Below are 57,671 nucleotides of genomic sequence, written 5' to 3' on the forward strand. Positions count from 1 at the left end.
AGGTCTATCGCCAAGCGGTAAGGCAGCGGCTTTTGATGCCGCCATTCCCTGGTTCGAATCCAGGTAGACCTGCCACTATTTTGATTATTGAGTCTACTCAGTAATTATGCGGTCGTGGCGGAATTGGTAGACGCACCAGATTTAGGTTCTGGCGCCGTAAGGTGTGAGAGTTCAAGTCTCTCCGACCGCACCATTATTAAAGTCTCTTTTATTAGAGCATTGTAGGTCTATCGCCAAGCGGTAAGGCAGCGGCTTTTGATGCCGCCATTCCCTGGTTCGAATCCAGGTAGACCTGCCATTATTCTCCCTAAAAAGGGATGTTGTTGAGGTTTTACCAATTCTCTCAGCAATACACATTAAGATGCGGTCGTGGCGGAATTGGTAGACGCACCAGATTTAGGTTCTGGCGCCGCAAGGTGTGAGAGTTCAAGTCTCTCCGACCGCACCATGATTAAGAAAGCCAGCATTAATTTGCTGGTTTTTTTTTATTTTTTCGATTCTGGACTCGGGCGTTCTTTGATATCCAGAATTAAAAAGCGAGCTCATGGCTCGCTTTTTTGTCTCTGTTACTTTTTCTATCTGCCGTTTTCAAGTTGCTTATATCCCCAACGCGTACTTCAACACTTGTACTTTGAGCGGTCCTGAGTTTTCAGCCAGCTTTAAAGCTGCGTTACGAGCAAACTTCAACGGGCCTAGATCATTGCTAAAGCCTTTGTAAAATACATCCATACCCGTTTGCATTAATAAGTTATCTGGACGACGAGCGCGTTCATACTTGGCTAACAACACATCGTTGAGTTGCTCCTGCTGATCCGTAACCGCAAGCAGTACACCAACATCTTTAAAGCCGAGATTCACGCCTTGTCCAGCTAGTGGATTAATCGTATGAGCAGAATCACCGACTAGTACGCAATTCTTACTTGAATAGCTTTGAGCATGACGACGAGTCAGTGGGAATGAGCCAAACTGCAAAACCTCGATATCACCGAGTTCTGATGGGAAATGACGTAGGATCTCTTCTCTGAGTTGAGATTTCGTCATTGAACACAATTGCCTGATACGCTTTGGAGAGTCATACCACACCAGCGAACCTTGGCCAACTTCGTGACCATCTTCAATTAGAGAGCATAGAGGCAAGAATGAACGCGGACCTGACGGTGTAAATTGCTGCCAAGTGATGTCTTGCTGCGGTAATGCGGTCTTCACATTGATCAGCATACAGTGTTGACGGTAATCCCATGCGGTCACACCAATGCCCGCCAATTGACGAACTTTAGAATTCGCACCGTCAGCCCCGATCACCCAATTCGCTTCAAACTGCTCACCGCTTTCTAGCGTCACACGGTTCACATCAGAAAATTCTATGCTTTTCAATCGCTCAGGGCACATTACCGCTAAGTTATCATATTGGGCGAAAGCTTGCCAAAGCCCAAGTTGGATCAGACGGTTTTCAACGATGTAACCTAACTGCTCTAATAGCAGCTCATCAGAGTGGAAACGAGTACGACACTCTGGGTGCTCCCAAGTTTCCAAACGACGATAAGGGCAAACTCTCATGCTCTCAATCGCGGACCATGCGCCTAATGAATCAAGTAGCTTTACCGACTGATGGGAAATCGCAGACACGCGGATATCCAGAGCTTGACAAGCCTCAAATCCTTTCGGTTCAGCGCCCTCCACGACCATAACACTTCTCCCCTGCTTGGCAAACCCGACAGCAACCGCTGCCCCTACCATACCGCCACCGATTACGACGATGTCATACTTGTTCATTTCTTGCTCTTCATCACATTGATTAATTGGCGTTTTTTAATTGTACGTTCCACCGCTTTTTTTACAAAATTCTTTAACACAAAACCTTGCTCCGTGTAGGTCAAAAAACTAGATTTCATCAGGGTTTGCAGAGAATTCATCAGATCACTAGTCAGGTGCTTTTTAAAGCAGTACAATACGCCGCTTACCGCCGAGATGGCGGCTATAATTTGAGCAATAGCTCTCCGATTTAAGTACAACTGAACGAGCGAAAGTGAGATGAGTAAGAAACTGCTAATTAAAACCTGGGGCTGCCAGATGAATGAATACGATTCATCAAAAATGGCCGACCTGCTTAATGCTGCAAACGGCTATGAGCTGACTGAAGAGCCAGAGGAAGCAGACGTACTTCTACTTAACACCTGTTCAATCCGTGAAAAAGCGCAAGAAAAAGTTTTCCACCAGCTTGGTCGTTGGAAAACCCTAAAAGATAAAAAACCTGGCGTAGTGATCGGCGTGGGTGGCTGTGTAGCAACTCAAGAAGGTGACCACATTCGTCAACGTGCTCCATTCGTTGACGTAATCTTTGGCCCACAAACGCTTCACCGTTTACCTGAGATGATCAAACAGTCTCAATCAGATGAAGCACCAGTCATGGATATTTCATTCCCAGAGATCGAAAAGTTTGACCGTCTGCCTGAGCCTCGTGCAGAAGGTGCCACGGCATTCGTTTCTATCATGGAAGGCTGTTCTAAGTACTGCACTTACTGTGTTGTACCGTACACTCGTGGTGAAGAAGTGAGTCGTCCTATGGATGACGTACTATACGAGATCGCTCAATTAGCGGAGCAAGGCGTTCGTGAAGTTAACCTACTTGGTCAAAACGTCAATGCTTACCGCGGCCCAATGCACGACGGTGAGATCTGTTCATTCGCCGAGCTGCTTCGCCTAGTAGCGTCTATAGATGGTATCGACCGTATTCGCTTTACAACGAGTCATCCACTTGAATTTACTGACGACATTATCGCGGTATACGAAGACACGCCGGAGCTTGTGAGCTTCCTGCACCTACCAGTACAAAGTGGTAGTGACCGCATCCTGACCATGATGAAGCGTCCTCACACGGCAATCGAGTACAAGTCAATCATTCGTAAACTGCGTAAAGCGCGTCCTGATATCCAAATCAGTTCTGACTTTATCGTTGCTTTCCCAGGTGAAACAGACAAAGATTTCCAAGACACCATGAAGCTAATCAAAGACGTAGACTTTGACATGAGTTTTAGCTTTATCTTCTCTCCTCGTCCAGGCACACCAGCGGCAGATTACCCTTGTGACCTCTCAGAAGAAGTGAAGAAAGAGCGTCTATACGAACTGCAACAAACCATTAATACACAGGCAATGCGCTACTCTCGCCTAATGCTAGGCACTGAGCAGCGCGTTTTGGTTGAAGGTCCTTCTAAGAAGAACCTAATGGAGCTACGCGCTCGTACAGAAAATAACCGTGTAGTAAACTTTGAAGGTAGCGCGGATCTAATCGGTCAGTTCGTTGACGTTAAGATTACTGACGTATTTGCCAACTCACTGCGTGGTGAGCTTGTACGTACAGAAAAAGACATGGACCTTCGTAGCGTGATTTCTCCAATGCAAATGATGGCGAAAACCCGTCGCGAAGATGAGCTAGGTGTAGCGACTTTTACGCCATAAGCTCGTATAACGCCAAGGAGAGCTGGTCGTTATCAGCTCTCTAGTGATTGGCTACAATGAGAGGTAACTTTGAGCAATAAAATCGTAACTCTAGAAATTAACCTAGAACCTTCAGATAACCGCCGTTTAGCAAGCCTGTGCGGTCCATTCGACGACAACATCAAGCACTTAGAACGTCGCTTAGGCGTTGAAATTAATCACCGTAGCGACCTTTTCACCATCGTCGGTAAACCTCATACTGCCGCCGCTGCGCTAGATATTCTAAAAACACTTTACGTTGATACTGCACCTGTTCGTGGCGAAACGCCAGATATCGAACCAGAACAGATCCACCTAGCGATCAAAGAATCCGGTGTCCTGGAGCAAAATACTGAATCGAACATCGAGCACGGTAAAGAAGTCTTCGTAAAAACCAAAAAAGGCGTGATCAAGCCGCGTACTCCAAATCAGGCTCAGTACCTGGTAAACATGGTGACGCACGATATCACTTTCGGCATTGGTCCTGCGGGTACTGGTAAAACGTACTTAGCCGTCGCTGCAGCCGTTGATGCACTGGAACGCCAAGAGATCCGCCGAATTCTATTGACTCGTCCTGCGGTCGAAGCAGGTGAAAAATTGGGTTTCCTACCCGGTGATTTAAGTCAGAAAGTCGACCCATATCTGCGTCCTCTTTACGATGCTTTGTTCGAAATGCTAGGCTTCGAGCGTGTTGAAAAGCTGATTGAGCGCAACGTCATTGAAGTCGCGCCTCTGGCTTATATGCGTGGTCGTACGCTCAACGACGCCTTCATCATTTTAGATGAAAGTCAGAACACCACCGTCGAGCAGATGAAGATGTTTCTTACGCGTATCGGCTTCAATTCACGTGCAGTGATCACCGGTGACGTAACCCAGATCGACTTGCCTCGTGGCGCGAAATCCGGACTTCGTCATGCGATTGAAGTACTCAGTGAAGTCGATGACATCAGCTTTAACTTCTTCCAAGCAGACGATGTTGTGCGTCACCCTGTGGTTGCTCGCATCGTTAATGCCTATGAGAAGTGGGAAGCGCAAGACCAGAAAGAACGTAAAGAATTCGAAAAACGCCGTCGTGAAGAACGTGATGCAAAATTGCTAGAAGCAGCAAAGGCAGAGCTAAGTGCACAAGTCACGGCGAGCAAGGAATAAACATGACAATTGAACTTGATTTACAACTGGCAGTCGAAAATGAAGAAGGCTTACCTTCAGAGCAAGATTTTCAATTGTGGTTAGACAAGACCATTCCTCTTTTTCAACCTCAAGCAGAATTGACCATTCGCATTGTTGATGAAAAAGAAAGTCACGAGCTAAACCATGAATATCGTGGTAAAGACAAACCAACCAACGTGCTGTCGTTCCCATTTGAAGTACCACCTGGTATGGAAATGGATCTACTAGGCGATTTAATTATCTGTCGTCAAGTTGTTGAAAAAGAGGCGATTGAGCAGAATAAGCCTCTGCTAGCACATTGGGCGCATATGGTTGTACATGGCAGCTTGCATCTGCTAGGTTATGACCATATCGAGGATGACGAAGCTGAAGAGATGGAGTCCCTCGAAACAGAAATCATGCAAGGCATGGGTTACGAAGATCCATACATTGCTGAAAAAGAGTAACCACAGGTTACTCGAAAGGGAAAGGCAACCTACCCAGGGCAATACCTCGTACTCGCCTTTCTACGTGAGCTATCACACATCTGATAGCGTTACTTAATTGAGAAACAATGAACGAAGATAATTCTCCCTCTTCTAACGAAGGTAAGAAAGAAAAGGCAGAAGGTCCGAGTAGAAAGTCCTTCTTTGAACGTCTAGGTCAACTATTTCAAGGCGAACCAAAAGACCGCCAAGAGCTTGTGGATGTTATCCGCGACTCAGAAATCAACGACCTGATTGACCACGACACCCGCGATATGCTTGAAGGTGTTATGGAAATCTCCGAAATGCGCGTGCGTGACATTATGATCCCGCGTTCGCAAATGGTTACGGTTGAGCGCACAGACGATCTGGATACATTGATCGCGCTAATTACCGATGCTCAACATTCTCGCTACCCTGTGATCAGCGAAGATAAAGACCATGTGGAAGGCATCCTACTAGCGAAGGACTTACTCAAATACTTGGGCTCAGGCAGTAACCCATTTGATATCGAAGAAGTGATTCGACCTGCAGTCGTTGTACCGGAAAGTAAACGTGTCGACCGCCTGCTAAAAGAATTCCGTGAAGAACGTTATCACATGGCGATTGTTGTCGATGAATTCGGTGGCGTTTCAGGCCTCGTAACCATCGAAGATATCCTTGAAGAAATCGTTGGGGACATTGAAGATGAGTTCGATGACGATGAAGAAACCGATATCCGTAAGCTAAGCAAACACACGTTTGCTGTCCGAGCTCTGACAACCATTGAAGAGTTTAATGAGACGTTCGGTACTGACTTCAGCGATGAAGAAGTAGATACCGTTGGCGGCATGGTAATGACGGCCTTTGGTCACCTACCTTCTCGAGGCGAAGTGGTTGAACTTGAAGGTTACAACTTCAAAGTGACTGCAGCCGACAACCGTCGTGTCATTCAACTTCAAGTGACGATTCCAGACGAAGAAAAACTGGTTGAAACCACTCAAGAGTAACGCGATACCCTAACAACGGGAATATCAGAAAAATATAATGATGAATGTACTCTTTCATCGCCTCAAGCGGCCCTTCGTGGCCGCTTTTGTTGGCGCCTTAACTACCCTAGCTTTTGCCCCTTATCAACTATGGCCGATTGCCATACTTAGTCCAGCTATCTTGCTTATTCTTCTTGCAAACCAATCGCCCAAGCGTGCGCTATGGATCGGTTACGCTTGGGGTCTAGGTCAATTCTCTACGGGTGTTAGCTGGGTTTACGTCAGTATTGCTGGCTTTGGCGGTATGCCGCTGACTGCGAACCTATTCTTAATGAGCTTGTTGATTGCTTACTTGGCAATTTATTCAGGCTTGTTTGCTTGGCTAAACAACAAACTTTTCCCTCAATTTACGCTTACTAAAGCGCTGCTAGCGGCCCCAGCTTTATGGCTGATCACCGACTGGTTGCGTGGCTGGGTAATGACAGGCTTCCCTTGGCTATGGCTTGGCTACAGCCAAATTGATGCGCCGATGGCAAGCTTTGCGCCTATTGGTGGTGTTGAGCTTTTAACCCTGTTTATTCTTATCTGTGCTGGAGCATTAGCTTACGCTTGGCTGCACAAGCAATGGCTGATGATCATTATCCCTGCCGTGTTGTTGAGTGCTGGCTTTGGTATTCGCCAATACGACTGGGTGACTCCTCGCGTAAAAGACACCACTAAAGTGGCGCTTATTCAAGGCAACGTCGACCAAAAACTAAAATGGCTACCAAGCCAGCGTTGGCCTACCATCATGAAATATGCGGACCTGACACGTGAAAATTGGGATGCGGATATTATTGTCTGGCCAGAAGCGGCAATTCCAGCGTTTGAAATCGAAGTGCCGTCATTTTTAAGAAACATCGACAGTGCTGCGAAGATCAACCAGAGCGGCATCATCACCGGAGTGGTTAATCAAGGTGAAGACGGTCAGTTCTACAACAGCATTCTATCGCTTGGCGTAACACCATATGGCGATTACAGCTTTGATATGAACGAGCGCTATCACAAGCATCACCTATTGCCATTTGGTGAATTCGTACCGTTTGAAGAGATATTGCGCCCTCTTGCACCATTCTTCAACCTGCCAATGTCATCGTTCAGCCGTGGCGCGTTCGTCCAACCCAACATTGTCGCGAATGGCATGCACATGGCTCCTGCATTGTGCTATGAAATCATCTTTAATGAACAAGTGCGTCAGAACATCACTGACGAAACGGACTTCATACTAACGCTCTCAAACGATGCTTGGTTTGGACACTCAATTGGTCCACTGCAACACATGGAAATCGCTCGTATGCGCGCATTAGAGTTAGGCAAACCTCTGATTCGTTCAACCAACAACGGCTTAACCGCTGTGGCAGATCACAAAGGTAAAATCATTGAGCAGATCCCTCAGTTTGAAACTGCGGTTCTGCGTGCAGAGCTTACGCCGACAGACGGACAGACGCCTTACCGCATGTTTGGCTCTTGGCCACTGTATATTTGGGTCGCATTGAGCTTAGTGTTAGCTTGGTGGCTGCCAAGAAAACACAAATAACACTCCCAAAAAAGAGGCGCTCAAAGAGCCTCTTTTTTGTTTAATCAAGACTAAGGTTTGAGGGACTGACGACTAAAGCCCGTATGACCGCACTTTATGCATGGAATAATAACCGTCGGATGATTGTACGTTGTCTTATGACCACACTCATCACAGACTAACGTCCCTAATCCAATCACTTCTCCCGCCTCATACAAACCTTGGTGTTCTAGATCATCAAACAACTCAACCCACTCCACTTTGGTTCGGTCGGTAATATCGAGCAACCCTTGCCAGATTGAATCAGCGATGGTGAGGTAAAAAGGCCCACTCTTACCTTCTTCATAACTCTCAGAGAACTCTTTCAAATCGGCTTTTACGTAGGCGGAAATCAACGAAAGTTCATCCTTGGTCATATCGTTGGCGGCATCGACGACTTTGCCCGACGTTTCGAATACTTTGTTAACTTCATCCGGACTATGCTTCAATGTTTCAATCACATCTTCGAGCATTTCCTCATAACCTGCTTTACGTTTAGGCATAACTGACCTCCATCTTTCTACTTCCAAGCGTCACTTCAAGGCGCATGGGTATAGATTGGCTATTGTTGTGATCCCTTGCTTTAGGTATTCTATGATGATCTATATAAGTCTGTTCTAACCGAACTCACAAATTCCAAGATAACCGGATACCATCGATGCAAGAACAATATAACCCGCAAGAGATTGAACAAAAGGTTCAACAACATTGGGACAACAACGAGACCTTCGTTGTAAGTGAAGACCCAAACAAAGAAAAATTCTACTGTCTTTCTATGTTCCCTTACCCAAGTGGTCGCCTGCACATGGGTCACGTGCGTAACTACACTATCGGTGATGTGGTATCTCGTTTCCAACGCCTGCAAGGTAAAAATGTTATGCAACCAATTGGTTGGGATGCATTTGGTCTGCCTGCAGAAAACGCCGCAGTAAAAAACAACACTGCACCAGCCCCATGGACTTACGAAAACATTGAGTACATGAAAAACCAACTTAAGCTACTTGGCTTTGGTTACGACTGGAACCGTGAATTCGCAACCTGTACTCCTGAATACTACCGTTGGGAACAAGAGTTCTTCACTAAGCTTTACAATAAAGGCTTAGTTTACAAGAAGACGTCTTCAGTAAACTGGTGTCCAAATGACCAAACCGTTCTCGCAAACGAGCAGGTTGAAGATGGCTGCTGCTGGCGTTGTGACACGCCTGTAGAGCAAAAGAAAATCCCACAGTGGTTCATTAAAATCACAGAATACGCACAAGAGCTACTTGATGATCTAGACAAACTAGATGGTTGGCCTGAAATGGTAAAAACCATGCAACGCAACTGGATCGGTCGCTCTGAAGGTGTTGAGCTTTCATTTGAAGTGAAAGGCGAAGATGCACCACTAGAGGTATACACGACACGTCCTGACACCCTAATGGGCGTAACCTACGTTGGTATCGCTGCTGGTCACCCTCTTGCTGAAAAAGCAGCAGAGAACAATCCTGAGCTTGCCGCCTTCGTTGAAGAATGTAAGAACACCAAAGTAGCGGAAGCAGAACTTGCGACAATGGAAAAGAAAGGTATGGCGACTGGCCTTACTGCTATTCACCCATTGAACGGCCGTGAAGTACCTGTTTTTGTGGCTAACTTCGTACTGATGGACTACGGTACAGGCGCTGTAATGGCAGTACCTGCACACGACCAACGTGATTTTGAATTCGCAACAAAGTACGGTCTAGACATCGTGCCTGTAATCAAGCCAGTTGATGGCAGCGAGCTGGACATCTCTGAAGCAGCATATACAGAGAAAGGTGTACTGTTCGATTCTGGTGAATTCGACGGTCTAGAATTCCAAGCCGCTTTCGATGCAATCGCAGCGAAACTAGAAGCGCAAGGCAAAGGCACTAAGACCGTTAACTTCCGTCTACGTGACTGGGGTGTATCTCGTCAACGTTACTGGGGTGCGCCAATCCCAATGGTAACCACTGAAGACGGTGAAGTTCACCCAGTACCAGCAGACCAACTACCTGTCATTCTTCCAGAAGACGTGGTAATGGACGGCGTAACAAGCCCAATCAAAGCTGACAAAGAGTGGGCGAAGACCACATTCAACGGCGAACCAGCTCTACGTGAGACTGATACGTTCGATACCTTTATGGAATCGTCTTGGTACTACGCACGTTACTGTTCACCACAAGCTGACGACATCTTAGATCCAGAAAAAGCAAACTACTGGCTACCAGTAGACCAGTACATCGGTGGTATCGAGCACGCTTGTATGCACCTACTGTACTCTCGCTTCTTCCACAAACTGCTACGTGATGCGGGCTACGTGACTTCTGACGAGCCGTTCAAGCAACTACTATGTCAAGGCATGGTACTAGCAGATGCGTTCTACTTCGAGAATGAGAAAGGCGGTAAAGAGTGGGTTGCACCAACAGATGTTGCTGTTGAGCGTGACGGTAAAGGCCGTATTACTTCAGCTAAAGACACTGAAGGCCGTGATGTAACACACTCAGGCATGATCAAAATGTCTAAGTCGAAAAACAACGGTATCGACCCTCAAGAGATGGTAGACAAGTACGGTGCAGATACCGTTCGTCTATTCATGATGTTCGCGTCTCCAGCAGACATGACGCTTGAATGGCAAGAGTCTGGTGTAGAAGGGGCAAACCGTTTCCTTAAGCGTGTATGGAAACTGGTTCACGCGCACTCTTCAAAAGGTGCTGCTGAATCTGTAGACGCATCAGCGCTGTCAGGTGACCAAAAAGCACTTCGCCGTGATGTGCACAAAACCATCGCTAAAGTGACTGACGATATTGGCCGTCGCCAAACGTTCAACACTGCGATTGCCGCTATCATGGAACTAATGAACAAGCTTGCAAAAGCACCTCAAGAGTCTGCACAAGACCGTGCAATCCTTGATGAAGCACTTAAAGCAGTCGTTGCAATGCTTTACCCAATCACTCCGCACATCTCATACGAACTATGGGCTGCGCTAGGTGAAGCAGACATCGATAACGCAGTATGGCCAACGTTTGACGAGAAAGCGCTCGTTGAAGATGAAAAAACTATCGTTGTAATGATCAACGGTAAGCTACGTGCGAAGCTAACGGTTGCGGCTGACGCAACAGAAGAGCAAGTTCGCGAGCTTGGCCTAAACGATGAAAACGCTAAGAAGTTCCTAGATGGTCTAACCATTCGTAAAGTCATTTATGTACCAGGTAAACTGCTGAACATCGTTGCAAACTAGCCTATCGCAAAAAACGAAACGCAGCTTGTAATAACTCGACGCAAAGCGAACTAATTCGCTCGCTAAGAGTCATTAAACAGGGTGAGCCATCACCCTGTTTATTTAACTCAACCATTCACACCAAGTGGTTTGAGGTAAATATACCCAAGTGACTTCAAAATACCGGGCTCAGAACCTCTTGAGGTTACTTAGGTATATAACCCCTTCAATTTAGGATGAATACAATCAATGCGCTTTTTCTCTTTGATTAAACTACCAGTGATATTGGTATTAGCAGGGCTTCTTTCTGCCTGTGGTTTTCACCTTCGTGGCGAGTATTCCGTTCCGGAAGAGCTACATACCATGTCATTCAGTAGTTACGATGAGTACAGCCCGTTAACTCGTTACGTGCGATCTCAGTTAGCACTCAACAAAGTAGACATCGTGCAGCCTTCATCTAGCGTACCAAATCTACATCTAATTGAAGCAACGATGGATGAGCGCACGCTATCCCTTTATCAAAATAGCCGAGCAGCAGAAAAAGAACTGACTTACGTAGTGAAATACCGTGTCACTATTCCTGGTCTCGGTTCCAAAGGCTTCACCACAACCGTGAACCGTAACTACTTAGACAACCCACTAACGGCACTGGCTAAATCGGTAGAACGCGACGTTATCGAAGATGAGATGCGTCAACAAGCCGCTGGCCAAATGATGCGACAATTAGGTCGTGTACGTGCAGAATACGAACATGACCATATTGATATCAATGCGAAAAATACCAACTCATAACTAACATGCGAATTTTTGCCGACAAGCTGGCTGATCATCTAGCGAAACACCTCAAGCAGGTTTATCTGATCTTTGGTAATGAGCCGCTATTGATTCAAGAAAGCCGCCAAGCAATTCAACAAACTGCTCGCCAACATGGCTTTGAAGAAAAACATCGTTTTGCGGTTGACGCAAGCTTAGATTGGAACCAAGTTTACGACTGCTTCCAAGCACTAAGCTTGTTTTCAAACCGTCAACTGATTGAACTTGAGCTACCTGAAAGTGGCGTGAGCGCTACCATCAGCAAAGAGCTTCTTTCACTGTGTGACCTACTGCACGACGACATCATGTTGGTTATCATTGGCACTAAATTGACCAAAGCGCAAGAAAACGCGAAATGGTTTAAAACGCTGAGTACGAAAGGCGATTGGATTAGCTGCTTAACGCCTGATCTACAACGCTTACCAATGTTCATTCAAATGCGTTGCCGCACGCTTGGTTTAAAAGCCGATCCACAATCATTGCAGATGTTAGCGCAATGGCATGAAGGCAACCTATTCGCGCTATCGCAAAGCTTAGAGAAACTCGCTCTGCTTTACCCGGACGGAGAATTGACCGTCGTGCGCTTGGAAGAGTCGCTAAGTCGCCACAACCACTTCACGACTTTTCATTGGATTGATGCTCTGCTCGCTGGTAAAGCAAACCGTGCACAACGAATTTTGCGCCAATTAGAAGCAGAAGGCGTTGAAACAATTATCCTAATCCGTAGTGTACAAAAAGAGTTCACTCAACTGCTAAACATGCACCGTGACTTAACTCAGATGAACATGAGTCAAGTATTTGAAAAGCATCGCGTGTGGCAAAATAAACGCCCCTTTTACAATGCAGCGCTGACTCGTCTGTCGGCCAACCGAATTTGTGCACTTTTGTCTCTTTTAGCCCACGCAGAGATAAAAGCGAAAACCCAGTATGATGACCCTGTGTGGCCAACGATCCATCAATTGAGCCTAGAAACCTGCTCTCCTGATATTAAGCTGGCAATTTAAAACTCAAAGCATGATATAGTGCGCGACCAGTTTTAACTCAACAACGTTAAAACTCCCACAGATTGAAAAGAAAATCGAGGAAAACCGAGTGCTTGGCGAAGAACTTAAAGACTTTTTAGCTGATAAAGCCGACGATATGAAAGCGGAAGAGATTGTCATTCTAAATGTAGAAGATAAGTCTAGCGTGACAGACTATATGATCATCTGTACGGGCACATCTAAGCGTCATGTGTCATCTATCGCTGATCACGTTGCGTCTGAAGTGAAAAAAATCGGCCTAGAACCGCTAGGCATGGAAGGCGAAAACGAGGGAGAATGGGTTGTTCTAGATATGGGCGACGCCATGCTACATGTCATGCAAGACGAATACCGATCTCTATACCAGCTAGAAAAGCTCTGGGGTTAATCTTTTGAAGATTCAGTTAATTGCCGTTGGTACAAAAATGCCAAAATGGGTCGAAGAAGGTTTCCAAGAATACCGCCGTCGCTTCCCTCATGATATGCCACTTGAATTGGTTGAAATCCAGGCCGGAAAACGTGGAAAAAATGCGGATATCGCACGCATCCTGCAAAAAGAAGGGGAAGCGATGTTGGCAGCCGTGCCGAAAGGCAACCGAATTGTGACACTTGATATTCCAGGTAAGAAGTGGGATACACCACAACTGGCAGAGCAGTTGGAAGCATGGAAACTGGACGCACGTGACGTTTCAATTTTAATTGGTGGTCCAGAAGGCCTTGCTCCCGCATGTAAAGCCGCCGCTGACCAAAGCTGGTCATTATCCGCTCTGACATTGCCACACCCGCTCGTGCGCATTGTCATGGCAGAAAGCTTATACCGAGCGTGGAGCATCACTGCTAACCACCCTTATCACCGCGAATAATCGCAGCTTAAGTCCAGAGACAAGCGTTAATGATCCGTAAACGCCGTAGTCAGATCCGAGATTATCAAGCCGAAGCGCGCCTGTTTGCCAGTCGTGCTATTGTTGCGTTCCTCGGAATCGCCGTTTTGATGGGTTTGTTGGTCGCCAACATGTACAACATCCAGGTGAACCAGTTTCAAGATTATCAAACTCGTTCCAACGACAACCGTATCAAAATTGTTCCTATTGCACCAAACCGTGGGCTGATCTACGACCGTAATGGCGTATTGCTTGCTGAGAACCGTCCTGTCTTTAACTTGGAACTCACTCCAGAAAAAATTAAAGACATTGATGGCACGATCAAAGAGCTACAAAACATTCTCGAGATCACTCCAGAGCAAGTCGCGCGTTTCCAGCGTGAACGTAAACGCACGCGTCGCTTCAAATCAGTGCCACTATTAACTCAGTTAGATGAAAAGCAAGTAGCGGTGTTCTCAGTCAATCAATACCGTTTCCCTGGTGTTGAGATCAGCGCGACACTCAAACGCTATTACCCGTTCGACGAAGTACTCACCCATGTGATTGGCTACGTATCACGTATTAACGATCGAGACATGCTGCGCCTGATTCGCGAAGAGAAAGATGCCAACTACCAAGCAACACGAGACATCGGCAAGTTAGGTATTGAGAAATACTACGAAGATATTCTCCATGGTACTGCTGGGTATCAAGAAGTTGAGGTGAATAGCCTCGGCCGAGTGATCCGCACTCTGAAATACGTGCCACCGATACCTGGCGAAGACATCGTCTTGAACCTTGATATCAACCTGCAACTGTACGTTCATCAACTGCTCGATGGGCGTCGCGGTAGCGCTGTTGTGCTTGATCCAAGAGACAATGGTGTGTTGGCAATGGTCTCTAGCCCAAGTTACAATCCAAATGCTTTCGTACACGGCATTTCTGGTAAGGCCTACCGAGCTCTACTGAACGATAAGAACCGCCCGTTGGTAAACCGTTCTACATTAGGCATCTACCCTCCCGCTTCAACCATTAAACCATTTATGGCCGTTGCTGCATTGGAAGAAGGTGTGGTAACACCGAAAACCACACGAAACGACCCTGGATACTGGCGTATTCCAAATTCAGATACTCGTCCGTTTCGTGACTGGTTACGTTGGGGGCATGGACGCGTTGATATCATTAAGTCGATTGAAGAATCTGTGGATACCTTCTTCTACCAAATCGCTTATGACATGGGGATCGACCGCATCTCAAATTGGATGATGATGTTTGGCTTTGGTGATTACACTGGCATCGATATTTATGAAGAAAGTAGAGCCAACATGCCAACACGTGAATGGAAGATGTCTCGTCATAAAACGCCTTGGTACAAAGGCGATACAATTCCGGTAGGGATTGGGCAAGGTTACTGGACCGCGACACCAATGCAAATAGCAAAAGCAACGTCAGTGTTAGTCAATGACGGGACGGTTATAGCTCCACACTTGCTAAAAGCAACCATCGATAACGGTGGTGATTTTGAACAGCAAGAGGCGTCTGAGTACGTCATTTATCCACCTATCCAAAACGTACCAGACAAGTACTGGAACATGGCGAAAGAAGGGATGCGTTTGGTTAACCATGGCCCAAAAGGTACCGCACGTCGTTCGTTCTATAACATGGACTACCAAACTGGGGGCAAGTCCGGTACTGCACAGGTATTCGGATTGGGTGAAGATGAAGAGTACAATGCAGACGATGTTGCTGAGCATTTACGTGACCACGCACTCTTTACAGGATTTGCGCCATTCAATGATCCTAAAGTGGTTGTTACTGTCGTACTGGAGAATGCTGGTGGTGGTTCAAGCAACGGTGCACCTGTAGCAAGAAAGATCTTCGACCGCGTCATTCTTGGACCGGAAAAAGTGGCCCCCGACAATGATAACGCCAACGAAAAACAAGAGGTAACGCAGTAATGAAAATGGATCCCTCTACAGGCAAGAACCGCGCCCTGTTTGAACGCTTCCATATCGACTTACCACTACTACTCGGCATATTATCTTTGATGGCTTTTGGCTTGGTCATCATGTATAGCGCAAGTGGCCAAAACTTGGCGATGATGGATCGCCAAGTCATGCGCATGACCCTCTCTTTGGGAGTCATGCTTGTGTTGGCTCAACTCTCTCCCAGAACTTATGAGAGCCTTGCCCCCTTAATGTTTATCGGGGGTTTAGTGTTACTGTTTGGTGTTCTCTTCTTTGGAGAGGCATCAAAAGGCGCGCAGCGCTGGCTAAACCTTGGCTTTGTCCGTTTTCAACCATCAGAACTGCTTAAACTGGCAGTGCCTCTCATGGTTGCGCGCTATATCGGTCGTCAACCCCTTCCTCCAACCTTTAAAACGCTAATAGTTGCTCTGATTATGGTGTGCTTGCCAACCATCCTGATTGCTAAGCAGCCCGACTTAGGTACATCGATTCTCATCGCCGCATCTGGAATTTTCGTGATCTTCCTTGCCGGCATTAGTTGGAAAATAATTGCAGGGGCAGCCATCGCGCTCGGAGGATTTATTCCGATCTTATGGTTCTTCTTAATGCGCGAGTACCAAAAGGTGCGGGTACGTACCCTATTCAATCCAGAATCGGATCCACTCGGTGCTGGCTACCACATCATTCAAAGTAAAATCGCCATTGGCTCTGGCGGAATTTCAGGCAAAGGTTGGTTGCAAGGTACGCAATCACAACTCGAATTCCTACCGGAGAGACACACTGACTTTATCTTTGCAGTAATTGCTGAGGAATGGGGTATGATTGGCTTCCTTTGCCTATTAACCATCTATCTATTCATCATTGGCCGTGGTCTCTACCTCGCTAGCCAAGCGCAAACCGCGTTCGGTCGAATGATGGCAGGCAGTATTGTACTCAGCTTCTTCGTGTATATTTTTGTAAATATCGGCATGGTAAGCGGTATCCTACCCGTGGTAGGCGTACCATTACCACTCATCAGCTACGGAGGCACTTCTATGGTGACCCTAATGGCCGGCTTTGGTATTCTCATGTCGATTCACACACACCGAAAAGCATTCTCTAAGGCGACCTAGACATGCAAAAACGCGCTTTATATTCCTTCGTTTTTTCTGCTGTGATTTTGGCAGGCTGTTCTTCTACCAACCAAAAAACACAGGAAGGCCGTTATGAACTTGAATCCGATGTAGCACCCGATAAACCGCTGTCGGTTGAGCACATCGAAGATGCGCACCCTAAATATGAACCATACAGCTTAGGCGGTAATAGTGATTACCATCTACGTGGACAAGATTACAAGATTATCCGCGATGCCCACGGTTTTACACAGACAGGTAAAGCCTCGTGGTATGGTAAAAAATTCCAAGGTCACTTAACGTCTAACGGTGAAATCTACGATATGTACTCAATGACAGCGGCACACAAAACATTGCCCCTGCCAAGCTACGTGAAAGTTACCAACACCGATAATGGAAAGTCGACGATTGTACGCGTCAATGACCGTGGCCCTTTCCATGAAGGGCGTATCATTGATTTGAGCTACGCCGCAGCACATAAGTTGGATGTCGTAAAGGCGGGGACTGCAAACGTACAGATTGAAGTTATCGCTGTCGATAAACCGACCGATGAAAAATCACTCGCGGCACACCCTAAATACGTCATTCAGGTCGCCTCTTCAAAATATGAAGATCGCGCACGAACTTTAGGCTCAGAACTGGGTCAAAAGCTCGATACTGAAACCTTTTTGGAGACTTCAAAAGAAACCTATCGTTTATTGCTCGGGCCATATAGTGACTACTCTCTGACTCAGGCAACCTTAGATAAAATAAAGTTGCTTGGTTATGCATCTGCATTTATCAAAAAACATAAAACTGACAAATGACCGATAAAGCCCCCTCTGATATAAGAGGGGATTCTGTTAATATGTCGCCAGTTAACCCAAAAATTTGAATTACCATGAATAAAAATATGTTTGTGAGATCCATTCTCGTTTCTTCGGTTGCCCTATCTGCAACCATCGCTCAATCTGCTTTTGCATCACCAATTGTTGTGCCGGATGCACCTCAAATCGCAGCGAAAGGCTACGTACTGATGGATTACCATTCAGGTAAAGTACTGGCTGAAAAAGAGATGAATGAAAAATTGTCTCCTGCTAGCCTGACAAAAATGATGACCAGCTACGTCATCGGTCAAGAACTCGCGCGTGGTAATATCTCAGAAGACGATGACGTCACCATCAGCAAAAATGCATGGGCGAAAAACTTCCCAGACTCGTCAAAAATGTTTATCGAAGTTGGTACGACAGTAAAAGTTAAAGAACTGAACCGTGGCATCATCGTTCAATCAGGTAACGATGCTTGTGTTGCAATGGCCGAGCATATTGCTGGATCTGAAGATGCATTTGTTGACCTAATGAATGCTTGGGCTAACACCCTAGGCATGAAAAACTCACACTTCGCCAACGTTCACGGCCTAGACAACTCAGAGCTATATTCAACACCATACGATATGGCACTACTGGGTAAAGCACTTATCCGCGATGTGCCGGATGAGTACCGCATCTACTCAGAGAAGAAGTTCACTTACAACGGCATCACCCAATACAACCGTAACGGCCTATTGTGGGATAAAAGCATGAACGTTGATGGCATCAAAACTGGCCACACAAGCAACGCAGGTTACAGCCTAGTGAGCTCAGCAACAGAAGGTCAAATGCGACTCATTGCAGTAGTAATGGGCACCAAAGACTTGAATGCACGTAAAGCAGAAAGTAAAAAACTGCTGAGCTATGGCTTCCGCTTCTTCGAAACCGTTGCGCCACACAAAGCGGGTGAAACCTTCGTTGAAGAAAAAGTATGGATGGGTAGTCAAGATACGGTTGCACTGGGTCTTGACCAAGACACTTACGTAACGCTACCTCGTGGTCAAGCGAAAAACCTAGAAGCAAGCTTCGTACTTGAGAAAGAGCTCGAAGCACCAATTAACAAAGGCGATGTTGTGGGTACGCTATACTACCAAATTAATGGTGAAGATATTGCAGAATACCCTCTAATGGCGCTAGAGACCGTAGACCAAGGCAGCCTATTTAGCCGCATGTGGGACTACATCGTATTGTTGTTTAAGAGCTTCTTCTAAAACAAGCTTCTTAAACACAATAACGTCCACAAAGCCGCCTAATTTGGGCGGCTTTGTTATACCCCTTTAAGCCACTTAGTATGATCTTGAGTTCAACCGAATTTGACTGTACTATTTCGCACCGCAACGAATACCAACTGGAGTTACCGAAATGCTAACCATCAACTCTGATGCAAAATTGAAAGACCTGCTTGAGTTTCCTTGTTCATTTACTTACAAGGTAATGGGTCATGCAAAACCTGAGCTTCCAGAACTTGTTCTTGAAGTTATCCAGCGTCATGCTCCAGGTGACTACAGCCCAGCAGTAAAACCAAGCGCTAAGGGCAACTACCACTCGGTGTCTATCAACATTACTGCGACTTCTATTGAGCAGGTTGAAACCCTTTATAAAGAACTGGGTGAAATCGACATCGTGCGCATGGTTCTATAATTTTTTGATGCATTAAATTTTTTTTGAAAGCAGCTTAGGCTGCTTTCTTTTTATTTATCAGATAGATAATAAAGTCCCATCCCACTTCCAGTTAAAAATCTGTTACTCAACTGTAGAGCATCAGGTTCATCCAGTTTATAATCCAAAAACTTTATATATTAGTGACAGGAATTCCCATGCAACACCAACTTGTTGTAAAACGACTTGGCCGCCAAGATTATGAGCCGGTATGGAAGGCGATGCATGAGTTTACTGACCAACGCACGGACGACACGCCTGATGAAGTTTGGTTGGTAGAACACAACCCAGTGTTCACTCAAGGGCAAGCAGGTAAAGCGGAGCACCTTCTTAACACTGGCGACATTCCTGTTGTGCAAAGCGATCGCGGCGGACAAGTCACCTACCACGGCCCGGGCCAGTTGGTTGCTTATTTCCTGATCAACCTACGTCGTAAAAAATTAGGAGTGCGAGATCTCGTTACGCACATTGAGAATCTCGTGATCAATACCCTAAAGGCATACAATATCGATTCCGCTGCGCGACCAGACGCACCAGGCGTTTATGTCGACAGCAAAAAAATATGTTCTCTCGGTCTTCGTATCCGCAAAGGATGTTCATTCCATGGCCTCGCACTAAACGTGGATATGGATTTAACCCCATTTTTGCGTATAAACCCATGTGGTTATGAGGGAATGGAGATGGTTCAGGTTAGCCAAGTTGGGGGACCTGATGACATCGAAACCGTGGAAAAACAATTAATACAAGAACTCGTTACTTTGCTTGATTATGAGCAAGTAAAATTCAGCACAGAAGCACCTTCTCAAGGTAATAAAGCATGAGCAAACCAATCCAGATGGAAAAAGGCGTTAAATACCGCGACGCCGACAAAATGGCATTGATTCCCGTAAAGAACATGCCTACAGAGCAGAAAGAAGTGCTACGTAAGCCTGATTGGATGAAGATCAAGCTACCAGCCGACAGCCAACGTATTCAAGACATCAAATCGGCAATGCGTAAGAACAAACTTCACTCCGTATGTGAAGAAGCGTCTTGCCCTAACCTCGCAGAGTGTTTTAACCACGGCACCGCGACGTTTATGATCCTAGGTGCAATCTGTACTCGTCGTTGCCCTTTCTGTGACGTTGCTCATGGCCGTCCTCTACCTGTTGAAGCAGAAGAACCGAAGAAACTGGCGAAAACCATCGCCGATATGAAGTTGAAATACGTCGTTATTACTTCGGTAGACCGTGACGACCTGCGTGATGGTGGTGCAGAGCACTTTGCTAACTGTAACCGTGAAATCCGCGAATTGAACCCACACATCAAAATTGAAACCCTCGTTCCTGACTTCCGTGGTCGTATGGACGTGGCACTTGATCTGATGAAAGACAACCCACCAGATGTCTTCAACCACAACCTAGAGACGGCACCTCGTCTGTATCGTAAAGCTCGCCCAGGCGCGAACTACAATTGGTCGCTACAGTTACTGCAAAAATTCAAAGAGCAGCATCCAAACGTACCGACTAAGTCAGGCCTGATGATGGGGCTGGGTGAGACGAAAGAAGAGATCGTTGAAGTACTGAAAGACCTTCGTGCACACGGCGTAACCATGCTAACTCTAGGCCAGTACCTAGCGCCAAGCCGTCACCACCTGCCAGTAGAGCGTTACGTTCCACCTTCAGAGTTTGACGAGCTAAAAGAGATCGCACTAGAGCTTGGCTTCACCCATGCTGCGTGTGGTCCATTCGTTCGCTCTTCTTACCATGCCGACATGCAGGCGCAAGGTATTGAAGTGAAATAAGCACTGACTTGCTTTGATGAGAAAAGGTTGGCTCTATGCCAACCTTTTTTTGTATCTAACTTATATACTCCCAGAATTGGAGCGTTGATAAGAGATTTTCTCGAACAAAAAGCGCATCATTCTGACGAGCCTAAGCGATATCAGGAATCTGCTTTCAACGCACTCTAATTAACAGTGGTAACAAGAGATTCCCTATTCTAGAAAAACAAAAAGGCCCTCAAATGAGGACCTTTAAATTGGGTGAACTTTCGAAATAGATGGGGCGAGTTCTAGGAGAACACACGGAGTTTGCTTCTAGCAAATGAGTATGTTCGACAACGAAATCAGCTCACTCTACGAAGAAAGTTACGCGTAAACTGGTAGACGCTTACAGATCTCTAAAACTTTCTGTTTCGTTGCTTCGATAACTTCCTCGTTGCCGATGTTATCTAGAACGTCACACATCCAGTTCGCAAGCTCTTTCGCGTCTTCTTCTGTGAAGCCACGACGAGTGATTGCTGGCGTACCAACACGAATACCAGACGTTACGAATGGGCTACGTGGATCGTTTGGTACAGAGTTCTTGTTTACTGTGATGTTTGCTGCACCTAGCGCTGCATCTGCATCTTTACCAGTGATGCCTTTGTCGATGAGATCAACGAGGAACAGGTGGTTCTCCGTGCCGTTAGATACGATCTTGTAGCCACGCTCTTGGAATTGACCAACCATCGCTTTCGCATTTTTCACTACGCGCGCTTGGTACTCTTTAAACTCAGGCTCCATTGCTTCTTTAAACGCCACTGCTTTACCAGCAATAACGTGCATTAGAGGGCCGCCTTGACCGCCTGGGAATACGGCTGAATTCAGCTTTTTGTACATATCTTCGCCAGCGTTTGACAAGATAAGACCACCGCGAGGGCCTGCCAGTGTTTTGTGTGTAGTCGTTGTTACTACGTGAGCGTGTGGAACTGGCGTTGGGTACTCCCCTGCAGCGATAAGACCAGCAACGTGCGCCATGTCTACGAATAGGTAAGCGTCAACTTTGTCTGCGATTTCACGCATGCGTTTCCAATCAACGATTTGCGAGTAAGCAGAGAAACCACCGATGATCATCTTAGGCTTGTGCTCAAGCGCTAGCTGTTCCATCTCGTCGTAGTTGATTTGACCAGCTTCGTCGATACCGTAAGGAATCACGTTGTAGTGCTTACCAGAGAAGTTCACTGGGGAACCGTGAGTTAGGTGGCCACCGTGTGCTAGGCTCATACCGAGAACTGTGTCGCCTGGGTTTAGAAGCGCCATGTACACTGCGCTGTTTGCTTGAGAACCTGAGTGAGGCTGTACGTTCGCGTACTCACAACCGAACAGTTGACATGCACGATCGATAGCGAGTGCTTCAGCTTTATCTACGTACTCACAACCACCGTAGTAACGCTTGCCTGGGTAGCCTTCAGCGTATTTATTCGTTAGCTGAGAACCTTGCGCTTCCATTACACGTGGACTTGTGTAGTTTTCAGAAGCGATAAGTTCAATGTGTTCTTCCTGGCGAAGGGTTTCTTCCTGGATAGCTGCGAACAGTTCCGCATCGTAATCTGCGATGTTCATATCACGCTTAAGCATCTGTATCTCCTGACTCAGATTAGTACTGAAAGTTGCAAAAAAAACCGAATAATGACCTAACGCAAACGTTTTCGTCACTCTGATAGCGCGCATTCTACAGAATTTGATCTAGGTCATAAAGAGAAATTTACAATTTTCTCATGCAGTTTTTTCATGATGACATGTATGGTTTATCATAGTGATATTGCAATCGATTCACTATGTAAACCTGAGTGTCAATTTTACGCTTTACACCCTGTAAAACGATAATTACATAGGTTTACCGCAAATTTTACCCCCTAGCTACCGAAAAGATCATCTTTTTACTACTATGCATGCCCCAAAACTTAGCAATAAATACAATATTGATGGAAAAACACTCAAATAAAGAAGATTGGATTGCGATTTTAACTGGCACATTTCTGGTTGCTCAGGGCGTATTCTTTTTACAGTCTACTAATCTGCTAACGGGCGGCACCACTGGACTGGCTCTTTTAATTACCCAATTTACGCCGTTTAGCTTTGGTGTTCTGTATTTTATCGCCAACTGCCCATTCTACTTATTGGCATGGAAACGCTTCGGGGGCCGTTTTGCGATTAACAGTGCTATCTCTGGCGCTTTGGTTTCCGTGTTTGCTGACCACTTATCTCTGCTGATTTCACTTGAATCCATCAATGAAGTTTACTGCGCCGTTGCAGGAGGCTTATTGATGGGCTTAGGCATGTTAATCTTATTCCGTCATCGCTCTAGCTTGGGTGGCTTTAATGTCCTGTGTTTGTTCATTCAAGATAAGTTTGGCATTTCTGTCGGCAAATCTCAGATGGCCATTGATGCGTGCATCCTGTTTGCCTCTTTCTTCTTCGTCACGCCTTGGATTATTGGCCTGTCTATTCTTGGCGCTTTTGCCTTAAACCTTGTACTCGCAATGAATCACAAGCCGCATCGCTATTCTGTGACCTATGGGTCTTAACCAAAAAGACAAAAAAAAGCCAGCAATCAATATGCTGGCTTCTTGATAAATCTTACGTTTGATATAGCGTTAACGACTTAAATATGCAGGAACGTCTGCAATGCTATCAAGTACAACCGTCGCGAGCGCTTCACCTTGTTCAGTGACAGGCTTACCTGTGCGAACCAAAATCTTAGTGCCAACGCCAGCCGCTTCTGCAGCCATCATGTCTTCGGCTTTATCGCCGATCATCACAGATTTCTCCATGTCGATCTTCAAGAAGTCACGCGCAGAAATGAACATGCCTGGTTTTGGCTTGCGGCAATCACAATCTTGTTTGTATTCGCCAATGCCATGTTCTGGGTGATGTGGACAATAATAAAAACCATCGAACTCAACGCCATTATCGACGAAGTTCCAATCCATCCACTGAGTTAAAGATAAGAAACGGTCTTCACTGTATTTACCACGCGCGATACCCGATTGGTTGGTTACAAGCACCAATAGGTAACCTTTATCTTTCAGTGCTTTCGTCGCTTCAAACACACCATCAATGTACTCAAAATCATGTTCATCATGAACATAGCCGTGGTCAACGTTGATCACGCCGTCACGATCGATAAAAACAGCAGGTTTTGCCAAAACGTATTTCTCTATTAACTCGGTTTAATCTGATTATTACACACCTTATAAACTTCAACACTATCTAATTCGTGTGAAGCCGACACAAAACAGTTGATTTGTTAGCAGAGAATCGGTAATTCTGGAAAACCACTCTTTTTTCATACTTCTTCTTGTTTACGTACTGAAATAAAACATCCATACACTTAGACGTCTAGACGTAAAAATATCTATTGACTTCATTTCGCTTACCCAATAGCATCAACTGAGAATTGAGATAGAGTTCAAAATTTACTCCTGTTAAAAGCCGTTTTTAACAGTGAAGGTCCCAGTATCTCTGTGCAGGTTGAAACATGATAGAAATAAAAAACGTCAATAAAGTGTTCTACCAAGGAAGCAAAGAAATTCTTGCCCTCAAGGACATTAACCTAGATATCGCGAAGGGCACCATCTTTGGTGTGATCGGCTCATCGGGCGCGGGTAAAAGTACCCTGATCCGTTGTGTCAACATGCTGGAAGCCCCAACATCAGGCTCAATCATCGTTGATGGCGTTGATCTAACTACATTAAGCAAAAAGCAGCTGGGAGAAACTCGCCGCAACATCGGAATGATCTTCCAACACTTTAACCTGCTGTCGTCTCGCACCGTTTTCGACAATGTCGCCCTTCCTCTTGAGCTTGCAGGCAAAGACAAATCACAGATCACAGCAAAAGTGACTGAGCTACTTAAGTTGGTTGGCCTAGAAGATAAGCATGAAAGCTACCCAGCAAATCTAAGTGGTGGTCAAAAGCAACGTGTCGCCATTGCACGTGCACTCTCATCCGATCCAAGCGTTCTATTGTGCGATGAAGCGACTAGCGCACTGGATCCAGCGACAACGCAATCCATTCTAGAGCTACTAAAAGAAATCAACCGCAAACTGGATATCACCATCCTATTGATCACTCACGAGATGGAAGTGGTAAAAAGCATCTGCCACGAAGTGGCAATCATCGGTGGTGGTGAGTTAGTTGAGAAAGGTAGCGTGGGTGACATTTTTGCGCACCCAAAAACAGAACTGGCGCACGAGTTCATTCGCTCTACTTTGGATCTGTCTATCCCGGAAGATTACCAAGCACGCTTACAAGCAACCCGCGTTGACAATAGCTACCCACTGGTTCGCCTAGAATTTACTGGCGCAACAGTGGATGCACCACTGATGACGCAAATCGCTCGTAAGTTCAACATTGATGTGAGCATCCTAAGTTCCGATCTAGATTACGCTGGCGGCGTGAAGTTCGGCATGATGGTCGCCGAGCTGTTTGGTAATCAAGAAGACGATAACGCTGCGATTGAATTCCTACGTAAACACAACGTGAAAGTAGAGGTACTTGGCTATGTCCTTTAATGCAATTTCTGAATGGCTGAGCCTAAACAGCAACCTACTTTTAGGTGCAACATGGGAAACCCTTTACATGGTTGCCGTTGCGGGTATTGTTGGCTTCGCGATAGGCATTCCATTAGGTGTCATTCTGCACACCACTAAAAAAGGTGGTTTACTAGAAAACAACAAACTGAACCGCTTTCTTGGCGCGATCGTCAACATCGGTCGCTCTGTACCATTCCTCGTTCTGATGGTCGCAATCATCCCTTTAACGAAACTGTTGGTCGGCACGTTTATCGGCACGACCGCAGCGATCGTCCCGCTGACTATCGGCGCTATCCCATTCGTTGCGCGATTAATTGAAGGTGCCCTATTAGAAGTTCCAACAGGGCTGGTTGAAGCGGCACAATCAATGGGAGCAACACCGATGCAGATCATTACAAAAGTGCTACTACCAGAAGCAATGCCGACTATTGTTAACTCAGTAACCATTACCCTAGTAACACTTGTGAGCTACTCAGCGATGGCAGGCACTGTGGGTGGTGGTGGTCTTGGTGACGTTGCTATTCGATATGGTTTCCACCGCTACGATGTGGTTATCATGGCAGTAACTGTCGTGATGCTAATTGTACTTGTTCAAATTATTCAGTCCATCGGCGACACAATCGTACGCCGCGTGGACCACAGATAGCCTAAACATTTCTAAAAATTATAAGGAGATAACCATGAAATTTAGCCTTAAGAGTCTTTTGACTGCAGCAACCGTTGCTTCAACTCTCGCGCTTGTAGGTTGCGGTGACAAACAGTCTAACGAAAACAGCATCAAAGTCGGTGTCATGGCCGGCGCGGAAGCACAGGTGGCAGAAGTTGCCAAAAAAGTGGCGAAAGAGAAATACAACTTGGATGTTGAGCTCGTTACCTTTACTGACTATGTAACACCAAATGCCGCACTGGATGATGGGTCAATCGATGCGAACGCGTTCCAACACAAGCCATACCTAGACCAACAAGTAGAAGATCGTGGTTATAAGCTGGTCACGGTTGGAAACTCTTTCGTCTATCCAATTGCTGGCTACTCTAAGCAAGTGAAATCAGTGGATGAAATCGAAGATGGTGCGCGCATCGCAGTGCCAAACGATCCAACCAATTTAGGTCGCTCTCTACTGCTGCTTGAACAACAAGGCCTGATCGAACTGCGTGATGGTGCAGATCTGTTGGCAACGGTTCGCGACATTGTTGGCAACCCGAAAAACTTAACTATCGTTGAGCTAGACGCTGCACAGCTTCCTCGCTCTCTTGATGATGTTGCGGTTTCTATCATCAACACGACTTACGCAAGCTCAATTGACCTCACACCAGAACGCGATGGGCTTTTCGTTGAAGATAAAGAGTCACCATATGTGAACCTAATTGTCGCTCGTGAAGACAATGCTCAAGCGACAAACGTACAAAACTTCGTAAAAGCTTACCAAACCGAAGAAGTACACCAAGCGGCAAAAGAAACCTTTAAAGGTGGCGTTGTTAAAGGTTGGTAATTCAACACCAATACGTCATAAAAACAAAAAGGCTGATGAGAATACATCAGCCTTTTTACTGTCTCATGTCGATAAACGCTATCGCTTGAAGCCTTATTTGATATGGTCCCACGACATATTCGATACGATTCGACAGTCATCGCACTTAAAATGGAAGATGTCATGCAGCGGCTCATCAAGTCGCCACTCCCCACCGCACTTGGGACATTTGCGTGCTTTTTCTGACTCTACCGACTCACCACCGACGCGATACTGATAGTAATACGTCGGAATTTTTGTAATGTACTCAATACGACCACGTAAATCCCAACCTCGACGGAATAACACACTGTCCGCATCACAAATTTCATGCAGTGCCGCGTGTTCAGCACGGCAGCCACCTGCCATCTGGATTTCATCACACGCTTGCCATTCGGTTTGCCACTTCACCACAGCTTTGTGATCACCGTTTAACGTAGGACCATTGCGGTAAAGAGGGATCGGCAATAGCGTTTCTCCACTACGTAGTGGAGAACAGGTATGCACGTAAGTAGTGTATAATACTTGCCAGCTCGGTTGCTCATCTTCCGCCGCTTCTTCTGAGTTCAAGTCTCGCCCTAACATGCGCATTTTCGGTGCTAGCAATGATGCTTCGGTCAAACGATTCATACACACTTTTACAAAGTCTGAATGATAACGTGGATGTAAACTGTCTTGCTCAGGGCAAACTACGCGAACGAAGAACTCGCCATCGCCCATCACGATAGGGAACTCACGACCTAACACTTGGCCGTTATAACGCAACGCATCCATCAAACCATTGATGGCTTTATCGACCGCACTCACTGTCGTGTTATCAAAGCATTCAAACTGCAACTCAACCACGTACATACTTACACCGCTGCCTCTAGCTTAGTCAGAAACTCCGAGATGCTTTCTGCTAACACGTCACGCTTATCCGTGCCTAGACGCTCAAGAATCACATTACCCGTTAGGTTACAAATGGAAATCACATCCAGCTCCGCATCGGTCGCAGCGATAAACACCGTTGGCTTTAACTTGAGACGACGCTGAGTAACTAAGTGGCCAAGAATATTCTCTTGCAGACGAGTAAAATCCTCATCACTCCATACTTGCAGTAACGTCAGCTCGTTACCTTGCCAAGCCGCGTCCATGTCTGCGCTGTATTGAGAGCCATAGAAAGTTTTGATGTCTTCATGCAGCGTTAATTCAATTGCGTTCTCAACATTCGTGAAATCCGCCATTTCTTCACGTGGGAATGCTTTCCACAATACTGCCCCATCGCGTTTCTCTTCTACACATGGAGAAACAAGATCAGCAAGCTCTTCACTGCGTGGCAGTTCATTGTGCTCATCTTGCCAAGCTTGTTGATAGCGCAGGCTAAACTCCTGTAGAGCCTGAGTAACGGTCTGGGTCATGAAGGTCTCCTCATTCCTTATTTATCAGATAGCGGTGTCTGCCAGATGGCAATTGTTCAGCGGATTAAGTAAAATTCTCGCTATTCTAATCGAAAATGACCACAAAGTATGAGCAAATATTCTGACGCTAAAGAGCTTGCTAGCCTGACTCTGGGTAAAAAGACCGAGTACGCAAACCAATACGATGCGAGTTTGCTGCAACCCGTTCCTCGCAGTCTAAACCGTGATGACTTAGAACTGGGCGATAGCCTACCGTTTTTGGGCCATGACATCTGGACACTCTACGAGCTTTCTTGGCTAAACAGCAAAGGCTTACCTCAAGTTGCGGTAGGTGAAGTGTACATTCCAGCAACCAGCGCAAACTTGATTGAGTCAAAGTCGTTCAAACTGTATCTAAACAGCTACAACCAAACGCGTTTTGCAAGCTGGGAAGAAGTAACAGAGCGTCTCACTCAAGATTTGTCAGCATGCGCAGGCGAACATGTACTTGTGGAAGTAAACCCGGTAACTCACTACGCCAATCAACCTATCGTAACGATGGAAGGTGAATGCATTGACGATCAAGACATCGAAATCGATAGCTACGATTTTGATGCCACATTACTTGAGGGGGCTGCGGGTGAAGAGCAGGTCGAAGAAATTCTTCACAGCCACCTATTAAAATCAAACTGCCTGATCACTAATCAACCAGACTGGGGCAGCGTAGAAATTCGTTACCAAGGCGCTAAGCTTGATCGTGAAAAGCTGCTTCGTTATCTCGTCTCTTTCCGTGAGCACAACGAATTCCATGAGCAATGTGTGGAACGTATTTTCACCGATTTGATAAAATACTGCCAGCCAAGCACGCTGACGGTTTTTGCTCGTTACACTCGCCGTGGTGGGCTGGATATCAACCCTTACCGCTCAACGGAACAAGGCAAGCCAGTCCACAATAACCGCATGGCTCGCCAATAATCGAAAAGTAACGAGACAATTACGCAAAAACACCCAGCTATCTGTTGGATTGCTGGGTGTTTTTCTCTAATATTGCTCGATTAAATATACGTGCATTACGACACAGTTCGAGGGAACGAAAACGATGTTTTGGGACAGTTCGCGTCTATACTGGCTGATTGGCTTTCTTTGCTTATTGCTAGCACCGCCACTTCACGCGACCATTTTATCTTCTGCTTTGCTGAATGAAGCTCAACAATTGACTGAGTTTGAACCTTCCCAAGCTAAACAAGCGGCCACAAACTACCTACTTCAACGCGAACTCATTGAACGCCAAGAAAACAGCAGCCCCTCCGCGATGTCCCGTGAAGAGACCGATCGTAGTATCCGCACACCAAGCAGTACCATCGAAGCGTACAAAATCATTGCTCAAGCCGACTATGTTATGGGCGATTTGCGAAGTGCGATTAAGAGCTTAGATGAAGCGGAGCGCCTTGCGAAAGAGTATCAATTGCCGTACATGGAACTGGGTGTGCAATTGACTCGCAACCAAATGGTGTGGATGTACGACAAAAACTATGCGGCGGCAGAGAAAAAGCTGAATCAAATTGAGCAACAGATTAACGAGGCGAAACCCGCACTACAACGCGCAAACAGCATTCGTTACCATTTAGTAATGCAACGCGCCCTGCTTGCTTCACATAGAGGCGAAACTGCGAAAGCCGAGCAACTTTACATCGAAGCAAAAGCGATGCTCAAAGAAAAGCGTTCTGATCTAATTTTAATTGATTACTACACGACTTTAGGCGAGTTCTATCTCAACAACAAGCAATACAACCTTGCTCTTTCTGAGTTACTTTATGGCTATTGGCAATCAATTGAGAGTGATAACGGAGCCAAACTAGCGAAAGTAAACCGTTTATTAGCACGATTGTTCCAAGAGCGTCGCGTATACGATAAAGCGATGGAGTACTTATCTCAGGCCGCAGATTTTTATGATAGTTATCCTAACTCGCCAATTTTGGCAGATGTCCTTGAAAATATGGGGGATGTTTACTTCTATCAAGGCAAATTTAATCTTGCTTTAGTGCACTACTTCAACGTGTTAGATCATAAGAGCACTAGCCAAGATATTCACCGAGATATCAATCTTCGCTTAAGTCTTGCCGCGACCTATTTACAACTCTATAACTACCCTTTAGCAGAACAATATCTAAAGCGTGCCAACGAGTTATTGGAATATTCCGACTTAACCAATTTAGAAGCCAAAGCGGCTTTGCTTCAGTCCGGCTTGGCTTATCACCAAAATGACAGCCAAAACGTAATTAAAAACGCTCAATACGCACTCGATCTTCTTGAGACGTTGCCCAACGCATCCGACTTCATTAAGCAGCAATCTTACCGTTTATTAGGCTTAGGCTACGAGCAGGCTGGTGAGTATCACTCCTCTCTTCAAGCATTTAAAAAATACATCAACCTAGTGCGCGTAGAACAAAGGCACCTTAACCAAATCAGTGAAGATGCCTTCCGCCAGCAAAAAGAATTTGCCGAGCAAAGCATCCATCACGTTGGCCAAGCCGACAAACTGGCGTTGGTTGAGATGGAACACCGCAAATTCCAGAAGATCTCATTCGCGCTATTTATTTCGGTACTATTCATGTTCTTATTTATCATGCGCCGAGGTGTGATTATACAGCGCCAAGCGAGTGAAATAGATAAGCTTCGTAGCGATCTATTCACGCACTCTCGCTCTCGCTTAAATAACCTACGCATGTTGAACGTGAAGTTATCTGGTTCATTAAAAAAATCCAGCGATACGTTTGAGCAATGGCAGATGGGGGAACTGATCCACGAACCTCTGAATGATCGTTTGCGCTTTGTCATGATAGACCTACCATTCCTACGCAGTATGTATGTACAGCACGGATACAAAGCTGGCCTTGAATTGGAACGAGCGTTTGGTGACTTCCTTGCTGAAAAAATTAAGAAACCAACACGCTTGTATCATTTTTCCGATGCCAATTTACTTTACATTGAGCCCAATGCTGACCGAAATACCTCTGGCGAAGCCACCTTTGAAAAGTTCCAGAAGTGGATAGATGAATTTGCTCAGCAACATAACGTTAGCCGCATCATTCGTATGGGGATCAGTGATTATCCATTTTTACCACGAGCTTATACCGCGATTAACGGCGAAGAGCTGCTCGACTTATTGCTTCTTGCAACCCATGTTGCTCGTGAGGTCAGCCTAAAAGATAAACGCAGCCATTGGGTATTCTTAAAGGCCATCGACAATGCTCCTGCTGCGAGTTTTGCAAGTCATGACATAAGAACGGCGTGTCTACACGCTATCCATCAGGGACTAATAAAAGTTCATTCTTCTTACAAGAATGAGGAGGACATCAAAAAAATATTAAAAAGTGGATAATTTACTAACTGTTGTTCTTAAACAATGATGACGCTAATACGTTTTTTGTTATTATGACATAATTATCAGCAGTTCATGGACTTAGTTGTAGTCACTTCATGGGAATCTTGGAATCCGATATTCAGTCACATCTTCATCAGCTGAGTTGTCAACTTGACAAGCTCAGACTGACTCATCGTGACACTTCACTCAAATTTAAGCGTGAGCAACAGGTTCTAAAACGCGTCGTGGCCGCATTGTCTTCTGCTTGTCAGGGGGCAAACTCTCAAGTCACTAGCTATCTGTTTGAAGTTCAGCAAGAGCTGGAGCTTCAAAAAGATGTCAGTATTCTGATCCCTCGTTTGGCCGTACTAGAAAGAATGCTCAAACAGCAGTCAAAGGCAATGGATAAGCAGAGCGATTACCTCAACGAGCAAGTGAAGCACAGTGCTGCGACACTACAACGTGCTCCGGGTTTACCAGCACAACTCAAGCGAGAGTTGCGTAACCTAATGAGTTGCTCCGGCACTCATGCTTGTAATAACGTTGACCAAGCGACAAAATTACTTAGCATCTACGAACGTTCGCTGAAGATAATGACTGCCAATTCGCGCCTCAACCTCTCTGAGCTTGAAAACAACCCAGATAGCTCTCAATTGGAGTGCCTTGCTAGCGACTTGCAGCGTACCATCACCGAACTCAATTTCGAAGGTGACTCTGGTGATCAACTGCTTGATATTCGCTCAAAGCTACTGTTAGGTGTGAATGCCGAGTCGTTGATTGAGCTGACTTTAAATACGCTGAAGTTAGTCGTCGAAGCAACCAAATCGGAACGTAAGACATCCGAGCAATTTTTGGTGCAGTTAAACGCGTCTCTTTCAAGTAATCTTAAAACCGCACATCAGAACGTCGATCAGCATCAAAACTACTTTGAACATCGCCAAGAGTTGAATGCTGAAATGAACGATTTAGTAGGTCTCAGCCAAAAATCGCTCGAGCAAGCACAAGATTTAGCCGCACTGAAGCAAGAGATCGCTCCACTACTTGCACAAATAGCATCACTATCTGAACGGTTAAAGATGACGGAAGAGCGTGAGCAAACCCTCCAAGAACGTTTAAATTACAATAAAAATCAACTCGCATTGGTGTTTGAAACTACCCAGGAGTATCATCGTCGCCTAGAAGATCAAGCACAACGCATGTTGCTTGATCCTTTGACCAAAGTATACAACCGCGCGGCGTTCACTGACCGAATGGAACACGAATACCGCCGTTGGATCCGCTCACAACAAAACCTTCGAGTGGTGATGTTTGACGTCGACAACTTTAAAGCGATTAACGACAGCTATGGTTATACGGCCGGTGATAAGGCTTTAAAAATCATCGCTCGTACCATTCAAAAACGAGTGGGAAAAACCGAAACCGTTGCTCGTTTTGGCGGTGAAGAGTTTATTATTCTTATTCCAGAGCAATCCGAAGAGTACACGCTAGAACTGATGAAAAATATCCAAAAAGACATCAACGCATTACCATTTAAGTTCCGTGAACAAAACATCATGATCACGCTCACAGCTGCTTCCACTGCCTTTAGAGAAGCCGATACCCCAGAATACGTACTCGATCGCCTAGGTATTTTGTCAAAAGATGCAAAGCAGCGTGGTCCTAACCAAATTAACTGGAATTAAAACCGCTCAAAAAAACGCCAAGAACGCACTTTTGATGCAATCTTTCACCATATTGCCGAAAATTTCAATGAGTTATCACATTTCTCTTCTCCCAGTCTGCTAAGCTAACTACACACCCTAAAACAAACTCCACCAACCATTTGAGTCAAACTATACGTACAAACAAACAGATGCGTTGGTTTCTTTCCTCTAAAAAAGCATTAGCAAGGAGGCCCTATGATTACCCATATCAGCCCCGCAGGTAGTATGGACTTGCTATCCCAACTTGAAGTCGAACGTCTAAAAAAAACCGCATCAAGTGACCTTTACCAGCTTTATCGTAACTGCACGCTAGCAGTGCTTAACTCTGGTAGCCACACAGACAACTCAAAAGAATTGTTAGATAGATATCAATCTTTTGATGTCAACGTGGTTCGCCGCGAACGTGGTATCAAGCTAGAACTCTCTAACCCACCAGAGCATGCGTTCGTAGATGGAGAGATTATCAAAGGCATCCAAGAACATCTGTTTTCAGTACTTCGAGACATTGTGTACGTCAACATGCACTTAGCAGATAATCAACGCCTAAATCTAACCAACGCGACCCACATTACCAATTTGGTGTTTGGCATCTTACGTAACGCAGGCACACTAACGCCAGGTATTGAACCAAACTTGGTCGTCTGCTGGGGAGGACACTCGATCAATGCCACCGAATATCAATACACACGCGAAGTGGGACATGAGCTCGGGCTACGAGAGCTGAATATCTGTACCGGTTGTGGCCCAGGTGCGATGGAAGGCCCAATGAAGGGGGCGGCAATTGGACATGCGAAGCAGCGCTATACCGAGCAACGCTACCTTGGCCTTACCGAGCCGTCAATCATCGCGGCCGAGCCACCAAACCCGATCGTGAATGAGCTGGTGATCATGCCAGATATTGAGAAACGCCTTGAAGCCTTTGTTCGAATGGCACACGGCATCGTGATCTTCCCTGGCGGTCCAGGTACTGCCGAGGAATTACTGTACATTCTTGGTATTATGATGCATCCAGAAAACGCCGACCAGCCCATGCCAATCGTATTAACTGGTCCAAAAGAGAGTGAAGCTTATTTCCGATCTATAGATGCTTTTATTGCAGATACGCTAGGTGAAGAGGGCCAGAAGCATTATCAAATCGTCATCGATGATCCTGCGGAAGTCGCACGCATCATGAAGTACTCAATGGAAAAGGTTCGCCTTCACCGTAAAGAGAAAGGTGACGCATACAGCTTTAATTGGTCACTTAAGATTGAACCAGAGTTCCAACTGCCATTCGAGCCCAACCATGAATCAATGGCAAGTTTAAACTTGAACTTGAACCAAAAACCGCAAGTATTGGCCGCCACGCTGCGCCAAGCGTTTTCCGGTATTGTTGCTGGTAACGTTAAAGCCGAAGGGATTAGAGAGATCGAGCAACAAGGTCCCTTCACTATCCATGGTGAATCAGCATTGATGAAAAAACTCGACACGTTACTCTCAGACTTTGTAGAGCAGCACCGTATGAAGCTACCAGGCGGTAGCGCGTACGAACCTTGTTATCGAATCGCTCATCCAGAAAATGCAACTCGATAGAAAGAGCTACATTGGTTACACTAGGGGCATTACGCCCCTTTTTACTGCTAAGTCATTATGTCTATTCATCTTGTTATCATTGATGCCCTAAACCTGATCCGCCGCGTGCACTCTGCACAGCCCGATCCCACTGACATAGCAAGAACCATTACCACGACGAGCAGAACACTGACTCGCATCCTGTCTGAAGCGCAGCCAACTCACATCATCGCCGTATTCGATCACCACGAACAAGACCGTGGCTGGCGCGCTGAAATCCTTCCTGACTACAAACAAAACCGCAAGCCAATGCCAGAGCCGCTCATGCAAGGCTTAGACGCGATTCAACAAGCATGGTGGGAACAAGGGATCGACTCATTGCTGTCTGAAGGCGATGAAGCAGATGATTTGGTCGCAACACTGGCCACCAAAGTCGCGAGCCACGGCGAGAAAGTAACGATTGTCTCGACCGACAAAGGTTACTGCCAACTATTATCTCCGACTCTACAGATCCGAGATTACTTCCAACATCGTTGGTTAGATGAGCCATTTATCGAAAAAGAGTTTGGCGTAAAACCATCTCAGCTTGCCGACTACTGGGGTTTAACGGGTATCAGCTCAAGCCAAGTGCCGGGCGTACCGAGTGTTGGTCCAAAAGCAGCGAAAGAAATTCTGACTCAATTTGAGGATATTGAAGCGGCATACGCGAGCGAAGAGCTGGCCCCAAAATATCGCAAAAAGTTAGATGAGCACATTGAATCTGCGCGTTTATGCAAACGAGTAGCAGCACTGAAATGCGATATCGAACTCGGCTTTAACCTGCAAGACATTCGCTTTACTGGTCCAAACAAAGCAGAATAACCACCCGTTTGGTGAGAAGCCCTATCTTCCAGACAAGAAAAAAGCGCCCAATTTAAGGCGCTTTTCTTATTCTGCTCTACTGCTTAAGTGAATGCGTAGATTAATGCGGAGAGATGTTAGACAGACACTGAATGTGAATCGTGATCTCTTCACGATCATGGTACAAGTGTTTTGCTTGCAGCTTGAATTTCACCTTATTCTCAATCAAGAACGTTTTTAGGTTCTCAAGATCTTGCAACACTTCGTCGTAACGACCTTTCATTGGTAGCTTCAGGTTGAAGATTGCCTCTTTCGCCCAACCTTTTAACAACCATTGACCCATAAGGTGCGCAACGCGAGCTGGTTTCTCAATCATGTCACACACAATCCAAGTCACGTTCTTACGATCGGGTTCAAACTTAAAACCATCCACCATATGGTGCTTGATTTGACCCGTTTCCATTAGGCTATCTGCCATCATGCCGTTATCAACGCAATGAACGAACATCGATCGTTTAACCAATTGGTAAGTCCAACCACCTGGACACGCACCGAGATCAACCCCCCACATGCCTGGAGCAAGACGCTCATCCCACTCTTCACGTGGAATAAATACGTGGAACGCTTCTTCCAGTTTTAGTGTTGAACGACTTGGTGCATCCGCAGGGAACTTTAAGCGAGGAATACCCATAAAGAACTGCGAGTTATTGTCTGGGTATGAATAACCCACGTAACAATGACCTGGTGCAATAAAACAGATGTGCAGCACTGGCTTCTTCGCGTTGTCTTTATTCCACATCAGACCTTTGCCACGTAGAGCTTGGCGCATTGGAACCGTGAATTTACGGCAAAACTTTAGCAACTCTTTCGCTTCGTTGGTGTCTGGCGTTTCGATACGTAGATCGCCACAACGCGGAAAATCTTCCACTTCAGACAGTTCTGCAAGAATTGGACTGATACGGTCTTCGCTTGGTAGCGCTTCAAACTCGGCTGCAACAGCAAACATCTGACGTGCAAAAATCAATGCACTAAAGTCCAAGCCTTTGACTAACTTATCTGCGTCTCCATCTTGGTAACACTCGAAGACAACATAACCTGAGTTTTTCTTCACACGAGGGAAGCCGTACACTTCCAACTGTGTCGCTTTGTCCTGAATTTCACCAGCACACTCTTTCTCAAAGCCAGAACGGCAATAGAGCATTAGTTGTTTCACTTGGAGACCTCTTTGATATTAAACGCAGCAAAAAAGAACAGACACCAGCCGAACATGAACAACACCCCGCCCATCGGAGTAATTGGTCCAAACCACTTAATGCCCGTCAGCGCCAGCGCATAAAGACTGCCGCTAAAACAAAAGATGCCGATGATAAAGCAAATCGCCGCGATGAAAAAATACTTTTGTGCTTTTTGTCCCAAATTGACCAGTAGCAAGATGGCACAAAACGCGATAGCCAAAGTATGGATGAATTGGTACAAAACGCCGGTTTCAAATACGCCAAGTAAATAGGGCGACAATTTGGCTTTTAAACCGTGTGCGGCAAACGCACCTAACGCTACCGATGTCAGACCCGAAATACCAGTAAACGAGAGTAACCACTTACTTTTCACGGTATACCTCTTTAATAAACGCTGCTAACTGCTCAATCGTCTGCGCTATATTATCCGCCTCGGTATACCCTGAGCGCTTACGCGGTTTAAAGCTGTGGTCACCATCTGGCAGAAAGCTCACTGTGACCTGCTCTGATAACGCGAAGCCTTCGAACTCTTCGCACTTGCCGAACGTATCGCGCTCGCCTTGTAGAATTAAGGTTGGCTTGTCGATGCTAGCTAAATGCTCGCCTTTGTATTTCTCTGGTTTACCCGGTGGGTGGAATGGAAAACCCAAACACGCAATGCCCGCCACTAGCTCATTATCTGCGAGCAAACTCGACATTCGACCGCCCAGCGATTTACCACCAATAACGATGGGAGCGGAAGTAAAGTGAGTGATCACTTCTTGGTACGCTTCAAGAAGCTTTGGCGCGCGATCTGGCGGACGCTTTTTGCCGTCTTCGGCACGCTTGACCATGTAAGGGAAATTGAAGCGCACCACACGAATACCCTGATCAACCAATCCTTTGGCAACGGCCGCCATGAACTCATGCTCCATGCCTACGCCTGCACCGTGAGCAAAAATAAACAATGGTCCGTTTTCTGGCCCCTCAGCTATCCAATGGTTCATCGAGTACTTCCTCTTGTTCTTTTCTCGCGGTTGCCAACATCCAATCTCGGAAAGTCGCGATACGCCCCATGTCCGCTTGCTGTTCGTGACATACCACGTAGAACGCATTCTTAGAAACCAAAACCTGGTCAAATGGCGCAATCAAGCGTCCTGCTTCCATCTCTGGTTTGGCTAATACGTTGTTTCCTAATGCAACTCCCTGCCCATGAGCTGCCGCTTGCAAGACCATGGTTGAGTGACTAAATATTGGACCATGATTCACATTAATCCCGTCAACATTGTAGTGTCGAGCAAACTGTTTCCAATCTTTTCGCGACGTATCATGTAACAAAGTATGCTGTTTTAGATCACTTAGAGATTCCAATGGTTTGCTACCTAAAAGTAGCGAAGGTGAACAAAGTGGGATCAAATACTCTTGGTAGAGTTTATCTGCACGCAAACCTGGCCAATTACCACGTCCATAATAGATCGCGACGTCGACATCATCCGTCAATGAACCTTCATCCATATCCACCGCTTTGATACGTACATCAATGTCCGGTTCTTGAGCATTGAAGTCGGCCAAGCGAGGCACCAACCACTGGATAGCAAAACTTGGTGGCAAACTGATAGTCAACGCCCCTTTTTCACTGCGTTCTAATACCTTATCGGTCGCATCTGCAATGGAAGTGAAGATATCTTTAATGTCTAAGAAGTAGCTTTGCCCCTCTTCTGTGAGCAGCAGTGAACGGTTACGGCGACGAAAAAGCTTCAATGATAAGAATTCTTCTAGTGCTTTTATTTGATGGCTCACTGCTGCTTGAGTCACAAACAGCTCTTCGGCTGCACGGGTAAAACTAAGATGGCGAGCTGCCGCTTCAAATACGCGAAGCGAATTCAGTGGAGGCAATCGACGAGACATAAGGAACCTCAAATAGGATTAGTTTTTTTAATCTGAAACATTATAAAATGTTCATTGTAGAACAGCCAGATAAATTCTATATTTCACCTCGCAATACGAGCCTGAACGGCTTGATTTTTTATGAATCAATTGGCTTCGTTATTGCGATGTTGTGTTTGCAAACTCGCATTTCGAGTTAGGTAGATTTCTACCGTGATGTTTTGTCGACATTCCCTGTGACAAAACAGATACTTCCTGTATTTATTTTGACCTGTCTGTCAAATTTGTTACACCGCCTGGTTCAGGCGGTGTTTTTTTATCTAACAAATTCATGCTTCTCCCCCTAAAAATCTTGCACTAAGGTCACCTTTCCAACCGAATTTCGGATTAATTATCGTTATATCAATACAACACTAAAACGGTGCGAAGCATCTCTATATTTTAACGTCTTACACATAAATTTTAGGCGTCCAACAACGAAAAAAGCGCAAGCTGATTCCTCAGGTTGCGCTTTGTGGTCATTCCTATCGAAGGAGGTTACGGGCGATAAACTTTCACGTTGTTGAAGCCTTGCTCTTGTAAATAAAGCGCTTGAAGGCGACTCATGACACCACGGTCACAGTACAGCAGGTAAGTCTTAGACTGGTCCAAGTCACCAAACTGAGTACTCAACTTGTAGAACGGGATGTGCTTAACATCAACACCATCGATTTCTAATGGGCTATCGTCTTCCTCTTCAGGGCTACGAATATCTAGCACAATGGCATGCTCTTCTACCGCTTGAACTTGCTCAACTTCTGGGGCGGCTTGTTCAGATTCTTTCGCAATGTCACGAATGTCCATTTGACGAGCTTCAAGAACCACTTTTTCTAGAATACTGAAATCGAATTTCGCTTCTTCTGTTTCTAGCTTATGTTTCACTGCTTTTACTGTTGGTTTCTTCGAGATAACACCACAGTATTCCGGCATGGTTTTAGCGAAGTCTTCCGTGCCGATATCGCGCGCTAGGTTAATGATGTCTTCTTTATCCCAGTTGATAAGTGGACGCAGGATTAGCGTATCGGTGACGTTATCAATGTGACGAAGGTTCGTTAGCGTTTGGCTCGATACCTGACCTAGAGCTTCACCAGTGACCAAAGCTTCAATCTTCAACTTCTCAGCAATCATTCCCGCCGCACGCATAAACATGCGCTTGAGGATAACACCCATTTGACCGTCATCCACTTTTTCTAGGATTTCTGCCACAACTGGTTCGAAGTCCACGGAGATAAAGCGTACTTTTGCTGAAGAACCGTATTTGTTCCATAAGTAGTGAGAAACCTGCTTAACACCGATTTCGTGTGCAGGACCTCCTAGGTTAAAGAAACAGTAATGGACTTTTGAACCACGTTTGATGTGCAGATAGCTTGAAACACCAGAGTCAAAGCCGCCGGAGATCAAGCTGAGTACGTCTTCTTGAGTACCTAGAGGGAAACCGCCAAGACCTTTATGACGCGCCAATACTTGGTTTAGCTTGTCGTTTGATACTTCGACCTTGATCGTTACTTCTGGGTTGCTCAACTTAACGCGTGCGCTCTCAACCGCTTGGTTAAGACCACCACCGACATAACGCTCAAGTTCAAGCGAAGTAAAATCATGCTTACCGCGGCGCTTAGCGCGTACCACAAAAGTTTTACCTTCGATCGACGCACCGCTAAGTTCTAGCACTTGCTCGTAAATATCGTGCAAATCTTTAAACTCAGACTGTTTTACTTCTAATACGTGGTGGATGCCTGGTGTATGCGTCAGGATTTCCAGTACTTCAGCGTAAAATTCGTCACTCTCGGAGGTCACTTCAATGTGATCACGACGGTTAAAAACCGCAACAGATTCCGTACGGTTCTTCACAATGTTACGAATGTTGCACTCTAAAATCTTTGTGAAGCGCTTACGCACAGATTCACTTTTTACAAAAATTTCTGGATGGGGCTTTACAATAAATTTCATAGTTTCGTTCGCAGGTTAGTTTCGCAATCAACAGTGAGTGATACTCCACCTCGGTCTATTTTACGTCGCAATGGAGAGCGTCGTTCACTACCGGTAGCCTGAGCTCACTTCAAAGGCGCAAGATTATACACCCAAGTAACCTCTAGGTGCTAGTTTCCGCGTAAATGTCAAAAAAAAAGCGAGCTAAACGCTCGCTTTAGTATAAGAATAAATACCGAATTATTGAATGACGGGGACTTCATCACTGTAAAGCGGTTCACCTTGCATAATACTGATCTCTACTCGGCGGTTAAGCGCACGGTTAGTGTCAGAATCATTCGCTACCAGAGGTTCGGTATCCGCCATGCCTCGCACACGCAATCTTTGACGTGAGAAGCCCCTGACTTTCTCCATCTCCTGCGCGACAGAAACCGCTCGCTGGGAAGATAGGTCCCAATTAGAGCGATAAAGCTCAGAATCGATTCTCTGGTTATCGGTATGACCAGAAATACGTACTATGCCGGGTACATCCTTTACTAATTCCGCTATCTGACGCACCAGAGGACGAAACTTGGGCTGCAAGAACGCCGATCCCTCAGGGAAAGCGCCTTTCTCGCGCATTCGAATCACGATTTGTTGACCAAGGTTTTCTACTTCGATCGCTCCTTGTTCAATCTCTCGCTCCAGTGCCTTCTTGATGCTTTCCATCAAAGTATCCATCGACTGCGAGGTCGCTTCAGACTGCTGCTGTTGCATATCAGCTTCTGACGATTGGTTGCTTTGCGTCGAGGTTTCTGGCGATTGCCCCCCGGTTAACTTACCTTGATCACGCTTTGTCCCCCCCGCACGATCAGATTCGCCTTCATGAAACTCTAATGTTTGCTGAGTGATGTCCATGGTTTGCTGCATGATGACATCAATCGGTGTCGGTTCAGGTCGCCCTGGACGAAACTCTTGCGCGATAATACTCGTCCCCTTTGGAATATCTTTCACCTCAAGTTGGTTTTGCACACCAAAGGCGAACTTCATCGAACCAGCGATCTGCTTGAACTTTAGGACATCCATCTCAGAGAAAGAGAGCAACAGTACAAAGAAACACATCAGCAGAGACATCAAATCAGCAAATGTCCCCATCCACTGGGGGAGCCCAGGTGGCGGGCAATCACATTTGTTATCTTCATCCATCAGATGACCTCCGGGTTAATCGTCAATCTCAAGAACGCGCTTACCCTCGTTGAGGTAGTTCTTGAGGTAACTGTCGATAACTCGTGGGTTCTGACCATCTTGAATGGCAAGTACACCATCCATAATCAAACGACGATTGAGTGTTTCTTGATCACGACGTAGAGAAAGCTTGTCTGCAATGGGGAAAAACACCATGTTGGAAAGTACCGCGCCATAGAGCGTGGTCAATAGAGCAACCGCCATTGCCGGACCGATCGCTTTAGGATCATCCATGTTCGAAAGCATGGCTACCAGACCAACCAATGTACCAATCATCCCCATCGCGGGTGCAACCTCGCCAAACGCACGGAACACTCCCGTACCTTGTGTATGACGCTCATCCGTTAGGGCGATGTCTTTTTGCAGTGCGGCACGTACGACGTCCGCATCATGGCCATCAACCAATAAATCGATGCCCTTTTGCATAAAGCTGTTGTTGATTTCCATTTCTTCTAGCGCAAGAAACCCACCTTTGCGCGCGGCGTCAGCCATTTCAACGATCTTAGCAATTAAATCTTCTGACTCATCCGCTTTAAACATGAATGCTTTACCCGCAATTTTGGTCGCACCGAAGAACTGCCCCATGGTGAACTTCATCAATACAACAAATGCAGAACCACCAACGACGATTAGGATTGAAGTGACGTCGACGAACATACCGATGCTGCCACCAAGCACCATCGCCATAATGACGAATGCAAAACCACCGATCAAACCTATTAGGGTTGCTAAATCCACAAAGCACTCCTCACGCTAAATTCAAATATTGCCAAGTCAGGCGAATTATTACTTGTATCGACAGCGAGAGCAGAATTTTTAGAGAAATCTTGGTTAATAAGTCACAAAAAGATCGTTATCTCCCTAATTAGATAATGGGCATCGCCTATTCTGCCTGGTCGAAAGCCAAATTTGTGACAATTATATGAGGTTAAATTTGACCAAGTTAGTAGGCTAAGGTAACTTTCGTGGATTCGATTAGAGGCTTGATTAAGGCAAATAAAAGATGGCGGTCAAAAAACCAGAAAATATGACCTTCGAAGCAACCATTGAAGAGCTGGATAGCTTGGTTGATCAATTAGAAAACGGCGATCTTGCCCTAGATGATGCCCTACGCAAATTTGAACGTGGCATTGCGTTGGCTCGTGCTGGCCAAACCAAACTGAGTGACGCAGAATATCGCGTTAGTATTCTTCTTAGTGAAGATGATGAAGCACCGCTGAGTGACTTCACCCCTGAGTCAGAATCATAATCAGTAGTGAGCAATGTAATGCAAGAGACATTGACGTCTTATCAACAAAGAAATAACCAGCAACTGAATCTGTGGCTTGAGCAACTGCCTCACCAGGAACAGCCATTGATCCAAGCAATGAAATATGGCCTATTACTTGGCGGTAAACGGGTTCGCCCATTCCTTGTTTACATCACAGGTCAAATGCTTGGTTGCGCACCAGAAGATCTCGATACCCCAGCCTCTGCTATCGAGTGTGTCCACGCCTACTCGCTCATCCATGACGATTTACCTGCAATGGATGACGATGAGCTGCGCCGTGGCCAACCAACTTGCCATATTAAGTTTGATGAAGCGACGGCCATTTTGACCGGTGATGCACTGCAAACCCTCGCGTTCACCATCATCGCTGAAGGCGCACTGAACCTAAATGCGGAGAAGTACCGTATCAAGATGGTACAAACCTTAGCGCAAGCGTCTGGGGCGAGCGGTATGTGTGTCGGTCAAGCGTTGGATCTTGCTGCTGAAAATCGTCGAGTCTCTCTCACAGAATTAGAAAAAATCCATCGCAATAAAACCGGTGCCCTGATTAACTGTGCGATTAAACTTGGCGCGTTAGCCGCTGGTGAAAAAGGCCTAGAAGTCTTGCCACAGCTAGAACGCTACTCGCAAGCGATCGGTCTGGCGTTTCAAGTTCAAGACGATATTCTTGATATTATCAGTGACACTGAAACACTGGGTAAGCCTCAAGGCTCAGACCAAGATCTGAATAAGAGCACTTATCCATCTTTATTGGGTTTGGAGGGAGCAATGGAGAAAGCTCACACTCTACTACAGGAAGCGCTTCAAGCATTGGAAGCGATCCCATACAATACTCAGTTACTCGAAGAGTTCGCCCGATATGTCATCGAGCGCAAGAACTAACTCTATAAGCGCGCATTTATATGACTCTTGATATTTCAAAGTACCCAACACTGGCGTTAGCAAATACACCGGAAGACCTGCGTCTTCTTCCGAAAGAAACATTGCCTACTTTGTGTGATGAACTGCGTACGTATCTGCTAAATTCAGTGAGCCAATCAAGCGGACACCTAGCGTCTGGCTTAGGCACCGTAGAACTCACTGTGGCTCTACACTATGTATACAACACACCTGTTGATCAGTTGATCTGGGATGTGGGTCATCAAGCATACCCACATAAGATCCTGACTGGTCGTCGTGACCAAATGCCAACTATCCGTCAAAAGGATGGCCTACACCCATTCCCGTGGCGCGAAGAGAGTGAATACGACACCCTATCCGTTGGACATTCATCGACTTCGATCAGTGCTGGGCTTGGCATGGCCATAAGTGCCCAGAAAGAGGGCCAAGGTCGCAAAGTAGTCAGTGTGATTGGTGATGGTGCCATCACGGCAGGCATGGCATTTGAAGCGATGAACCACGCTGGTGACGTGCACACTGACATGCTGGTTATTCTCAATGACAACGAGATGTCGATTTCAGAAAACGTCGGCGCACTAAATAACCATTTAGCCAAAGTCCTTTCAGGCAGCCTATACACCTCTATCCGTGAAGGCGGTAAAAAAGTGCTTTCTGGTGTGCCACCAATCAAAGAGTTGGTTCGTCGCACGGAAGAACACCTAAAAGGCATGGTAGTTCCGGGCACGCTATTTGAAGAGCTCGGCTTCAACTACATTGGTCCTGTGGACGGTCACGATGTCAATGAACTGGTCAAAACCCTCAAGAACATGCGTGAGCTGAAAGGCCCTCAGTTCCTGCACATCATGACCAAGAAAGGCAAAGGTTACGAACCTGCAGAGAAAGACCCTATCGGCTACCACGGAGTTCCAAAGTTCGACCCATCACACAACAGTTTGCCAAAGAGCAATGGTGGTAAGCCTAGTTTCTCTAAGATCTTTGGTGACTTCCTTTGCGATATGGCCGCGCAAGATCCTAAGCTGATGGCAATTACGCCAGCAATGCGTGAAGGCTCTGGCATGGTGCGTTTCTCGAAAGAGTACCCAAACCAATACTTCGATGTTGCGATTGCAGAGCAACACGCAGTGACGCTTGCAACCGGTATGGCGATAGCTGGCGATCACCCGATCGTTGCGATTTACTCAACCTTCTTGCAGCGTGGTTACGATCAGTTGATCCATGATGTTGCGATCATGGATTTACCCGTGATGTTCGCTATCGACCGTGCTGGTTTGGTTGGCGCAGATGGTCAAACTCACCAAGGCGCGTTCGATCTTAGCTTTATGCGTTGTATCCCAAACATGGTGATTATGGCGCCAAGCGATGAAAATGAATGTCGTCAAATGCTGTACACCGGTCATAAGCACACGGGCCCAAGTGCGGTTCGATATCCACGTGGCAGCGGCATAGGTACAGAAATCAAACAAGACTTCACAGCGCTTGAGATTGGTAAAGGCCGTGTCGTTCGTAAAGGTGAGACAGTCGCAATTCTAAGCTTCGGTACCTTCCTAGGTAATGCACTCGAAGCAGCGGAAAACCTAAATGCAACTGTGGCTGACATGCGCTTCGTGAAGCCTTTGGATGAGGAGCTGATTCGTCAACTTGCCTCTGAGCACGATGTTCTTGTGACACTAGAAGAGAACGCAATTGCAGGTGGCGCAGGTGCGGGTGTCATTGAGTTTTTGATGCAAGAGAAGATCATTAAGCCAGTGCTAAATCTTGGCTTGCCAGATCGCTTCATTCCTCAAGGTACACAAGACGAGTTGCATGAAGAGCTTGGCTTAGATGCGAAAGGCATCGAGCAGTCGATCAACGACTATCTAGCGAAATAAGCGAACACAAAAAAACGCAGCAAAATAAACACAAAAGGGATGTCGCTGCATCCCTTTGGTTTATCTGTTGATTTTAGAGCTTGAGGGTAGGTATTACATCCAACCTGCGTATTTTGCGATGAAGAAAAGCGCGATGCCCGCCATGCCTCCTGCAACGATATCATCGATCATAATACCCAAGCCGCCGTGGACACGTTTATCTAACCAACCGATCGGCCACGGCTTTACCATGTCGAAGAATCGGAACAAGACGAAGCCCGTTAATAGCCACTTCCACTCGGTCACTGGAATATTCAATGCAGGCATTAGGCTCATGGTGATCCAAAAACCGGCGAACTCATCCCACACAATTGAGCCGTGGTCATGAACGCCCATATCATCTGATGTCACTTGGCAAATCTTAATGCCAATCACACAAGAGAAAAGTACGACAATCACATAAAGCGGGAAAGGCAGTTGTGCCAGAAGGAGAAACAATGGCACCGCCGCAAGCGTCCCCATTGTTCCAGGAATCACTGGTGATAAGCCGCTGCCAAAGCCCGTCGCCAAAAGGTGCCACGGATTCTTTAATGAAATCAGAGAAAGAGGGTTGGTCATTTCCTTAAACCTTTACTGCTAGTTTGGTTTCAATCTTAAGTTCAGATCACTTGAAGTGATCAAAACCACTAAGATCCCAATCAAGAGGCTGATTATTATCATGTAACTCAAACGTTCCCATCGGTCGAATTTGACCAATACACGTCACTTTACATCCTATGTGTGCCAATGCACTCGGTAGTGAGCCTCGGTTCTGCTCTGGCACAGTAAAGCACAATTCGTACTCTTCGCCACTAGATAAAGCATACTGCTGCGCGCTGATCTTATCATCTAAAAACTGAACCAACTCTGAGGATATGGGTAGTAGGGAGGCATCCAAACTGACGCCAACTTCAGATCGCTTAAGAATGTGTTTAATGTCAGAAATCAAACCATCGGAAATATCAATCGCTGAAGACGCCAATCCCACTAAGGCTTGCCCTGCCAATACACGCGGTGTACTGAGATAATGAGCTTTCTCAAGCTCTGCCGCAGCGACTCGAGAACGTAAAGATTCATCTAGGATAACATCCAAGCCCGCTTTCGCATCACCAAGGTTGCCCGTCACGTAAACCCAGTCTCCTACTTTCGCTCCAGATCGAGTTAATGCTTTCCCTTCAGGGACGAAGCCTTGCACTGTCAACGTTAAACTCAATGGACCTTTGGTGGTATCGCCACCAATAAGCTGAATGCCAAAGTAATCCGCCAACTCAAAAAACGCATCACAGAAAGGGGCCAACCACGTCTCATCCGGCTCTGGCATCGTCAATGCGAAGCTTACCCAGGCTGGCGTTGCGCCCATCGCGGCAAGATCACTGATATTTGAAGCAAGGGCTTTATGTGCTACCCAGGCAGGATTCGCATCAGCAAGAAAGTGAGTACCGGCGACAAGTGTATCGGTACTGATAGCAATCTGAACATTCGCGGGGGCTTGAACTAGCGCGCAATCATCACCAGCCGCTAGGTGTACATCTTTGCGTTGGTTTTGACGACCAACGAAATACTTTTCGATTAGACTAAATTCACCAGACATCTTTTATTTATCTTTTAATACAAAAAAGGTCAGCATCTGCTGACCTTTTTATTTAAGAAATTATTATTTCTTACGTACGTGTGGTGCGGCCTTATCTAGCACACCATTCACAAATTTGTGGCTGTCTTCTGCTGCGAACACTTTTGCAAGTTCAATCGCTTCATTGATAACCACTTTGTAAGGAACATCTTCGCGACGAGTCATCTCGTACATAGCTAGGCGAAGAAGAGCAAGTTCCATCATGTCTAAATCCTGCATTGGACGAGACACGTATGGACGGATTTTGCTATCTAGCTCTGAGTGGCTAAGTACAACACCGCTTAGTAGTTCACGGAAGTAAGCTACGTCAGTTTCTGGAGCAGCTAGTGCAGGCTCAGAGGCATGAAGTTCTTCTTCATCGTATTTGTCGCCAGACAAAAACTGTTCTTCAATCGTGGCAACATTCTCTTTAGTAATTTGCCATGAATAGATCGCCTGTAGAGCGAATTGACGTGCGTTACGACGTGCGGCTGGTTTCACACTGGCCCCCATTAGGAATCAATTTCAGATAGTACGTTAATCATTTCAAGTGCGCTTAGTGCAGCCTCTGCACCTTTATTACCAGCCTTGGTTCCCGCGCGTTCAATCGCTTGATCAATAGTATCAACTGTCAATACACCAAATGCCACTGGAAGACTATATTCCATAGACACTTGTGCAAGACCTTTGTTACATTCACTACAAACATAGTCAAAGTGTGGTGTACCGCCACGGATTACTGTACCTAGAGATACGATAGCATCGTATTTGCCTGTTTTAGCAACACGCTGAGCTACCAAAGGCAGTTCTACCGCTCCTGGGCAACGAACAACAGTAATGTTGTCTTCGCTTACTTGTCCATGACGCTTTAGTGTATCGATCGCACCAGAAAGTAAGCTTTCGTTAATAAAACTATTAAAACGCGAAATAACGATAGCAATTTTTGCATTTGGCGCTGGGAAGCCACCCTCGATCACTTTCATAAGCTTTCCTTTAACTCTATTTATAAGTGAAAATTGTTCATCAAGTGAGAATCGACGGATTCTAGCACAAGTCTGTGAGCAATATCTAATGGAAATTGGAGGCGAGCCACAAGTTACTAGCCGTAAGCAAACTAAGCTCACTCACGGCTAAGGCTCTATTGTGGAGTGTTGTTACTCGCAAACGTATTCAACCACGTTCAAGCCAAAGCCACCTAACGCGTGGTATTTTTTGTTGGTCGACGACAACAAACGCATATCATGTACCCCCAAATCTGCAAGGATCTGTGAACCAACACCGACACGACGTGACGTGCCCTGTCTTTTCGCCAACGTTGGTGCTTCGCCTTTATCTTGTGCTTGAAACATTTTTACACGGTGGATGAGAAGATCGGTCGATTCTTCATGACCAAGCACTACGAGCACGCCGCCTTCTTCACCAATGCGTTTCATCGCTTTGTCTAGCGTCCAGCTGCGCTCTGCGTTACGATCACTGCGCAGTAAATCCGTAAACACATCCTGCAGGTGCACTCGCACCAATGGCGCTTCACCTTGCAACTCCCCCTTGCACAGCGCGTAATGCACTTGGTTATCAATCGTGTCTTTGTAGGTCACTAGCGTGAATTCACCGAACTCGGTTGGCAGTTTACATTCAGCAACACGCTCAATGGTGGTTTCTGTGTTGTTGCGGTACTCGATCAGATCCGCAATGGTACCAAGCTTCAGGCCATGTTTTTCAGCAAACACTTCAAGATCGGGACGACGTGCCATGGTGCCGTCGTCATTAAGGATCTCAACAATAACTGATGCAGGCTCTAAACCAGCAAGGCGAGCTAAATCACACCCCGCTTCGGTGTGACCTGCGCGAGTCAGAACGCCGCCATCTTGCGCAGCAAGAGGAAAGATGTGACCAGGTTGAACCAAATCCGCCGCTTTCGCATTTGATGCCACTGCGGCTTGGACCGTACGTGCACGGTCTGCTGCAGAAATCCCGGTCGTCACCCCTTCTGCCGCTTCAATTGATACGGTGAAGTTAGTTGTGTACTGAGCGTTGTTGTCCTGCACCATTGGCGGCAAGCCTAAACTCTCACAACGTGTTTTTGTCATGGTGAGACAGATCAAGCCACGGCCATAAGTCGCCATAAAATTAATCGCTTCCGGCGTGATATGCTCGGCAGCCATGATCAAATCACCTTCGTTCTCACGGTCTTCATCATCCATTAGAATGACCATTTTACCCGCGCGAATTTCATCGATAATTTCTTGTGGTGTGCTGATTGGCATAGCCTGTTTCCCCGTTATTCAGAATTTATTTTTGTAGCAGCAATGCGCTTGACATGTTGCTGTGAGTCCATACTTATGGCTACAGTAAGCTCCGAGTTTGAACGGCCGTTCTGTTAAGTCAATTAACCTAATGGCGTTCTGTGACTATGGTCAGCTAAGATTATGCAAAACCATTTTGCTGCAAGAATTCCATTGTGATGCGTGATTCTTGCGGTTCTTCTCGTTGCACTTGCAGCAAGCGCTCCATATAACGAGCTAACACATCGACTTCCAAATTGACTTTGCGACCAACTTGAAATTGATCAATCGTTGTTTCTTCACTGGTGTGGGGAACGATCGTCAACTTAAAAGCATGCTTACGTAAATCATTCACCGTCAGACTGATACCATCGACGGTAATCGAGCCTTTTTCTGCTACGTACTTAGTGATTTCAGCCGGCATCGCGACCCAAAACTCTATCGCACGTCCCACTTGGTTGCGCTCTACGATTTCACCCACGCCATCGATGTGGCCAGAAACGATGTGACCACCAAAACGCGTTGTAGGTAGCATCGCTTTTTCTAAGTTCACTTTGTCGCCAACTTGGTAAGCGGCAAAGCCTGTTTTGTTAAGTGTTTCCAGTGACAAATCGGCACTGTAGTAGTTGCTACCGAAGTCTACGACCGTCAAGCACACACCGTTGGTAGCAATACTGTCGCCTAACTTAACGTCAGACATATCCAACTTGCCGACTTCTACCGTTACGGTCATGTCTTCGCCTTTTGGCATGATTGCAGTGAGTTTGCCAACTGCTTCTATTATTCCTGTAAACATATTGCTTCTTTCTTCGCTGTCGTGATCGTTGCGGTGAGGCGAATGTCCACCCCCACCATACGAACGTCGGTAATATTAAGATCGATAACCTGCGCCATCTCAGTTAAACCTAAAGCACCGATAAGCCCACGCCCATCGCTACCCATCAATTTAGGTGCAAGATAAACTATGAGCTCATCAACAAGGTTCGCTCTGATTAGCGAACTCGCAAGTGTCGCCCCGGCCTCCACCCATAAGTGATTGATATGATATTTACTCGCGACCGCTTTGAGTGTCGCAGCAAGGTCAATTCGACCAGCTTCATCCAGTTGAGGGGAAAAGTCGCCATCTGGGCTGACAACAATCCGCTCACCATTGGTGTTAAATAACTTTAGGTCATCACTCAGTTGAGATTGGCGATCCAAAATCACACGTGGCGGCTGACGCACATCATCTTTGGGATAGAGCGTTTGTACACTTTTAGGCAAATCATCCCAACGTACATTCAGTGACGCATTGTCATCAATCACCGTTTTACTGGTCGAGAGAATGCCACCACTCTGTGCGCGATAACGCTGCACATCTTGACGAGCCTTTGGGGAGGTGATCCATTGACTCTGGCCATTACTGAGTGCACTTTGCCCATCTAAACTGGCTGCCATTTTCAACTGTATGAAAGGCATGCCAGTTTTCATAAATTTGATAAAACCTTGATTAAGTGCGATGGCATCGCTTTCCAATAGCCCCACTTGAACCTCAATACCAGCATCACGAAGCATTTGAATACCACGCCCAGCCACTTTCGGGTTAGGGTCTTGCATTGCGCAAATCACTTTCGCCACGTTGGCGCTAATCAGCCCTTCTGCACAAGGTGGTGTTCGTCCATAATGAGAGCAAGGCTCAAGCGTCACATAAGCGGTGGCACCTTCAGCATTACGCCCAGCCATGCGTAATGCATGCACTTCTGCATGAGGCTCTCCCGCACGATGGTGGTAGCCTTCCCCTATAATCTCGCCATTGCGCACAATAACGCAACCTACATTTGGATTAGGTGCCGTTGTGTATATGCCGCGTTTGGCGAGTTTTAGTGCACGCGACATCATGTTGAAATCTTGAGAAGTAAATTCTGAGGAAGGCAAGTATTGCGTCATGATTTAATCAGTCTTCGAGGCGAGCAATTTCTTCACCGAACTCTCGGATATCTTCGAAACTGCGATAAACCGAGGCAAAACGGATGTAAGCGACTTTATCCAACTCTTTGAGTTGATCCATCACTAAATTACCAATCATTTCACTCGGAACTTCGCGCTCACCAGTGGCACGCAACTGCGATTTAATCATGCTAATGGCTAGCTCTATCGCATCCGCACTCACTGGACGTTTTTCTAAAGCTCGTTGAATGCCGCCTACCATTTTGTCTTCATCAAACGGTTCACGGTTTCCATTCGACTTAATCACTTTTGGCATCACCAATTCCGCGGTTTCAAACGTAGTAAAACGTTCATTACATGCCAAACACTGACGACGGCGGCGCACCTGGTGGCCGTCCGCAACTAAGCGGGAATCAATTACTTTTGTATCGTTCTCAGAACAAAAAGGACAATGCATATCACCTCCAAATAAAGTGCTTTCAAGTTCGTCCTAAAAGCAAGACTAGTGTAGCGGAATTGCCATGTTAGAGAAAACAAAAAGGGGCATTACTGCCCCTTTTTCAATCAATATCAGTTAACTACGTACAAGGTAGTTCGCTTTACCTACCCATTTGTAACTGGTTAGCTCTTCTAAACCCATCGGCCCACGCGCGTGCAGTTTCTGAGTGGATACTGCCACTTCTGCACCTAAACCGAATTGTGCTCCATCAGTAAAGCGCGTCGCCGCGTTTACGTATACTGCAGCAGAGCCCACTGAGTTAATAAACCATTCAGCATTTTCCAGGCTATTGGTCATGATTGCATCGGAATGGCTCGCATTGTGAACACGCATATGGTCAATCGCTTCTTTCACGTCAGCAACCACTTTTACGCCAAGCGTGTAACTTAACCATTCCGTATCAAAATCACCTTCACCGGCATCGCGAATGTGTTTCGCTTGTGCCATTAGTGCTTTTGCTTTTGGCTCTGCAACGAACGTCACTTTGTCGTTCATGCGATCAACAATCATTGATAAGAATTGCGCTGCTACCTTCTCGTGTACTAACAGTGTATCTAATGAGTTACATGCCGATGGGCGTTGAACTTTTGAGTTCTCAACCACGTTTAGCGATTTTTCTAGTTCCGCTGATTCATCGACGAAAATATGACTGATACCAAAACCGCCAATGATGACTGGAATCGTGCTGTTCTCTTTACACATTTTGTGTAGACCAGCGCCACCACGTGGAATGATCATATCGACGTAATCATCCAGTTTAAGCAATTGAGAAACCAACTCACGGTCAGGCTTTTCAATATACTGAACAGATGCCGCAGGCAAGTTCGCTTTCGCTAGCGCCAATTGGATAACTTTCACCAACTCCATGTTCGAGAAGAAGGTCTCTTTACCACCACGTAGAATACTAGCGTTACCCGTTTTCAGACACAGTGCCGCAATATCGATAGTTACGTTTGGCCGCGCTTCGTAAATCACACCCACGACACCAAGAGGAACGCGACGACGAGACAGTGACATGCCGTTTTCTAGTACTTTACTGTCAATTTCGCTACCGACTGGGTCATTTAGGCTGATAACGTTACGAACGTCATTTGCTATGCCAATTAGGCGCTCTTCATTCAGTAGGAGACGATCAAGCAACGCGTCTGTTAGACCTGCTTCACGGCCCAGTTCGATGTCTTTTGCGTTGGCAGCCAAAATTGTTGCAGCATTTGCTTCTAGCTCATCCGCGATGATGGCTAGCGCTTGGTTCTTCTGTGCAGTTGACGCCGTCGCCAGTTCGAAAGCTGCATCTTTGGCAGCTTTCCCCATATTCGTTAAATCCACTTTGCTTCCCTCAAATTCTATTCTTGAATAACAACAAGATCATCGCGATGAATCACTTCCGAGCCGTAGTCATGCCCCAAAATAGAGATGATATCTTTACTGTGCTTACCGGCAATTTTCGCTAAGTCTTCACTTGAGTAAGCGCTGATACCACGGGCAACTAACTTACCGTGCGAGTTGGTGACACGTGCGACTTCACCACGCGCGAAATCACCACTAACTTTGATCACACCTTTCGCTAACAAACTACTGCCCGTGCCTACCACCGCATTAACTGCACCGTCATCGATCACGATGTCACCACTAGCGGCAGGACCCGCAAGGATCCAACGCTTACGGTTTTCTAGTGCTTCTGAGCAAGGTAGGAAACGGGTGCCTTGTGGCTCTGGGCTCAACGAATCAAAAATCACGTTTGGCGCACTACCTGCCGCAATAATTACCTCAATACCGGCTCGGCGAGCAATGTCTGCGGCTTGGAGTTTGGTTGCCATACCGCCAGTACCGAGCATTGTTCCGCTGCCACCTGCAATTTTACGCAAAGTATCATCGATGGTTTTCACCTCTTTGATCAGCTCTGCATTTGGGTCTTTACGCGGGTCTGCGGTAAACAAGCCTTTTTGGTCAGTGAGGAGTAATAATTTATCTGCACCACACAAAATCCCCACCAAAGCAGACAAGTTATCGTTGTCACCCACTTTGATTTCGTTCGTTGCTACTGCGTCGTTTTCGTTAACGATAGGAATAATGTCGTTTGCTACCAGTGCGTTAATAGTGTCACGCGCGTTAAGGAAGCGCTCACGATCATCTAAATCTGCGCGAGTCAGCAGCATTTGACCAATTTTAATACCGTAAATGCCAAACAGTGACTCCCATGTTTGAATCAAGCGGCTCTGACCCACAGCAGCAAGCAACTGTTTGCTCGCCATCGCATTGGGCAGCGCGGGGTATCCAAGATGCTCTCGGCCTGCTGCAATTGCACCAGACGAAACCATTACGACTGAATGGCCTTGTTTTTTTAGCTCCGCACATTGACGAGCCAGCTCTACCATGTGAGCACGGTCTAACGCCAAAGTACCGCCTGTCAGCACACTTGTTCCCAGTTTCACAACGACGGTCTGTGGTTGTGAAACAACTGCATTCTGTTGATTCGTTGTCATGATGTCTTCTGAAATGAAAAACAAATAAAGAGTGGATGTTTTAGCAATCAAATGGGGATTTAACAAGCAGAAAAGGTGCGAAAACGCACCTTTTTGTCTTAGGGAAGAGTAAATCAGTCAAATTAGGCAAAATCAAACGACTCGGTGTGATATTCCACTTCCAATTTGAAATATTCACTCATTGTCTCAACAAGCTTTTTGTGAAAGATGTTTTGAGTTAAGTACACTTCTTCAACGACTTTTTTGGGTAATGACTCTGATTCCCACTCGCCTTCTTGATTATACTTGCCGATATGGTACTTAGCCGTAAAGCCACTTTCGATGGACTCCAAATCCATCCACCAGCCCCAAAACTCACGTTGTTCAGGTGACTTTTTGTCGTCTACACAGACTGATAGGCAATCAAAATAATACCTCCCTTCCTGTGATTGTGGTTCGCGTAGGTAAGGCCCTACCGCCTTTAACTTTGACATCAAGCGAAAATGGGTCGGGCTTTGACTCGTCTCTGACATAAGAATCTCCGTTTCTATAGTGAGGATATCTACTACCCAGTAAATTATTTAATTGTAATGAGCATGTTTTTTGCTCAACTGCATTACTCTTCACTAAATTAGGCTCTTTGTCATCTCAATAGTTCATCTTCTAACCACTTTATGGCTAAATCGAGGGATTGCTCATATCCTTTTGTAATTGTTTTGGAACTGATTTTCTTCGCCTGACCATACTGGCTAAACAGTGCCACCAACTGATTATCACTGTGAGGAGAAATCGGGTCGCCCTCTAAACTCAAGGCAAGGATTGGTACTTTGGTTCTACGGCTGCTCAAAAAACCCTGCACTTTCAATGACCACGCCATCATTTGTCCGGCCATGCTGTTGATATCGACCGCACTCTTTCCTAAACGTGAAGCTAGTAAGTCTAAATACATCTTGGGCATCTGCTGCAACTTCTTCGGCGAAGTAAACAAATCATGGACAGGCGCCCCTAACGACACGCAAGCTTTGATCTTCTCTTGTTCAATAAAAGAAAGACGGATCATGGCGTTACCACCAAAGCGGAAACCAACCAAACCCACTTTATGATGATCAACCCAGGGAACAGAATAGAGTTCGTTAAGTACGGCCTGATGCACACAACTTGAGTCTTCGGTCAATGGGCAGTGTGAGCTATGACCTACCGAAGGCATATCCACGGTCAACATGGCAATGCCTTTTGGCGCTAAGTGATCACGGAAAAGTCGCCACATGTCGGTTTGCAAGCTATCTAAACCCGCACTCACCATCACCACTGGCAATTGCTTATCGGTACGTGGCAGATGCAAGTTCGCAATTATCTTATGCTTTTGATAAGGCACTTCAATCTGCTTAATCGTGTATTGCGTCTTTTCAGAGGCTTCCGAATAGGCTTTGTTCGCTAGCACTTGAGCCTGTAGCGCTAAGTTGTCATTTTTTAGGTGAGGATAACCTGCAATGCTAAAACACAGCGATGCCGAAAACAACTCATCAGCCGCTTCCTCACCACTGAGATCTTTTGCACGTCGTTGATGCTCCATACCTAATTTTATCCACTCAAATGTCCAGTTACCGCTGTGATACCCCATCACCGTATCTAACCATCTATCTTGAGTGCGAGAATGAGGAGAAGAAGCAATTTTTGATAAAACGCCTTCTATCTCTATGGGAGATACCCCCTGCCAAGCCCACTGTAAACGTCTCAGGTGGCGATACCAGGCACTATCATCACTCCCTTCTCGTTCATCAAGAATCTTTTGGCTGGTCGGCATGTACTGAGTAAGTGCGGACGTTTCTTTCGCCTGTTTATGATTGGCAAACAAAGCTTCGGAAAGGTTTTTACTGACGTCTTCTGACATAGGAAGAACTCTAGGCTGTTAGCAATAGCTTTAATAATAATAAAAAAAATGCCCCTATAAAGGGGCATTTCTCAAGATTCTTCGTATCCAATTACTTTTGCTTGCGGTTTACCGGCTCAGCGTACTGGATAGACATATCCCATGGCTGTTCAATCCAAGTATCTTGAGCGATATCGACTACATAGTCATCAAGCAGTTCTTTTCCAGACGGTTTCGCACATACCGCGATAAGTTTTGCTTTCGGGTACATTTCACGTAGTTTACGCGCTGTGTCGCCGCTATCTACTAGGTCTTCAATAATTAGGTAACCTTCGCCATCACCTTCCGGTGCTTTTAGCACGGTCATGTCACGTTGGTGATCGTGGTCGTAGCTTGAGATACAGATTGTATCAACGTAACGAATACCTAACTCACGAGCCAAGATTGCACCAGGAACCAAACCACCGCGGCTTACCGCCCAAATACCTTTCCATTGCTCAGCTGGCATTTGTTTCTCAGCCAGTTCACGGCAGTAAGACTGCATCGCATCCCAAGTGATAATGAATTTTTTACTCATTGTAATAACCTAATAATTTCAAAATATGCATCCCCTCTACCTAGCTTGATGTACTGAATTGGACACATCTCACTAAATTTTCCACACCAGAGGAAATGGGGGTTTCAAGCTGCGCAAACGATTATTCTACCGAAACACTTCCGTAATACCAACGCTGATATCAAAATTCTCCGCTTATTGCGCAGAAAAATCGTATTCGGTGAACAACACAAAATGAAGAAGTGAATGTATTCTACCAATCGTAGTAAATAA

55 protein-coding genes and 4 tRNA genes are annotated in these 57,671 nt (G+C 46.0%); 33 read left to right on the forward strand and 26 right to left on the reverse strand.

The features are described from left to right. From ACVA54_RS14885 to ACVA54_RS14900, 4 genes are all read left to right on the forward strand, one after another. A tRNA-Gln gene (locus ACVA54_RS14885) sits at positions 1 to 75 on the forward strand. Between the two features lie 33 nt (positions 76 to 108). Next, a tRNA-Leu gene (locus ACVA54_RS14890) sits at positions 109 to 193 on the forward strand. Between the two features lie 30 nt (positions 194 to 223). Then, positions 224 to 298: transfer RNA gene (locus ACVA54_RS14895), tRNA-Gln, on the forward strand. A gap of 65 nt (positions 299 to 363) precedes the next feature. Continuing rightward, a tRNA-Leu gene (locus tag ACVA54_RS14900) sits at positions 364 to 448 on the forward strand. Positions 449 to 597: 149 nt separating this feature from the next. On the opposite strand, the gene ACVA54_RS14905 is transcribed toward ACVA54_RS14900, so the two are convergent. Next, a complete protein-coding gene (locus ACVA54_RS14905; RefSeq protein WP_446649718.1) occupies positions 598 to 1,773 on the reverse strand; it encodes a 2-octaprenyl-3-methyl-6-methoxy-1,4-benzoquinol hydroxylase in 1,176 nt (391 codons plus the stop codon). A 258-nt stretch (positions 1,774 to 2,031) separates the two neighbouring features. Between ACVA54_RS14905 and miaB the strand changes: the two genes are divergently transcribed. The 5 genes from miaB (at position 2,032) to lnt (ending at position 7,652) form a co-directional block, all read left to right on the forward strand. Next, positions 2,032 to 3,456 (forward strand): tRNA (N6-isopentenyl adenosine(37)-C2)-methylthiotransferase MiaB, encoded by a 1,425-nt coding sequence (miaB, locus tag ACVA54_RS14910; protein ID WP_099079241.1) that lies wholly within the window; start codon positions 2,032 to 2,034, stop codon positions 3,454 to 3,456. A 69-nt stretch (positions 3,457 to 3,525) separates the two neighbouring features. Beyond that, a complete protein-coding gene (locus tag ACVA54_RS14915) occupies positions 3,526 to 4,623 on the forward strand; it encodes a PhoH family protein (RefSeq protein WP_119463726.1) in 1,098 nt (365 codons plus the stop codon). 2 nt (positions 4,624 to 4,625) lie between these two features. Continuing rightward, positions 4,626 to 5,090, forward strand: a complete 465-nt coding sequence (ybeY, locus tag ACVA54_RS14920; RefSeq protein WP_099079239.1) for an rRNA maturation RNase YbeY — start codon at positions 4,626 to 4,628, stop codon at positions 5,088 to 5,090. Between the two features lie 107 nt (positions 5,091 to 5,197). After that, a complete protein-coding gene (corC, locus tag ACVA54_RS14925; RefSeq protein WP_099079238.1) occupies positions 5,198 to 6,097 on the forward strand; it encodes a CNNM family magnesium/cobalt transport protein CorC in 900 nt (299 codons plus the stop codon). Between the two features lie 37 nt (positions 6,098 to 6,134). Beyond that, on the forward strand, positions 6,135 to 7,652 hold the full coding sequence (lnt, locus tag ACVA54_RS14930; protein ID WP_119463727.1) for an apolipoprotein N-acyltransferase: 1,518 nt from the start codon (positions 6,135 to 6,137) through the stop codon (positions 7,650 to 7,652). Between the two features lie 50 nt (positions 7,653 to 7,702). On the opposite strand, the gene ACVA54_RS14935 is transcribed toward lnt, so the two are convergent. Then, complete coding sequence (locus ACVA54_RS14935) at positions 7,703 to 8,173, reverse strand: zinc ribbon-containing protein (RefSeq protein WP_099080926.1); 471 nt, start codon at positions 8,171 to 8,173, stop codon at positions 7,703 to 7,705. 155 nt (positions 8,174 to 8,328) lie between these two features. On the opposite strand from ACVA54_RS14935, the gene leuS reads away from it, so the two are divergent. From leuS to lipA, 12 genes are all read left to right on the forward strand, one after another. After that, a complete protein-coding gene (gene leuS / locus ACVA54_RS14940) occupies positions 8,329 to 10,905 on the forward strand; it encodes a leucine--tRNA ligase (RefSeq protein WP_099080925.1) in 2,577 nt (858 codons plus the stop codon). A 228-nt stretch (positions 10,906 to 11,133) separates the two neighbouring features. Continuing rightward, a complete protein-coding gene (locus tag ACVA54_RS14945; RefSeq protein ID WP_099080924.1) occupies positions 11,134 to 11,676 on the forward strand; it encodes an LPS-assembly lipoprotein LptE in 543 nt (180 codons plus the stop codon). Between the two features lie 5 nt (positions 11,677 to 11,681). Beyond that, positions 11,682 to 12,701 carry a DNA polymerase III subunit delta gene (gene holA, locus ACVA54_RS14950; protein ID WP_446619520.1) on the forward strand — a complete coding sequence of 340 codons (1,020 nt, stop codon included), beginning with the start codon at positions 11,682 to 11,684 and terminating at the stop codon, positions 12,699 to 12,701. An 88-nt stretch (positions 12,702 to 12,789) separates the two neighbouring features. Next, positions 12,790 to 13,107 carry a ribosome silencing factor gene (rsfS, locus tag ACVA54_RS14955; protein WP_099080922.1) on the forward strand — a complete coding sequence of 106 codons (318 nt, stop codon included), beginning with the start codon at positions 12,790 to 12,792 and terminating at the stop codon, positions 13,105 to 13,107. A gap of 4 nt (positions 13,108 to 13,111) precedes the next feature. Then, positions 13,112 to 13,582, forward strand: coding sequence for a 23S rRNA (pseudouridine(1915)-N(3))-methyltransferase RlmH (gene rlmH, locus ACVA54_RS14960; RefSeq protein WP_099080921.1), 471 nt, complete (start codon positions 13,112 to 13,114; stop codon positions 13,580 to 13,582). Positions 13,583 to 13,611: 29 nt separating this feature from the next. After that, the gene (gene mrdA / locus ACVA54_RS14965) at positions 13,612 to 15,537 is read left to right on the forward strand and encodes a penicillin-binding protein 2 (RefSeq protein WP_099080920.1); all 1,926 of its coding nucleotides are present in this window, start codon (positions 13,612 to 13,614) and stop codon (positions 15,535 to 15,537) included. Then, positions 15,537 to 16,658, forward strand: a complete 1,122-nt coding sequence (gene rodA, locus ACVA54_RS14970; RefSeq protein ID WP_099080919.1) for a rod shape-determining protein RodA — start codon at positions 15,537 to 15,539, stop codon at positions 16,656 to 16,658. Before mrdA ends, rodA begins: the two co-directional genes overlap by 1 nt. Before the next feature lie 2 nt (positions 16,659 to 16,660). Further along, positions 16,661 to 17,464, forward strand: a complete 804-nt coding sequence (locus tag ACVA54_RS14975; protein ID WP_099080918.1) for a septal ring lytic transglycosylase RlpA family protein — start codon at positions 16,661 to 16,663, stop codon at positions 17,462 to 17,464. A 74-nt stretch (positions 17,465 to 17,538) separates the two neighbouring features. Further along, positions 17,539 to 18,717 carry a serine hydrolase gene (locus ACVA54_RS14980; protein WP_099080917.1) on the forward strand — a complete coding sequence of 393 codons (1,179 nt, stop codon included), beginning with the start codon at positions 17,539 to 17,541 and terminating at the stop codon, positions 18,715 to 18,717. A 151-nt stretch (positions 18,718 to 18,868) separates the two neighbouring features. Further along, complete coding sequence (gene ybeD, locus ACVA54_RS14985) at positions 18,869 to 19,147, forward strand: DUF493 family protein YbeD (RefSeq protein ID WP_038865384.1); 279 nt, start codon at positions 18,869 to 18,871, stop codon at positions 19,145 to 19,147. A gap of 176 nt (positions 19,148 to 19,323) precedes the next feature. Then, on the forward strand, positions 19,324 to 19,986 hold the full coding sequence (gene lipB, locus ACVA54_RS14990; protein ID WP_446581197.1) for a lipoyl(octanoyl) transferase LipB: 663 nt from the start codon (positions 19,324 to 19,326) through the stop codon (positions 19,984 to 19,986). Next, positions 19,983 to 20,948, forward strand: a complete 966-nt coding sequence (gene lipA, locus ACVA54_RS14995) for a lipoyl synthase (protein ID WP_099080915.1) — start codon at positions 19,983 to 19,985, stop codon at positions 20,946 to 20,948. The genes lipB and lipA overlap by 4 nt, the downstream gene beginning before the upstream one ends. Before the next feature lie 345 nt (positions 20,949 to 21,293). On the opposite strand, the gene glyA is transcribed toward lipA, so the two are convergent. Then, complete coding sequence (gene glyA / locus ACVA54_RS15000; RefSeq protein ID WP_099080914.1) at positions 21,294 to 22,544, reverse strand: serine hydroxymethyltransferase; 1,251 nt, start codon at positions 22,542 to 22,544, stop codon at positions 21,294 to 21,296. Between the two features lie 347 nt (positions 22,545 to 22,891). On the opposite strand from glyA, the gene ACVA54_RS15005 reads away from it, so the two are divergent. Continuing rightward, on the forward strand, positions 22,892 to 23,494 hold the full coding sequence (locus tag ACVA54_RS15005; protein ID WP_119463730.1) for a YitT family protein: 603 nt from the start codon (positions 22,892 to 22,894) through the stop codon (positions 23,492 to 23,494). A gap of 69 nt (positions 23,495 to 23,563) precedes the next feature. Here the strand turns inward: ACVA54_RS15005 and gmhB are convergent, their stop codons facing one another. Next, positions 23,564 to 24,115 (reverse strand): D-glycero-beta-D-manno-heptose 1,7-bisphosphate 7-phosphatase, encoded by a 552-nt coding sequence (gmhB, locus tag ACVA54_RS15010; protein WP_099080912.1) that lies wholly within the window; start codon positions 24,113 to 24,115, stop codon positions 23,564 to 23,566. Positions 24,116 to 24,447: 332 nt separating this feature from the next. Here gmhB and metN point away from each other — a divergent pair, with 332 nt between their 5' ends. Genes metN through ACVA54_RS15025 form a run of 3 tightly spaced genes read left to right on the forward strand, consistent with a single transcriptional unit; the run spans position 24,448 to position 26,993 of the window. After that, the gene (gene metN, locus ACVA54_RS15015) at positions 24,448 to 25,482 is read left to right on the forward strand and encodes a methionine ABC transporter ATP-binding protein MetN (protein WP_119463731.1); all 1,035 of its coding nucleotides are present in this window, start codon (positions 24,448 to 24,450) and stop codon (positions 25,480 to 25,482) included. Continuing rightward, positions 25,472 to 26,149 carry a methionine ABC transporter permease gene (locus tag ACVA54_RS15020; RefSeq protein ID WP_119463732.1) on the forward strand — a complete coding sequence of 226 codons (678 nt, stop codon included), beginning with the start codon at positions 25,472 to 25,474 and terminating at the stop codon, positions 26,147 to 26,149. Before metN ends, ACVA54_RS15020 begins: the two co-directional genes overlap by 11 nt. Positions 26,150 to 26,183: 34 nt before the next feature. Next, positions 26,184 to 26,993, forward strand: coding sequence for a MetQ/NlpA family lipoprotein (locus ACVA54_RS15025; RefSeq protein WP_119463733.1), 810 nt, complete (start codon positions 26,184 to 26,186; stop codon positions 26,991 to 26,993). Positions 26,994 to 27,086: 93 nt separating this feature from the next. On the opposite strand, the gene ACVA54_RS15030 is transcribed toward ACVA54_RS15025, so the two are convergent. Together ACVA54_RS15030 and syd are read right to left on the reverse strand one after the other, a co-directional pair. Beyond that, positions 27,087 to 27,863, reverse strand: coding sequence for a Zn-ribbon-containing protein (locus tag ACVA54_RS15030; RefSeq protein ID WP_099080908.1), 777 nt, complete (start codon positions 27,861 to 27,863; stop codon positions 27,087 to 27,089). A 2-nt stretch (positions 27,864 to 27,865) separates the two neighbouring features. Beyond that, on the reverse strand, positions 27,866 to 28,411 hold the full coding sequence (gene syd, locus ACVA54_RS15035; protein ID WP_099080907.1) for a SecY-interacting protein: 546 nt from the start codon (positions 28,409 to 28,411) through the stop codon (positions 27,866 to 27,868). Positions 28,412 to 28,519: 108 nt separating this feature from the next. Here syd and queF point away from each other — a divergent pair, with 108 nt between their 5' ends. The 5 genes from queF (at position 28,520) to xni (ending at position 35,869) form a co-directional block, all read left to right on the forward strand. Continuing rightward, on the forward strand, positions 28,520 to 29,365 hold the full coding sequence (gene queF, locus ACVA54_RS15040) for an NADPH-dependent 7-cyano-7-deazaguanine reductase QueF (RefSeq protein ID WP_446581190.1): 846 nt from the start codon (positions 28,520 to 28,522) through the stop codon (positions 29,363 to 29,365). A gap of 124 nt (positions 29,366 to 29,489) precedes the next feature. Then, positions 29,490 to 31,772, forward strand: coding sequence for a tetratricopeptide repeat protein (locus ACVA54_RS15045; protein WP_446649719.1), 2,283 nt, complete (start codon positions 29,490 to 29,492; stop codon positions 31,770 to 31,772). 98 nt (positions 31,773 to 31,870) lie between these two features. After that, the gene (locus ACVA54_RS15050; protein WP_446649720.1) at positions 31,871 to 33,436 is read left to right on the forward strand and encodes a diguanylate cyclase; all 1,566 of its coding nucleotides are present in this window, start codon (positions 31,871 to 31,873) and stop codon (positions 33,434 to 33,436) included. A 216-nt stretch (positions 33,437 to 33,652) separates the two neighbouring features. After that, positions 33,653 to 35,029 carry a nucleotide 5'-monophosphate nucleosidase PpnN gene (gene ppnN / locus ACVA54_RS15055; protein WP_099080903.1) on the forward strand — a complete coding sequence of 459 codons (1,377 nt, stop codon included), beginning with the start codon at positions 33,653 to 33,655 and terminating at the stop codon, positions 35,027 to 35,029. A gap of 57 nt (positions 35,030 to 35,086) precedes the next feature. After that, a complete protein-coding gene (gene xni / locus ACVA54_RS15060; RefSeq protein WP_446649721.1) occupies positions 35,087 to 35,869 on the forward strand; it encodes a flap endonuclease Xni in 783 nt (260 codons plus the stop codon). Positions 35,870 to 35,969: 100 nt separating this feature from the next. On the opposite strand, the gene rlmM is transcribed toward xni, so the two are convergent. From rlmM to pomA, 7 genes are all read right to left on the reverse strand, one after another. Then, positions 35,970 to 37,061, reverse strand: a complete 1,092-nt coding sequence (gene rlmM, locus ACVA54_RS15065) for a 23S rRNA (cytidine(2498)-2'-O)-methyltransferase RlmM (RefSeq protein WP_446649722.1) — start codon at positions 37,059 to 37,061, stop codon at positions 35,970 to 35,972. Next, positions 37,058 to 37,456, reverse strand: coding sequence for a DUF423 domain-containing protein (locus ACVA54_RS15070; RefSeq protein WP_119463736.1), 399 nt, complete (start codon positions 37,454 to 37,456; stop codon positions 37,058 to 37,060). The genes rlmM and ACVA54_RS15070 overlap by 4 nt, the downstream gene beginning before the upstream one ends. Then, positions 37,446 to 38,069, reverse strand: coding sequence for an alpha/beta family hydrolase (locus ACVA54_RS15075; RefSeq protein ID WP_446649723.1), 624 nt, complete (start codon positions 38,067 to 38,069; stop codon positions 37,446 to 37,448). Before ACVA54_RS15075 ends, ACVA54_RS15070 begins: the two co-directional genes overlap by 11 nt. Further along, positions 38,050 to 38,970 carry a transcriptional regulator GcvA gene (locus ACVA54_RS15080; protein ID WP_119463737.1) on the reverse strand — a complete coding sequence of 307 codons (921 nt, stop codon included), beginning with the start codon at positions 38,968 to 38,970 and terminating at the stop codon, positions 38,050 to 38,052. The genes ACVA54_RS15075 and ACVA54_RS15080 overlap by 20 nt, the downstream gene beginning before the upstream one ends. Positions 38,971 to 39,486: 516 nt before the next feature. After that, entirely contained in the window at positions 39,487 to 40,935 is a 1,449-nt protein-coding gene (gene thiI / locus ACVA54_RS15085; protein ID WP_099080897.1) for a tRNA uracil 4-sulfurtransferase ThiI, read from the reverse strand. A 219-nt stretch (positions 40,936 to 41,154) separates the two neighbouring features. After that, positions 41,155 to 42,099, reverse strand: coding sequence for a flagellar motor protein MotB (locus ACVA54_RS15090; protein WP_172438189.1), 945 nt, complete (start codon positions 42,097 to 42,099; stop codon positions 41,155 to 41,157). A 15-nt stretch (positions 42,100 to 42,114) separates the two neighbouring features. After that, entirely contained in the window at positions 42,115 to 42,876 is a 762-nt protein-coding gene (pomA, locus tag ACVA54_RS15095; RefSeq protein WP_099080895.1) for a flagellar motor protein PomA, read from the reverse strand. Between the two features lie 265 nt (positions 42,877 to 43,141). On the opposite strand from pomA, the gene xseB reads away from it, so the two are divergent. Genes xseB through dxs form a run of 3 tightly spaced genes read left to right on the forward strand, consistent with a single transcriptional unit; the run spans position 43,142 to position 46,176 of the window. Next, complete coding sequence (gene xseB / locus ACVA54_RS15100; protein WP_099080894.1) at positions 43,142 to 43,387, forward strand: exodeoxyribonuclease VII small subunit; 246 nt, start codon at positions 43,142 to 43,144, stop codon at positions 43,385 to 43,387. 18 nt (positions 43,388 to 43,405) lie between these two features. Beyond that, a complete protein-coding gene (gene ispA, locus ACVA54_RS15105) occupies positions 43,406 to 44,290 on the forward strand; it encodes a (2E,6E)-farnesyl diphosphate synthase (RefSeq protein ID WP_099080893.1) in 885 nt (294 codons plus the stop codon). A gap of 20 nt (positions 44,291 to 44,310) precedes the next feature. Continuing rightward, complete coding sequence (gene dxs, locus ACVA54_RS15110) at positions 44,311 to 46,176, forward strand: 1-deoxy-D-xylulose-5-phosphate synthase (RefSeq protein WP_099080892.1); 1,866 nt, start codon at positions 44,311 to 44,313, stop codon at positions 46,174 to 46,176. 93 nt (positions 46,177 to 46,269) lie between these two features. Here the strand turns inward: dxs and pgpA are convergent, their stop codons facing one another. From pgpA to tet(34), 13 genes are all read right to left on the reverse strand, one after another. Further along, positions 46,270 to 46,773, reverse strand: coding sequence for a phosphatidylglycerophosphatase A (gene pgpA, locus ACVA54_RS15115; protein ID WP_099080891.1), 504 nt, complete (start codon positions 46,771 to 46,773; stop codon positions 46,270 to 46,272). A 46-nt stretch (positions 46,774 to 46,819) separates the two neighbouring features. Continuing rightward, the gene (thiL, locus tag ACVA54_RS15120; RefSeq protein WP_099080890.1) at positions 46,820 to 47,785 is read right to left on the reverse strand and encodes a thiamine-phosphate kinase; all 966 of its coding nucleotides are present in this window, start codon (positions 47,783 to 47,785) and stop codon (positions 46,820 to 46,822) included. A 63-nt stretch (positions 47,786 to 47,848) separates the two neighbouring features. Then, on the reverse strand, positions 47,849 to 48,316 hold the full coding sequence (gene nusB / locus ACVA54_RS15125; protein WP_099080889.1) for a transcription antitermination factor NusB: 468 nt from the start codon (positions 48,314 to 48,316) through the stop codon (positions 47,849 to 47,851). After that, entirely contained in the window at positions 48,316 to 48,786 is a 471-nt protein-coding gene (gene ribH, locus ACVA54_RS15130; protein WP_099080888.1) for a 6,7-dimethyl-8-ribityllumazine synthase, read from the reverse strand. The genes nusB and ribH overlap by 1 nt, the downstream gene beginning before the upstream one ends. Positions 48,787 to 48,957: 171 nt before the next feature. Beyond that, entirely contained in the window at positions 48,958 to 50,067 is a 1,110-nt protein-coding gene (ribBA, locus tag ACVA54_RS15135) for a bifunctional 3,4-dihydroxy-2-butanone-4-phosphate synthase/GTP cyclohydrolase II (protein ID WP_099080887.1), read from the reverse strand. A gap of 160 nt (positions 50,068 to 50,227) precedes the next feature. After that, complete coding sequence (locus ACVA54_RS15140; protein WP_099080886.1) at positions 50,228 to 50,881, reverse strand: riboflavin synthase; 654 nt, start codon at positions 50,879 to 50,881, stop codon at positions 50,228 to 50,230. Continuing rightward, positions 50,866 to 52,011 (reverse strand): bifunctional diaminohydroxyphosphoribosylaminopyrimidine deaminase/5-amino-6-(5-phosphoribosylamino)uracil reductase RibD, encoded by a 1,146-nt coding sequence (gene ribD, locus ACVA54_RS15145; protein ID WP_446619513.1) that lies wholly within the window; start codon positions 52,009 to 52,011, stop codon positions 50,866 to 50,868. Before ribD ends, ACVA54_RS15140 begins: the two co-directional genes overlap by 16 nt. Positions 52,012 to 52,018: 7 nt before the next feature. Continuing rightward, positions 52,019 to 52,468 (reverse strand): transcriptional regulator NrdR, encoded by a 450-nt coding sequence (nrdR, locus tag ACVA54_RS15150; protein WP_099080884.1) that lies wholly within the window; start codon positions 52,466 to 52,468, stop codon positions 52,019 to 52,021. Between the two features lie 117 nt (positions 52,469 to 52,585). Further along, positions 52,586 to 53,836 (reverse strand): glutamate-5-semialdehyde dehydrogenase, encoded by a 1,251-nt coding sequence (locus tag ACVA54_RS15155; protein WP_099081099.1) that lies wholly within the window; start codon positions 53,834 to 53,836, stop codon positions 52,586 to 52,588. Positions 53,837 to 53,853: 17 nt separating this feature from the next. Continuing rightward, a complete protein-coding gene (gene proB, locus ACVA54_RS15160) occupies positions 53,854 to 54,993 on the reverse strand; it encodes a glutamate 5-kinase (protein WP_099081100.1) in 1,140 nt (379 codons plus the stop codon). Positions 54,994 to 55,115: 122 nt separating this feature from the next. Then, the gene (crl, locus tag ACVA54_RS15165) at positions 55,116 to 55,505 is read right to left on the reverse strand and encodes a sigma factor-binding protein Crl (RefSeq protein WP_099081101.1); all 390 of its coding nucleotides are present in this window, start codon (positions 55,503 to 55,505) and stop codon (positions 55,116 to 55,118) included. Between the two features lie 110 nt (positions 55,506 to 55,615). Beyond that, positions 55,616 to 56,863, reverse strand: coding sequence for an esterase FrsA (gene frsA / locus ACVA54_RS15170; RefSeq protein ID WP_099081102.1), 1,248 nt, complete (start codon positions 56,861 to 56,863; stop codon positions 55,616 to 55,618). A gap of 91 nt (positions 56,864 to 56,954) precedes the next feature. Beyond that, a complete protein-coding gene (gene tet(34), locus ACVA54_RS15175; RefSeq protein WP_005447605.1) occupies positions 56,955 to 57,419 on the reverse strand; it encodes an oxytetracycline resistance phosphoribosyltransferase domain-containing protein Tet(34) in 465 nt (154 codons plus the stop codon). Positions 57,420 to 57,671 lie beyond the last annotated feature (252 nt).

The organism is Vibrio sp. PNB23_22_6, assembly GCF_052877535.1.

What these genes read in the sequence shown, in the direction of transcription:
- ACVA54_RS14905 (WP_446649718.1), bottom strand. Translation starts at nt 1,773, where the DNA reads ATGAACAAGTATGACATCGTCGTAATCGGTGGCGGTATGGTAGGGGCA.
- ACVA54_RS15080 (WP_119463737.1), bottom strand. Translation starts at nt 38,970, where the DNA reads ATGTCTCGTCGATTGCCTCCACTGAATTCGCTTCGCGTATTTGAAGCG.
- nrdR (WP_099080884.1), bottom strand. Translation starts at nt 52,468, where the DNA reads ATGCATTGTCCTTTTTGTTCTGAGAACGATACAAAAGTAATTGATTCC.
- rodA (WP_099080919.1), top strand. Translation starts at nt 15,537, where the DNA reads ATGAAAATGGATCCCTCTACAGGCAAGAACCGCGCCCTGTTTGAACGC.
- leuS (WP_099080925.1), top strand. Translation starts at nt 8,329, where the DNA reads ATGCAAGAACAATATAACCCGCAAGAGATTGAACAAAAGGTTCAACAA.
- nusB (WP_099080889.1), bottom strand. Translation starts at nt 48,316, where the DNA reads ATGGGGGCCAGTGTGAAACCAGCCGCACGTCGTAACGCACGTCAATTC.
- ribH (WP_099080888.1), bottom strand. Translation starts at nt 48,786, where the DNA reads ATGAAAGTGATCGAGGGTGGCTTCCCAGCGCCAAATGCAAAAATTGCT.
- xseB (WP_099080894.1), top strand. Translation starts at nt 43,142, where the DNA reads ATGGCGGTCAAAAAACCAGAAAATATGACCTTCGAAGCAACCATTGAA.
- ybeY (WP_099079239.1), top strand. Translation starts at nt 4,626, where the DNA reads ATGACAATTGAACTTGATTTACAACTGGCAGTCGAAAATGAAGAAGGC.
- xni (WP_446649721.1), top strand. Translation starts at nt 35,087, where the DNA reads ATGTCTATTCATCTTGTTATCATTGATGCCCTAAACCTGATCCGCCGC.
- syd (WP_099080907.1), bottom strand. Translation starts at nt 28,411, where the DNA reads ATGACCCAGACCGTTACTCAGGCTCTACAGGAGTTTAGCCTGCGCTAT.
- ACVA54_RS15050 (WP_446649720.1), top strand. Translation starts at nt 31,871, where the DNA reads ATGGGAATCTTGGAATCCGATATTCAGTCACATCTTCATCAGCTGAGT.
- ACVA54_RS15090 (WP_172438189.1), bottom strand. Translation starts at nt 42,099, where the DNA reads ATGGATGAAGATAACAAATGTGATTGCCCGCCACCTGGGCTCCCCCAG.
- ACVA54_RS14975 (WP_099080918.1), top strand. Translation starts at nt 16,661, where the DNA reads ATGCAAAAACGCGCTTTATATTCCTTCGTTTTTTCTGCTGTGATTTTG.
- pgpA (WP_099080891.1), bottom strand. Translation starts at nt 46,773, where the DNA reads ATGACCAACCCTCTTTCTCTGATTTCATTAAAGAATCCGTGGCACCTT.
- ACVA54_RS14980 (WP_099080917.1), top strand. Translation starts at nt 17,539, where the DNA reads ATGAATAAAAATATGTTTGTGAGATCCATTCTCGTTTCTTCGGTTGCC.
- corC (WP_099079238.1), top strand. Translation starts at nt 5,198, where the DNA reads ATGAACGAAGATAATTCTCCCTCTTCTAACGAAGGTAAGAAAGAAAAG.
- ACVA54_RS15020 (WP_119463732.1), top strand. Translation starts at nt 25,472, where the DNA reads ATGTCCTTTAATGCAATTTCTGAATGGCTGAGCCTAAACAGCAACCTA.
- ACVA54_RS15075 (WP_446649723.1), bottom strand. Translation starts at nt 38,069, where the DNA reads ATGAACCATTGGATAGCTGAGGGGCCAGAAAACGGACCATTGTTTATT.
- holA (WP_446619520.1), top strand. Translation starts at nt 11,682, where the DNA reads ATGCGAATTTTTGCCGACAAGCTGGCTGATCATCTAGCGAAACACCTC.
- ppnN (WP_099080903.1), top strand. Translation starts at nt 33,653, where the DNA reads ATGATTACCCATATCAGCCCCGCAGGTAGTATGGACTTGCTATCCCAA.
- metN (WP_119463731.1), top strand. Translation starts at nt 24,448, where the DNA reads ATGATAGAAATAAAAAACGTCAATAAAGTGTTCTACCAAGGAAGCAAA.
- ribBA (WP_099080887.1), bottom strand. Translation starts at nt 50,067, where the DNA reads ATGCCAATCAGCACACCACAAGAAATTATCGATGAAATTCGCGCGGGT.
- lnt (WP_119463727.1), top strand. Translation starts at nt 6,135, where the DNA reads ATGATGAATGTACTCTTTCATCGCCTCAAGCGGCCCTTCGTGGCCGCT.
- ribD (WP_446619513.1), bottom strand. Translation starts at nt 52,011, where the DNA reads ATGACGCAATACTTGCCTTCCTCAGAATTTACTTCTCAAGATTTCAAC.
- lipA (WP_099080915.1), top strand. Translation starts at nt 19,983, where the DNA reads ATGAGCAAACCAATCCAGATGGAAAAAGGCGTTAAATACCGCGACGCC.
- lipB (WP_446581197.1), top strand. Translation starts at nt 19,324, where the DNA reads ATGCAACACCAACTTGTTGTAAAACGACTTGGCCGCCAAGATTATGAG.
- ybeD (WP_038865384.1), top strand. Translation starts at nt 18,869, where the DNA reads ATGCTAACCATCAACTCTGATGCAAAATTGAAAGACCTGCTTGAGTTT.
- mrdA (WP_099080920.1), top strand. Translation starts at nt 13,612, where the DNA reads ATGATCCGTAAACGCCGTAGTCAGATCCGAGATTATCAAGCCGAAGCG.
- ispA (WP_099080893.1), top strand. Translation starts at nt 43,406, where the DNA reads ATGCAAGAGACATTGACGTCTTATCAACAAAGAAATAACCAGCAACTG.
- miaB (WP_099079241.1), top strand. Translation starts at nt 2,032, where the DNA reads ATGAGTAAGAAACTGCTAATTAAAACCTGGGGCTGCCAGATGAATGAA.
- glyA (WP_099080914.1), bottom strand. Translation starts at nt 22,544, where the DNA reads ATGCTTAAGCGTGATATGAACATCGCAGATTACGATGCGGAACTGTTC.
- crl (WP_099081101.1), bottom strand. Translation starts at nt 55,505, where the DNA reads ATGTCAGAGACGAGTCAAAGCCCGACCCATTTTCGCTTGATGTCAAAG.
- thiL (WP_099080890.1), bottom strand. Translation starts at nt 47,785, where the DNA reads ATGTCTGGTGAATTTAGTCTAATCGAAAAGTATTTCGTTGGTCGTCAA.
- queF (WP_446581190.1), top strand. Translation starts at nt 28,520, where the DNA reads ATGAGCAAATATTCTGACGCTAAAGAGCTTGCTAGCCTGACTCTGGGT.
- ACVA54_RS14935 (WP_099080926.1), bottom strand. Translation starts at nt 8,173, where the DNA reads ATGCCTAAACGTAAAGCAGGTTATGAGGAAATGCTCGAAGATGTGATT.
- ACVA54_RS15030 (WP_099080908.1), bottom strand. Translation starts at nt 27,863, where the DNA reads ATGTACGTGGTTGAGTTGCAGTTTGAATGCTTTGATAACACGACAGTG.
- frsA (WP_099081102.1), bottom strand. Translation starts at nt 56,863, where the DNA reads ATGTCAGAAGACGTCAGTAAAAACCTTTCCGAAGCTTTGTTTGCCAAT.
- dxs (WP_099080892.1), top strand. Translation starts at nt 44,311, where the DNA reads ATGACTCTTGATATTTCAAAGTACCCAACACTGGCGTTAGCAAATACA.
- ACVA54_RS14945 (WP_099080924.1), top strand. Translation starts at nt 11,134, where the DNA reads ATGCGCTTTTTCTCTTTGATTAAACTACCAGTGATATTGGTATTAGCA.
- thiI (WP_099080897.1), bottom strand. Translation starts at nt 40,935, where the DNA reads ATGAAATTTATTGTAAAGCCCCATCCAGAAATTTTTGTAAAAAGTGAA.
- ACVA54_RS15045 (WP_446649719.1), top strand. Translation starts at nt 29,490, where the DNA reads ATGTTTTGGGACAGTTCGCGTCTATACTGGCTGATTGGCTTTCTTTGC.
- proB (WP_099081100.1), bottom strand. Translation starts at nt 54,993, where the DNA reads ATGACAACGAATCAACAGAATGCAGTTGTTTCACAACCACAGACCGTC.
- ACVA54_RS15140 (WP_099080886.1), bottom strand. Translation starts at nt 50,881, where the DNA reads ATGTTTACAGGAATAATAGAAGCAGTTGGCAAACTCACTGCAATCATG.
- ACVA54_RS15005 (WP_119463730.1), top strand. Translation starts at nt 22,892, where the DNA reads ATGGAAAAACACTCAAATAAAGAAGATTGGATTGCGATTTTAACTGGC.
- ACVA54_RS15025 (WP_119463733.1), top strand. Translation starts at nt 26,184, where the DNA reads ATGAAATTTAGCCTTAAGAGTCTTTTGACTGCAGCAACCGTTGCTTCA.